The following is a 54,968-nucleotide window of genomic DNA, read 5'->3' as shown; positions in this document are numbered from 1 at the left end:
CTTTTGCCTGGCTGGGAAATAATCGTCGCTTGGTGGTCCGCTGGGACCGTGATATTGTGGTTTATGAGGCGTTTTTTCATGTCGCTTGCCTGCTCATCACGCTGAAGAGGTTATGAAATGGCTTCTAAGCACAAACCCAAGGTCAAAGAAAGGACGCACCAAATGAGCAAACGTATCGTCGAGATATTCGTGGCTGGGTGCCTATTGTGCGACGAAACCGTGAAGGAGGTTCAGGGCATACTTTGCCCGAGCTGCGATCTTCGCATACTCGATCTGCGAACCGACAAGTCAGCCCAGACTAAGGCCGCAGAATGCGGGATTACCCGGGTGCCGGCGGTAACGATAGACGGCAACCTGGCGTCGTGCTGCGCCGGCAAATCAGTGGACATTGGCCTGTTGAAGAGCCTGGGAGTGGGCGAGCCGCTCTGACCCCCGGACGAAGTAGCTCCGTTCCCTATACCTGCGCAGTGGTTGCGTGGCCGGCCACTCCGGCCACCCCCAAAAACCTCGTTGCCACCGCCGCTGAATTGCTGTAAACTATCGGGCTGTAAAGTGCGCGAAAGTGGCGGAATTGGCAGACGCACTGGACTTAGGATCCAGTTCCGTTAAGGAGTGGGGGTTCGAGTCCCCCCTTTCGCATATTAACAAACCCGGTTCGGACCGCAACCGGCCGCTGTGTGCCGCTGTCCAATTCATGGCCAGGGCACGGCCGGTGAATTGTCGCCGAAGGTTGGCGGCCGGCTCCGGCCTGAACCCTATGGGAGTAACGAAGTGCAGGCAAAAGTGGTCATCGAGAGCGGCGCCGAACTGACCCGTAAACTGCGAGTGGAAATCCCGGCCCAGGCTTTTCATCAGGAGATGGACAAGAAACTTACCGAGCTCCGCCGCACGGTTACCCTCAAAGGGTTCCGCAAGGGAATGGCGCCGATGGAGATGATCCGCTCGCAATTTAGCGACCAGGTCAAAGGCGACGTGATCGACGAGCTGTTCCGCGAGAGCCTGTCGACAGCGATCGGCGAACACAAACTTCAGATTGCCGGGCGACCGACGATTACCGCGCTCGACCTCGCCGACGACGGCACGATGTCGTACCAGGCCGAGCTGGAGGTCTTCCCAGAAATAGGGCGCGTGGACTACGACGGGCTGGTGCTCCAGGCGGAAGAAATCACGGTCGAGGAGCACGAGATCAACGACTTTGTTGAGCATCTCCGCCGACATTATTCCGACCTAAGAGCGCTGAACCGACCAGCCGGGCCGAGCGACATCCTGATTGTCGATCTGGTGAAAGTCACCGATCCGAATCAAGTGCTAAGTGAAGACTCTTTCACCGATTCACATATTGACCTCGGGAATCCGTCGACCATCAAGGAATTCCGCGAGCAGTTGCCCGGTGTAAATGCCGGAGAGGAAAAGCAGATCGAAGTAGTTTACGATAAGGATTATTCGGATAAGACATTCGCCGGCGCGCGTATTACGTATTTGTGCAAAGTCAAGTCGGTCAACGAGCGGATACTGCCGCCGGTCGACGATGCTTTCGCCAAACGGGTCGGAATGGGCGAAACCGCGCTCGAGTTCAAACTCCAGGCCCGCCAGAAGATGCTCAAGGAAAAGCAGGCGCTACAGCGCCGGGCGCAGCGCCGCGAAATTGTCGACCTGTTATGCAGCCGCAACGAGGTGCCGATTCCGGCCGGGCCGATCAACGAGTATCTCGACAAGCTGGTAAAAGATTTTCGGGAGCAGGGCGAAGAGTTTGACGAAACCGAATTACGCAACCATTACTTCCCCGTAGGTGTCAAATCAATGCGCTGGGACCTGCTCTGGCGGAGGCTCGCCGAGCAGGAGAAGATTGAAGTTTTGCCCGAGGATACCGAGAATTGGATCAAGGGCTTTGCGGCCTACCATAGTGTGACGGTGGACCAGGCCAAAGAGAGCCTGCGCAAGGCCGGCAAATTGCGGGATCTGCGCGATTCGATATTAGAGGATAAGATTGTCAACTTCCTGCTCGCCAGAGCGAGCATCGTACCGATAAAGAAATAGACATGGATTGGTGATACAGCGGTGCGCTCGACGCACCCAAGGAAAAGGACTTATGCGCGATAAGCTGGTTAGCAACTACTTGGTACCGATGGTGGTGGAACAGACCGGTCGAGGCGAGCGGGCGTACGACATCTTCTCGCGCCTGCTGAAGGACCGCATCATTTTCATCGGCACCCCGATCGACGACAACGTGGCTAATCTCGTGGTGGCCCAGATGCTCTTTCTCGAGGCCGAGGATCCGGACAAGGATATCTTTGTGTACATCAACACGCCCGGCGGCTCGGTCTCGGCGATGCTGGCAATGTACGACACGATGCAGTTTATCAAGCCCGATGTGGCTACCACCTGCATGGGGCTGGCGGCCTCGGCAGGGGCGTTCCTGCTGATGGCCGGCGCTCCGGGCAAGCGGGCGGCGCTTCCCAACAGCCGAATTATGATACATCAGCCGCTCGGCGGCGCCCAGGGACAGGTCTCCGATCTGGTAATCATGACCGAGGAGGCCAAAAAGACCCGGCACAAAATCAACGAACTGCTGGTTAAGCACACCGGACAGTCGCTGGACAGGATAGAGAAAGACACGGATCGCAACTACTTCATGTCGCCCGAAGAGGCAAAAGAATACGGGCTGATCGACAAGATCTACGTCTCCAAGAGGCAGGAGAAGAAGTAGCGAACCGGAGGCGAATTGGACGTATTCAATAGGAAAGCAGGAAAGTCGCCATGACGGCCGAATCACACGGACCCCGCACACCCCAGCGCTGCTCGTTTTGCGGCAAGCCGCACAGTCAGGTCAAGCGGCTCTTCTCGGGACACGAATCGTTCATCTGCAACGAGTGTGTCGCCCTGTGCGGCGATCTGCTGCAGGCGGCGCCGGACTACGAACCGACCGAGGAACTGCGCGATCTGCCCCGCCCGGCTGATATCAAGGAGTTTCTCGACCAGTACGTTATCGGCCAGGAAGAGGCCAAGCGGATCGTCTCGGTCGCGGTTTACCAGCATTACAAACGCATCAACTATGTAATGAAAGGGCGCAGCGCCGGCCAACTTGCCCGACAGAGTGATGACGTCGAGCTGGACAAGGCCAATATCCTGCTGCTCGGCCCGACCGGCACCGGCAAGACGCTTATCGCGCGCTCCCTCGCCAAGTTCCTTAAGGTGCCCTTCACGATCGCTGACGCCACCGTGCTCACCGAGGCCGGCTACGTAGGTGAGGATGTCGAGAATATTCTCGTGCGCCTGTTTCAAGCCTCCAATTTCAATCCGCGCAAGACTGAGCTGGGGATTATCTATATCGACGAGATCGACAAAATCGCCCGCAAGGACGGGAACCCGTCGATCACGCGCGATGTCTCCGGCGAGGGCGTGCAGCAGGGTCTCCTGAAAATCCTCGAGGGTACGGTTGCGAACATCCCGCCTCGAGGCGGCCGCAAACATCCCGAGCAGGCGTTTGTGCAGATCGATACCACCAACATTCTCTTCATCTGCGGCGGGGCATTCGACGGGCTGGAGAAGGTTGTCGCGCGCCGTCTCGGCAACAAAGTTGTCGGGTTCGAGGCGGAGAGCCGCACGCTCGATGCCGGTTCGGCTGAAATCCTGGACCACGTAATTCCTGCGGATCTGATCGAGTACGGACTGATTCCGGAGATGGTCGGGCGCCTGCCGGTGACCGCGTCGCTGCGGCCACTCGATCGCGAGGCGATGCTAAGCATTTTGACCAAGCCGAAGAACGCCCTGTCCAAGCAGTACGCCAAGATGCTCGAACTCGAGAATGTCAAGCTGACGTTCCAACCTTCCGCTCTGGACGCCGCCGTGCAGATCGCACTCAATCGCAAGACCGGCGCGCGGGCGCTGCGTTCGATATTCGAGAAGGCGATGCTCAGCACGCTCTTCGAGATACCGTCGCGTGACGACGTGGTTGAGATCGTGGTCACGGCCGCGACCATTCTCGAGGGGGAACCCCCGCGCATGGTGCTCAAGTCCAAGCGCAAAGCGGGGTAAGGCTACAAGACTTCCAGAGTCCTGGTTGGCGTACGTCCCCGTGCGCCAACACCGCGCGCGGACTGGCAGCCCACCCACTTGCGGGTGGAGAACAGGAATCAGTCGCACCGGGCAATCGGAGGGATACGGTTCGTCGGAAACCTCGTGACACCGATTCCGTTGGCTTGGCCGTTGGCCGATGAATCACAGAAATGAAATCCATATGAACCGCCGGCCCGGCCGCATTGTTGCAGACGCAAAGACCCAACCACCAAGGAGCAGATATGCACCCACGAATCAAACTAGTAAGCGAACTATATCTGATCACCGAAAAACTTGTACTCAAGGCCCTCAAGCAGATGAAACCCGAGGTAATCGACTCCCGGCCAATCGAAAAAGCCAACTCCTTCCGCTGGGTATTCGGCCACATCACTGCGCATCGCTATATGCTGGCCAAGGCGATCGGTCTGAACGAAAACGTGGAATGGGAGAAGCTGTACAGCTTCGGCGCGCCTCTGCAGGAATCGTCGGCTTACCCCTCGATTGATGAAATCACGAAGGCGTTTAGCCATATTTCGGAGAAAATCAGACAACGGTTTCCCGCGCTTACCGAGGACGATCTCGCCGGCGAGGCGGCGTTCGAGATACCGGGGTTGGAGAAAACGACCGCCGGGACAATCGCATTTCTGTCGCTGCATGAAAGCTACCATGTCGGCCAATTGGCGTACATTATGAGACTTCACGATTGCGATAAGCTGGTAGGCTAGTGAGGTGGTAGTGGCGTAGGGAGATCTCGCCAGCGGCAGGTCCCTCGCGTCAGCGCGCGACCGGCGATTCTGCCATTCAAGTCACCCTGAGTTTGTCGAAGGGTGACTTTTCTCTCGCGACGACTACCATCGACCGGCGGCCCACCTGCTTGCGGGTGGGATCTCGGAGGAGCGTCGCAAGGTGGCAAGGATGGTCAGCGCGACCGTGGGCGATGTCGAAACGGCCCGAAGCGGGCTCGTTTCGACCTACTATGCTTCCGGACTTTATGCTGCAATCAAACTGTTCCACATTTGTTCGCTTGTGCTTCACGCAGGAATCGCCTACCTTGCAACCACGAACCATGGTACCGAGGATTGCATACACCGCTGATCTGTATCGGATTAACACCGGCCTGTTTCGACGCGCCACTGAACTGCTCGATATCAAAGACATCGATCATCGCCCCCTCGATATCGGCAACTCCTTTCGCTTTCTCGCCGGTCATATCACCTTCTATCGTCACAAGATCGCGACCACCATGGGCATCAAAACCACGTTTCGCTGGACCGAACTTTTTGATCTGGGGGCCCGCCCCCAGGAGCCGGCGGCGTATCCATCGCTCGATCAAATCATAACCTCATTCAACAAGATAACTGATCCGATGTTGAAGCGGCTTGAAACGATTGCAGATGGTGAGCTCGACGGGGCCCCGTCGTTCACGGTGCAGGTTCCCGGCACGGTCAACACGGTCGGCGGGATAATCTCATTCGGCGCGCTCCACGAGGCGTATCACGTGGGTCAGATGGCCTATCTTGTAAGGTTGCTGGGCGGCGATCGTTTGATCCGTTAGAGCTTGCATCCGAGCGCGATCAACTCCCTGCGCAGCTGCTTTGCTGAACAGAAGTGAATCCCCGCAATCCCCATTATCCGGGCGGCATTGACATTTACCTCAATATCATCGATGAACAGAACCGACCGGTCCGCTCCCGCCTTCGCCAGTGCGGCGCGGTAGATTGCCGGGTGCGGCTTGAGCTCGCCTACCTCGAACGACAGTACATAGCTCTCGAACTCGGACACGATCGGGAAGTGCAGAAACGCATGACGCCAGTGCCAGTGATTGGTGTTCGACATGAGCATTAGGCGGTGGTACGGCTTAAGCTCCCTGACTATGTCCGACACTTCCTGATTCTCGGTGAACATGTCCGCCCATAGTTCACGGAATTCGCTCTCGGCGAGATTCAGGTCGAGCGCCTCGGATACGCCCCTCGTGAACGCCGCTCCGTCGATCCTCCCCTGCTCGAAACGGCGTTCCAGATTGCTATCATAGATCAGGTGGGCGACTTCCTCGGCGCTCTTGCCGATCATCTCTCCCAAGGTCGCACAGGGTTTCAGCGGGTCGAACGGCAGGATGACATTGCCCAGATCAAATACGATAGTGTCGATCCGGTTCATCGCCGGAAGAATCCCCCTATGTACTGGGCCGCAATCCAGAGCAGCGCGGCCACCAGAACCCACTTGATGACTCGCGGCGGCACGTAGCGCTGCATCCGTGCGCCAACATACACACCTATCGCGCCGCCCACCCCAAACGCCAGGCCCAGCAGCCAGTCCGGCATTATAATCGCCCCCTCTGGTGTGAAGAACGGGCTCACCACCATGTAGACAATGACACCGACCACAGATGATAGAAACGTGCCGAGCAGCATCGCACCGGCTATCGAATGTACCGGCAGTTGGTAGATTGCGACAAAATACGGCGAGAGCAACGCTCCTCCGCCGATACCGTAGATGCCGCCCACGATTCCCACGACAAACGAAATCAGCACCACCGGCCACGTGGTGATCGAATAGGTGGCGCCCTCGTAATCGTAGCTCAGCGTGCGCACACCGAGATGCTGCCGGGTGATCATGCGATGGCCAGTGGCGTTCGTGGTCGGGCCGTTGGCGGCCTGCCGCTTGATTAGGTCCTGAATAAGTTTGCCGCCCAAGTACAATAGCACGAATCCGGCGAACAGTTTGAATGAACGGGCGTCAGGCAGGTACTTCAGGCGAATGATGGCGCCGATTGTCTGCCCCGGCAGGGTGGCGATAGTCGTGGCCCAGGCCAGCGACCAGAGCATGCGCCGTTCCTGATGAAACCGCCACACACCCGACGGAATCGCGAACACGTTATAGAGCAGATTAGTAGGGCTGACTCCGGGGGAGCTGTAACCGAGAATCGACACCGTGAACGGCAAAAGGATGAATGCGCCGGTGACACCGCCGGTTGAGGTTATCGCGGAGATGCAGAATGCCACCAGGGTCGGCAGCCACCACCAGGTTTCGACACCCGATATGGGGAATTCAACCACTAAGCCAGCTCCAGGCGATAAAGCGGGCGCGACCGGGCTAGCCGCTGCACCTCTTTGAATCCGAGTCGCTGATAGATGATCTCCGGACCAGTAAAGGCAAACGCCGCCGGCAGTTTCTGTCCGTCCTGGGTAAGCGTCACCGGATACGCTTCGACCACCTTTCCTTTGCGCTTGCGAATCGCCTTCACGGCAGCGTCGACCAGCAGTTGCGACACACCCATGTTGCGGTACGATTTGTCGAGGAAGAGACAATTGACTGACCAGATTCCGGCCTGTGTGCCGGCAGTTTCATCGGACAACTGATAAGCCTTCGTACGGAGCAGGCGAGGAAACTCGGAGCGACGTCCGAATGAACACCAGCCGATCGGATGGTCACCGGAGAATGCGACAATCCCGTGCGCCTGGTCGGATTCGATCAGCTTCTTGAACGCGCGTTTGTTCGGTTCGCCCTTGAGCTCCTCCCATGCTTTGCCTCTTTTTTCGCGGCGCCAGTGCATGCACCAGCATCCGCCGCAGGCTCCGCGCTCGCCGAACAGTTCGCTGATTACCGGCCAGTCGTCCGGGCCGATCTCGCGCACATGGATTCTGTTTCGGTTTTCTGGCTTGTTCACGGCATAATGGTAGCAGGGCGTGGTCGTTTTGACAACCCCAGTTTCAAGGTTAAAGAGGTCTGAGTGTCAGCTTATTCTCGAAAGAAAACTCTTGACAGAATCCCCCCGCCCAGGTTGATTTTTAGTGTAATCAACTGGGAAGCGCCATGCGGGTATGAGTCTATGGGAAAGGCGCGGGCTGAACTTTCATCAACGTGCAGCAAGAGGCGGGTAAGAACCGAGCGGGGTCGGGTTTGTCCGGGACGTCTATTCCTGGCAGTGCTACTAGCCATAGTGTTGCACGCGGGAACCTCTGACATTGTTATGGGGGCCGACTGTTTCTGCACCGGCAAACTGGGGAATATCAACTGTGATCCGCTCGATCAGGTCTCTATCGGTGACGTGACCATGTTGATCGATCACCTTTTCATCTCCGGGATCGACGCGCCAGGTCTGGACGAGGCCGATATCGACGGCGACTCGTCAGGCGTGATCGACTTAGCCGACGTGATGCTGCTTATCGAATATCTCTATATTACCGGCGAGGAGCTGCCGGACTGTCCGCCGCCGAAGGACTACACAGCGTACTTCTGGGGCAAGGTAAACGAAGGGTGGTACTTCGCTTATCATCCTACAACCAACGAATTGGATTCCTTCTATATACCGGGGCGGGGACGTCTGAGCGTATCAGCCGACGGCAAGCTGGGATATCGCCCCAGCGGGGGCGGGTATGCGCGCATTGTAGCACTCGATTCTATTGAAAACGGAGACACTGTGCCGGTTCTGGCCAATCTGCCACTGGGAACGGTACAGGCCGCCTCCCCCGACGGGAAACTCCTTGCGGCGATTGGTGGCGTGCTTCGTATCTTCAGAACCTCGGATTATTCCGAACTCTATCGCGACAGCGCGCTTGTGGGCTTGGTATTTTCACAAAACAGCCAGCGATTGTACGGCTTCACACGCGGAACATATCATGCGTTCCGCCTGGACCTGAGTAATAATTCATACTCGGTGACCACCAGGCAGTTTGAAGGGTACTTGGTCGGTGCGATTGTCCCGTCGCCCGATGAAACCAGATGGTACTTGTTACTGGCCAACAGTGTGCAGCGCGTATTCGCAGTGTACGATGTTGAGGCAGATTCAATCATATTCACTGAGTACTTCTGGCCGGGCGGAGGCGGCCTGGCCGTCACACCTAATGGGGATTTCGCCTTCTACACGAATCCTGGGGATATGCTCTGGGGGCCGGGCGATTACGACTTGCGCATCTACGATGCTTCTAAAAACACAGTCAGCCGGATGAGCATGTATGGCATATTTCCTGATTTGGAGGATACAGGCGGGCTAGTCGACTTTAATTGTGTCACTCCCGATGGTCGCTGGCTGGTTTTGCTATGCTCAGGATATCCGCACGCTGCGATCACTGTCGATCTGGGTCGTATGAGTATTGTTCACTATCGGCGCGGGACTCAATGGCAGGAGGGACTGGCGTGCCAGGTCGCGCGGTAATGTTGGGGCGCTAAAGGCTCGGAAGAGGTGTGAAGAGGTGGCTTTGTCACTCGTCGACAAAGCTGTAAATAAACACTCTCGGTCTTCGGATTGGAGGAACAATCATGGGAACGATCAGGGTTTGCGCGGGTAACTGCCTGTTTGTGCTGCTGGCTTCGGCGGCTACCGCACAGTATTGGCACGGCGTGGGTGAGACCGTGCCCTTGGCCATCGATACGACGCGGGTCTCGGTCAAACCGGTGGGTGGTTTCAGTACTACGGAGTTGGAAGATGCCGTGAGCGTACTGGAAAGGGTTACCGGTGCGCCTGGGGAGGAAGCGCCGGCGGGGTTTGTCGTGCTCTCGCTCGCGGCAGCGCCAGGCTATCAGGAGTTTCTTGATACCCTCGGGGCTATTCCGGGCGTCGATCTTGTGGAGCCGTTCTACCTGGACGAAAGCGGTCAGCCGGTGCTGAATGGCGACCGCTTTCTCGTTGCCTTCGAAGAGTTCGTCAGTGCTCAGGCAGTCGACAGCATCAACGAGGCCTTCGGTGTGGTCGTTGACCATGAAATCGAGGGAATGTCGAATGTTTACGTGTTGAAAAACACGGCCTCGACCGGCCTTCAGATGCTTGACGTAGCCAACGCCTACTACGATCTCGAACAGACCATCTACTCGCATCCGGACTTCAGAGCTCGTATTTCCACTACTTCGTACATGTTGTACGATTATTATCACAACTATCAGCCTCAGACGAAAAAGGTGATAGGGCAGTTCAATAGCGCTTCGGTATGGGATTTTGTGGGCCTTGAGAGCCCCGTAATCGTAGCAATGCTGGATGACGGGTTAGACGTCCACGAAGACCTGCCTGGGTCCAGAATCCTTCCCGGATACGATGTAGCTGGCAGCTATGAGATTAACTATGATCACGATTAAGGTCCGAGGCCCGGACAAGCGAGTTACCACGGTATGTCCACCGCCGGCATCGTCGCCGCCTCTCATACAACCGACATTGCGGGCGGAGCGCAGACATCGAGCGGTGTTATCTCTATGGACGCTCATGTGCTAGTGATGCCGATTAAGATATTCAATGATGAAGCGTCCCCAAACCACAATATCGGTGTATTTGCCAGCGACCTGGCAGCCGGTGTGACCTATGCGTGGACTCACGGAGCTGACATTTTGTCGAATAGTTGGGGATACCCTGATCCCCGCGAGCCTCAATATCCCGTGCTCAACGACGCGTTGGAACGTGCTGCTCTGTTTGGCCGGGGTGGGCGTGGCTGTCCTGTCATATTCTCCTCCGGGAATACAACTATGTTTTATTCAAATCCCAACGGTGTGGGTTACCCGGCCAAGTTGCCCTATTGCTTTACTGTCGGAGCAATTGGTCTGGATGACTATCGCCGCTCCTACAGCCGTTACGGACCCGAACTCGATTTGGTGGCGCCCAGTGACGATAATTCGATTGCTGTCTGGTCGTTGGACCAAATGGACTACTGGGGTGGTAACACCATTTTCTTTTCTGATTGCCCGCCATCAGCGAACGACGTGGATTACGATTGCCATTTTAGTGGGACCTCGGCGGCTTGCCCGCTCGTCTCCGGCACTGCCGCCCTGCTCTTGTCAAAGGACCCCACTCTGAGCGCCCAGGCAGTCTATTACATCCTTCGCAACTCTGCCGACACAAGCCTTGGCTGGGGAGATATTACACCGGGAAACTGGGAATACGGCTACGGTCGTTTGGACGCCTTCCGAGCAGTTCTGTCAATCTCTCGCGGTGACGCCGACAATAATGGCTCCGTATCAGTCGGCGATGTCACCTTTCTGATCGATTATCTGTTTATGTCCGGCCTGTACCCACCCTGGCCGGATCTACTACTGGGTGACGCCGATTGTGACGCCGATGTATCGATCGGTGATGTCACTCTCCTGATCGATCATCTTTTCATAACCCAGGGACCACTCCCCCTGCCTTGTTTTGCCTATAACGATTGAATCGCCTCTAGCGCCGCTGGACCTGCAAGTCCGGCGGCGCTAAGCCTTTCGGCGGCGTAGCTCAACGCAACCCCAAAAACCGCTTGCTTTTGGCGCCATGGCGGGTCCATATTGGGACGAACCGGCCGGCGCCGTAGCTGTTGGAAAACCGAAACCGGTCGCGATTACCCGATCTGAAAACAAGCGAAGTGCTCAAATAAAGGTACTGGTAGATGAAGTTCAAGGATTTCGAGAGCGAAAAAGGCGTTATCGTGCTCGAGCTGTCCGGAAAAATCATGGGCGGCGAGGAAACCACCATGTTTCACGGCAAGCTGCACGAGTATATCCAAGCCGGCAAACGGCAGTTTGTCATCGATCTTAAGAGTGTTGAATGGATGAACTCCGTGGGTCTCGGCATGCTGATCTCCGCGCTTACCACGGTTAAGAACGCTAAGGGACGGCTGGTGCTGGCCAACATCACCAATATCGAGTCGATCCTGACCATGACCCGCCTAATCACCGTATTCGAGCATTTCGACAGCCAGGCGGCGGCGCTAAAGTCATTCTGATTTCCCATCGCAACCCCCAATCACCCACCGGAGGCCCTGTCATCGACAGGGCCTCTTCTGTGATACCTCCCGGCAAGGCGGAGGCCGTCATGTGGACCACGTGGGGCGGGTTTGCTTCATACCCGCCACTCGTGGCAGAATTGTCGTTCGCTCGCTATCGTATGCGGCCCGCCGCAGGCGGGATTCCCCCCTACGCGGTGGTCACGCGCACTTTAGGTCGGTCGCGGCGCACCTTGCGCAGCGTATAAACGAGTTCCAGATTGTGGAACGGTTTGGCAAAATAGCCGTCGGCCCCCATCGCTATCACTTTGTCCGGCGTGTACTGGCCGACATGGCCGGTAATCATGATCACCGGTATGTCCGGATAGGTTTGCTTGACATGAACCAGCAGGTCGAGCCCGGTCTTCCCCGGCATCATTATATCCGTTATGACTACGTCGACCGGACCCTTTTCCAGCACAGCCAGCGCCTGATCGACACTTTCGGCCTGCAGCGGCCGATACCGTTCCAGCACCAGGAAATCGGAAACGAGTTCACGTATGGCCGAGTCGTCATCGACCACCAGTACATTCGGTTTGCCGCTCTGCATCGCCCTGAGGACCTTGGCTTCGAACGTCTCACGGCTGGTCGGCAGCAGGATTATGTTGTCTACACCAAGAGCTCCATATTGAGCCACAAGATCTTCGGAGATATCGTGACCCCCGACAATGACGGGTATCGAATAGAGACGATGGTCCCGCTTGATTGCGTTCACGAATGACAGCCCGTAGTTTTCAGCCCCGGCGCCGTCGATCAGCACCAGATCGATCTCCGGGTCGGCCTGGATGGCTTTCAGACCGAGTCGGCAGGAGGGGACGTTTTGTACTGTCCATCTCGTTTTGTGCAGCCAGCGGCTTATCTCGTTCCAACGCTCGTTGTTGCGGGCTATCAGCAGGGCCTTCATGGGGACAGTCCATCCTTGTTGTCTCGCGCAGCTTGCAGCGAGCTATTGGAGTGAAACCTCTTCGATTGAGTATCGGGTGCCGGTCAGAATGACTTTAGACGTTTCCCGCTGCCGTTCCCTTATCCCGCTGGCAATTCCTTACGCCGAGGATAATAGCCCCCGCTCCCACCAGAGACACCAGCATGTATATGAGCGGCCCCACATACGGCAGGGCGACACCGATACTTATAATGACTAACCCCAGCAGAAGCGCCCCCTTGCTGAGTCTGGAGATACCCGGTCGCAGTCCCTTAAGGACCAGATACCCAACGGCCAGCGCGATCACAACCTTGCCGGTGTAGAACACTACCGCGCCGGAAACAGTGACGAAACTCGAAATGGGGATCAAAAGGATTGAGAGTATCAGCAGCATCACGCCGATAACCGCGAGACTTCCGTGCAGGAGGATATTTCCCAGCAGCGTGCCGATCAGAGCCAGGAAAAGAACCACCACTGCCAGCACGAGGCCGAGTCCCACCAGCAGACCTGCCGCGACGCTTGTGGTGGAGCGCGAAGTCAACTGATTCATCGATTCCTGCGCGTATGGCCTGAACAGGCCGATCATGATCACGCCAAAGAAGAATGCTGCCAGTAGCGCGGAGATGCGGTAAGCTGCTTCACTGAGTACAGACGACTCCTCATCCTCATCTACCTTGGTCTTGCAGTCCTGCCAGGTGGTCGTGCCGATCACTGTGACCCCAGGCTCGACAGTGAGCTGGTCCTCGCGCTCGGTGGTGTAAAGAAGATTACCCCTTATGACCGCCGGCGGTGAGAGGATGATTTTCTCTCCCTCGACCGACACATCGCCGCCGACCTGACCGCTGATTCTCACGGTTTCTGCGGCGCAGGTCACTTTACCCAGCACATTCCCCTCGATCATGACCTCCGCCCCGGCCGCGTTGATATCTTTCTCCACTAGCGAACCCTGGCTGACCAGGAGCTTGCGCCCGAGGAACAACACCGAGCCGCCCACCCGTCCCCCGACCGACAGACGGTCTCCGAAAAAACGCAGGGAGCCGTCAACTGACCCGTTGTGGTCACCATAGCGACCGACCAGGTTGGCCGAGCGCAGGATGTTCCCTTTGATGGTCGTCTGGGCGCTGATGGCGACCAGGTCGCCGATGATCGTACCGTCGACACGGGTGTCGTCTGAAAACGTGTAGAAATCGTCCGCGATTTCATGCAGCGGCGAGATGTGCACGTTGTCGCCGCACTGATAGGTCGTAGCGCCGGCCGGCCAGGCCAGGCCGAGTGCTATCGCGCCGAAAAATCCCGCGTTCGCGCAAAGTACGTGGATCTTCATATCGCCTGTTCGCTGATTAGGGACTACTCCGGTATACGCTTAGCGCCGACTCAAGTTGCTATTGCCAGGGTCAAAAGGCAACTCTAAAAGTGGGGGATTAGCGGCGGGCGTTCTGTCGACCCCGTGGCCCACCCGCTTGCGGGTGGGAAGGCGATGACTCTGGCGGAAAAAACGACGTCCGGTTTCTCGCTCCTATGGTCAATACTCGAAACTCGATCCACAGCTCTGCCATCGCGAATCCCGCCGCGCCAATCAACTCCAAATAAGTCCTTGTATGACCCGTAGGCGAACGCTATTTTGTCTGCGAACACATCAGTGGGTACACGCATGACGGTTTTACTGTCGCTCATGGCCTCCGGCAGACTGGAAGAAGGAATCCTATGACCTGATCCCTCGTTACACCGCCTGGGCTTGGCGCCGATAACTACTGAATAGGCTTTGTGGTTAGAATCAGCTGAAACGTTCTCATCAGGAGTAGACGATGTGGTATTGGTTAGTTCCTGTTTCGAGGCGCACTCAAAGTAGCACCTGCCCTCTTGTTCACTCACGATGCCCGGACAAGCGTCGCGCTTTTGTGACTCTGTATATTGCGGCGCTCGTCGCCGTTTTGTTCACTCCGGCTCTACTTGGGCAAATGACTGCCTACGATGTCGACCGAATTCGCCAGGCCATCGACGCCAAAGGGGCCTCCTGGACCGCCGGGGAAACGTCGCGAACACGCATGTCCGTTGACGAGCGCCGGGCTGCCCTCGGCAGCATAGTAGACCGTACCGCCCCGGACGTCAGGCCGGTTCCGCAACCGGGCGATCAGGCCGCCGCTCCGCCGGCGTTCACCTGGGGAAACTACCTGGGTTGGAACTGGATGACGTCAATCAAGGATCAGGGGGGATGCGGAAGCTGCTGGGCGTTTGCCACGTCGGCCATGTTCGAGGCCCGCCTGCGCATACGTTTGAACCAGCCGAATATGTTCGTGGACGTGTCGGAGCAGAACATGGTTTCCTGCTGGCGGGGGTCATGCGATGGCGCCAACGCCGATTGGGTCATGAGCATGTTCATGGACAATGGAAACCCCGACGAAGCCTGTTTTCCCTACGTGTCGGGTGGCGGTTCGGTGCCGCCGTGCGATAATCGCTGCGATGATTGGGCCTTGCGCGCCTACGACCTGTCGACCTACGGGAATTTCTCCTACCCCTCAATTGAGACGATCAAGAACCATATCGTGCAGTCCGGTCCGGTCGCGGCACACATGGACGTCTATGAAGATTTCAACTCGTATGTGGGCGGGGTCTATGAATACGTGAGCGGTGCGTATGAGGGTGGTCACCTGGTGACCGTTTATGGCTGGGACAACGCCACGAACTGCTGGTTGGTCAAAAACTCCTGGGGGACCGACTGGGGCGAGTTAGGTCCTAATGGCCAGCGCGGCTGGTTCCGCATTCGGATGGGTGTCAACGAGGTGGGATGTGAGTCATGGATTTACTATCTCGAACCGATCGGCATCGCCTATCCAGTCTGCACGCCGACATTACCGTCCATCAACGACACCGATGCGCCCACGTCGGCAAACGTAATTGCCGGCTTCAGTTGTGACATGGATCCAGCTACCATCGCGGCAGCAAACGCTTTCGTCTATGCAAGCGTATCAGGCCGCCACAACGTGGCGATCGCCTATGACAACCCGTCCCGGTCGGTAACCCTTGACCCGGCGTCCGATTTCATGGCCGGCGAGCAGGTTTCCGTGATTATGACTCCCGGCTGCGAGAGCGCCTCCGGACTCTGCCTCCTTCATGGTCACTCCTGGTCATACACGACCGCGGTCGCCTACGGCACCGGCGCATTTGGCGCGCCTGCTGACTATGCCACGGCACAGGGCCCCCTATGGATATCCTCAGCCGATCTCAACGGTGACGGCTCAGCCGATCTGATCTCGGCCAATGCGTCGGCCGCCAGCCTGACGGTTCGTCTCGCTAACGGCGATGGGACTTTAGGCGTGTCGACCAATTACGTTGTCCAGAACGGTCCGCGCTCGGTGGTCGCCGCCGACCTGAACGGCGACGGCCACCCTGATTTGGCGGCGGCCAACTCACAATCCAACACGCTTTCGGTTCTGCTGAATAACGGCGACGGCACGTTTGGTGCGGCCGCGCCGGTCGTGACAGTGAATGCCCCGCGCTCGGTTGTCGCCGCTGACTTCGATGCCGATGGCGACATTGATCTGGCCGCCGCCAGCAGCGACGCTTCCGCCGTGCGCCTGCACTTCAACCTGGGCTCCGGTTCGTTTGGCACGATGGCCCAACGGCCCGCGACCGGCCTTCCTTATATGCTTTCCACGGCAGATTTCGACGGTGACGGCGACTTTGATCTCGGCTACCCCGCGTATTCGACCGACGAACTCGTGATACTCTGGAATGACGGCCCCGGAACTTTTGACTCGGAATCCCGCTACGCCGTGGGTGACGGGCCCCGCTCGGTGGCTGTGGCCGATGTCAACGGCGACACCAATCTCGACCCCATAACAGCAAATTACTCGGGCAGCTCGGTGTCGGTGTTACTGAAAGCGGGTATCGGCTCTTACAATACGACGACGCTTACTACCGGCACACTCAAACCGGAAGCGGTCTGTACTGCGGATGTCAACGGCGACACTCATCCCGATATAGCGGTTTACGGCAGCACCGGGATCGGTGTCTTCATAAACGACGGCGACGGCGCATTCGGTGCCATTCTGATGCTCGGCACTGGCAATTACCAGGCAGGGCTGGCCTCGGATATGGATGGCGACGGGGATCTTGATCTGGGCGGAGTGAGCTATTCAGGCCAGAAGATGACGGTCATACTGAACGCGGCGTGCGCCGACTCCGACGGCGACGGCGTGGGCGACCCCGGCGGACCGGGCGGTATCTGCGGAATCGACAACTGTCCGACTTTCGCCAACCCCGATCAGGCCGATACCGACGGCGACGGAGTTGGGGATGTGTGCGACAACTGCCGGAACGAGCCGAACCCAGCTCAGACCGACACCGACGGCAACTGCCCGGCCGGGCCCTACGCCCAGGATCCGGAATGCGGCGATGTCTGCCAGACCTGCTGCCGTAACAGGGTCGGCGACGCCAATATGAGCGGCGAGGACGAGCCGACTATCGGCGACGTCACGGTAATGATTGACGCCAAGTTTATCTCCGGATCATGTGTCGGCGTTCTGGACTGCCTGACCGAAGCGGATATCAATCAGTCCGGAGGGCTCAACGCAACCTGTGAAGACATCTCGATTGGTGACATTACGATTCTGATCGACTATTTGTTCATAACCGGCGCGGCGCTCGGCCTGCCGGATTGCCTTTGAATTGTAGGTCGAAACGAGCCCCGCCCGCGGCGGGGCCGTTTCGACTTCACACCGCCACAAGGTCAGAGCCTCGTCTCACAATTTCCCCTTCGGCTCACGCTTCTTTACCCACACTCCGAAGTTAACCCACAGAAGTTGTATAGGTGAAAATCACCTTGGCTTCCCCCCATACGATGGTTATGAGTAAAAGTTGCGGGGGTTCCGGCTCACGCCTTAATCAGGAGAACCGGTATCCGTGTCCGGTGCCGGACGTCCGAGGCCACCGTTCCGAACACCAGGTCGCCGAACAGGCGATGCCCGTGAGTGGCCATGGCGATCAGGTCACAGTGGTTGGACTCAGCCGCCTCTATAATGCGAGCTGCGGGCTCTCCCCATGTAAGTATCGCGCCGGCTGCGAAGCCATCGTCCCGAAGTTCCTGTTCACGTTTATCGAGATAGGCGCGATCACGCCTCATCTCCTCCGATTCGCCAAGCTGCTTTTGATGTCTGGCCTGAAATCCGTCGGCGACATGAATTAGCGTCAGCCGGGAGTTCAGATGCCGCGCCAGTTCCCGCACATGAGCCAGAATCACGGCGTCGGTCGGTGTATTCTCCAGCGGGACGAGTATGTGCTTGTACATCTTCGCTTCCCTTCAGACGGCTAACTGAACAGCCATTCTAACATAGTCTGGTAGAGAAGATATACGTTCAGCCCGACTATAACCACTGTAATCACCCATGCCGTGACGCCCAGCCAGGTTCGGTTCGCGAACTGTCCCATTTTCCGCTTGTCGCCGGTGAACATAACCAACGGCACCACCGCGAAGCTGAGCTGCATTGATAAAATCACCTGGCTCAGAACAAGAAGCTGGCCGATTCCTTTCTCGCCATAAAGCGACGCGACTATGATGGCCGGAACTATCGCAATCAGTCTTGTGAGGAGCCGACGAACCCAGGGCCGCAGCCGGATATTTAGAAATCCCTCCATGACGATCTGACCAGCCATCGTGCCCGTGAGTGTCGAATTCTGTCCTGATGCCAGCAGGGCAACGGCGAAAAACGTGCTGGCCATAGCCGCGCCCAAAACCGGCGTCAACAACTGGTACGCGTCGTGGATGTCGGCCACGTCCTGGTGGCCGGTCCCGTGAAATGCCGCCGCGCTCAGGATCAGAATAGCGGCGTTGATAAAAAACGCGAACAACAACGACACCGTCGAATCGATCGTAGCGTACTTGATCGCCATCCGCTTGCCGGCGTCGTCGCGGGGATACGCACGGGTTTGTACAATACTGGAATGAAGATATAGATTGTGCGGCATGACAGTGGCCCCGAGTATGCCAATCGAAATATAGAGCATTTCGGGGTTGGCTACAATCCTGGGTTGCGGCAACAAGCCGCCGAATAAGGCACGTATCGACGGCTCCGAGACCACCAGTTCGTACGCGAAGCAACTGCCGATGATTAAGATCAAGCTGGCTACAATGGACTCGATGTAGCGGAATCCTCGATTTTGCAGGAAGAGGATGACGAGTACGTCGAGCGCAGTAAGAACGACTCCGACAATCAGCGGGATGCCAAACAGAAGGTTGAGAGCGACCGCTGACCCAATCACCTCGGCCAGATCACACGCGGCTATTGCTATCTCGCACAGGACCCAGAGGGCCAGCCCGGCCGGTCGGGAATAATGGTCGCGACAGGCCTGGGCAAGGTCACGCCCGGACACGACTCCAAGCTTAAGCGCAAGATGCTGCAGCAGAATGGCCATCAGATTGGAGATCAATATCACGGTGAGCAGGGTATATCCGAATCTGGCGCCGCCCGCGAGATCGGTGGCCCAGTTGCCCGGATCCATGTAGCCGACTGCAACCATGAGACCGGGGCCGCTGAATGCCAGTAGCTTCCTCCAGAAACTTGCCGTCGAGGACACGGAGATCGATGAAAATACTTCGGGCAGGGAAGGGGCGGTGGCTTGGCGTCGCCAACCGTCCGTAGTAAGTTCAGGACTTTTGGATTTTAGCTTGAAGCGTAACGCCATAGTGAGGCTCAATCAGACTTAAATTCGCCACCCAACGACGCGACTCTTGGCCAGATTCCGAAACTGCTGGCTGCGTCCGACATTGCCGCGGCCAGAACCGGTAAGCAGCGCCTGCGTCGACGGGGACAGCGCGCTGAAATACTCAAGGAATTCATGCAGGCGCTGGGCCGTCTGGGCAGAAACTCCGTGTTCGATCAGACAAGCATCGACCTCGGCTCTCTCTCGGGGCAAACCGAGTACTCCGGTAAGCAGCGCCACGATATCTTCGTGCCGGTGCAGGATATCACGCGCCATCCGCGACCCGGCGGTCGTCAGGATCACGCCCCGGCCCCGCTCGTGTGCCACCAGGCCGAGCGCTGCCAGCTTCCGAACAGTACGAGTTACCGTCGGAAGTCGCGTACCCAGTTCTGACGCGATATCAGTGACACGGACTTTCCCCGAAACTTGTTCGAGACGATATATTATTTCGATATAATCCTGCAGGGCAGCGGTCAGCAACAAAACAGAACTCCACGACGTCAGTCAATCAACCGACCCAACCACTAATAAGTTTGTTACCCCAAGGTAATTTCTACAACCGCCAATCGTTCTGCAATGTTCCCTGGTGCCTTCCCAACTAATAACTCCTGATCGTGGGCAACGGACCTCCCGGTCTGCCCCTTCCAGATCCTTCTTCGATACACGGGCAGACGAGGACGTCTACCGCGCACGGAATGTTCCCTGGAGCAAAGTGGCGATGTGGGAAGGCACATTAGTGATCGCGACGTGGGATTCCGACCCCGCGGATCGGTGGGCGGAAAGCTCGACACCGATCCGTCCACGGGGTCAACTCCACCCGCCATCGGGTGGGCCACCGGCTCCAACACTATATCGTGTCAGGCTTGCCGGCGCGGCTCAGGTACGACAGCAAAGTGTCAAGATCGCTGTCGCTGAGCTTTGCCCTCTGGCGATGAGTGGCCAGCCAGTCGTGCCACTGCTCGGCGGTCTTATGAGAAGCTTTGGGGAGGCGATGGCAACTCTGGCAGCGCGAACGAAGTATCTGCTCGCCCGGGGATCTCTGAGCAAGCTCCCCGCTCGGCTTGCAGGCCGAGAGAAATAGGACCAGGGCGACGACTGCAGTTCTGCATCCACACGCAATCAAAGCTCGACCCCCATGAGAAACCGCACCCGGGCGTCGTTGGAATTATCGGTGATTCCCCGAGTATACCCGATCGTATAGAAGGCGCCTTCAGTGGCGAACGAAATGGTTGGCCCAAAATAGGAACTCTCGCTGTTCTCGCCATCCGGCTCGAACTCGACTCGCGACGTGGATTCGATGCCGAAACAGAAGCGGTAGCTCGCCTCGTATGACAGACCGAAATCGATACCGACCTCATGCACGGGATCCCCCGGCGCCCAGAAAAATTCGTAGACAGGATTGAATGACATATTGACCCGGTCAAAGTCGCGCGCGAGGATCAGTTTGGCCTCGAGCTTGTTCTGGGCGGCCAGATCGAGCTTGCGCCGATATTCGAGATAGAGAATCGGGTCGAGCGGCAGCTCACCCTGCTGGGCCAGGCGATACCTCGTCCGAACCTGGAACGCATCCCACTCAAACGGACCACCTTCCTCCTGGGCAAAGATCTGGTAGATCGAAAGATCCCATTTCGGAGTGAGGCCGTGCTCGATTTCAATGCGATACTCCCACTGATCGGACTCGTCGAGTTTGGCGGTCTGATAGAATTCGAGCTCGCTTTCGTTCTCGGCAATGGTAGCGTACTGGTAAGTCCAGGCGTATTTTCGACGATCGGCGTGGCCAGACTCGACAAGAATCGCCAGGGCCATTATACCGAGCAGTATATTGCGGTACATAGACTTCCTTTCAGTTATTAGCTCTAAATGAAAATGACATTCATTTTCATTTATCGAAACAGGAGCGATAATATCTCGTTTCGGAGGTCGTGTCAAGGAATTTAAGTAGGAAAAACGGCGCGCGCCGAGATTTGAGTCTAGTCGTTGTGCTGATGGCCCGAAGTGGGCGAATCACCGCCTGTCCACTCGTGTAGTATCGCCATGTCTTGATCGGACAGCCGGGCCTCTGAATGCATCACCAGATAGATCCTGAGCGGCATTTCCCCCTCCTCGACTTCCTTCCAGATCTCTTCCAGGGCATGGCGGCGCTTGTCATCAGCCATCAGGCCCCATTCGGAAAAGTTGAGTTTCTCCCGAGCCTCGTGGACATCGCTTGCCACCAGCCACGAGACCGGCGCTATGAAGCTGTACCAGGGCCAGACCGATTCGTTGGAGTGACAGTCATAACAGCACCGCTTAAGCACCAGCCTGACACCCGGACGATCGTCGAAATCGGCTAACACGGCCGGATTGTCACGCGCGACCGGTACGAATTGCGCGGCCACCACGAGAATCAGAACCAGCCACAACAGCCATGAGCGTTTCCGATGCTTCATGAGTCACTTCCTTGTTTGTTTACTCTATTGACGATCGGCTCCGGAGCGGATTGGCTGACTGCCGAGATTTTAGTTCACCAGCCAGAGGTGGCAATTCTCCGGCAGGCGTTTGATCAGGTTGTTGACCACATGCCCGCGGAGCAAGTGATAAATGGCGCTGCGCCGTCCCACTCCCAGCGCAACGGTATCCACGGCCAGCACCCGGGCCGCACGGGATATCCCCTCGGCCGCCGAGTACGAAATGGTCCAGACCGGAATCAACTGAAAGTTCTGTTTCATCGCCTCGCGGTAGGCGAACCTAAGTGACTCGGTCGCCTCCCGGCTTGGTCCTTCCGCGGCGGCATCGACAAACAGCCCGGGGCGTTCCTCGACATGAATGGCATAAATGAAGTTGCCCCCAAGCCCGCGTTCGCGCGTGATCGCCTCGCGGATCAGGTAGGCGTTCTGGCCCAGTACCGCCACAAGGGTATGCGACGGATAAAGCTGGGCGATATTCTCGGCGGTGCCGAGCGATATCAGATCACGGAACTCCTCGACCTCCTGCTCGGCCTCGACTATCTTGCGCGTCGCCAGATTGGCGATCACCGGCAGCCGGTAGAACCAGGCGGTGAATAGTCCCTGCTTGAACGGCACAGCCACCAGCATACCGAGCGCCACCACCGCGCCGCCGAAGAGAGTCGCCTCGCGCTTGGTAATCAGCACGACCGCCCAGGCCAGCACCACCAACGCAGTCGTGAACAAACCCACGATAAACTTCCAGCCTCGACTATGATCACGCCAGCGAAGAACGTCGAGTCCGGAAGAACTGAGAGTGAACGCTCCGAGCAACCCGAAGGCGTACATCTCGCCAAGCAGCGTCAAGTCGCCGTCGGTGAATAGAAGCACTCCGATCGGCACGACCGTCGCAAGCAGGATAGCCACGTGCGGTGTCTTGAACCATTTATTGCGGCTAAGCAGCACCTTCGGCAGGAAACCATGGTTGGCCAGGGCGAGGAACACGTGATAAGCGCCGATAATCGCCGTGTTGGCGGCAAAAAGCAGGAGCACCGAGGCGGTAACCACCACCGCCGCTTTCATCGGTAGACCGCCGTAGACGTCGGCGAGCTCCGAGATAAACCGCTCGATTTCCGTCGACTTGATCGAATCCGGCAGGATCGAGATGGCCAGCAGAGTCAGCACCGGCGAGGACACTACAATTGTCAGGATCACCAGCCGCATCCCTTTTCGGGCGGTGCGGTCGATCGGCAGGCGCATGGCCGGGCTGAGCTGGGAGATGCTCTCGAGCCCGGAGAATGCCAGCCAGGCGCCACCAAACCCGACCAGTAGGGTCGACATGGGGACCGCCTCGGGTATTGTCAGATGATGAGTCACTGACTTCCAGTCGCCGGCATTCATCATAATCACGGTCACGATTATGACGCCTATCGCCACCACGAGAGCTGCCGCTGCCATGGTCAGTGACAGTCCGGCGCTTTCACGGATTCCGATGATATTGATGGCGGCCAGAAAGACCAGGGCGGCGACGGCTATCAGGACCGCGTAGTGGTCAAAACTCGGAAAGATCGACCCGAGATAATGCATCCCCGAGATAGCTGAAATCGCCGACGTAAGAAAGTAGTCCACGGTAATGAGCAGTCCGCCGAACAGCCCCCACCGGGGCGTAAACGCGTTGGTGGCCACGGTGACCACACCGCCCCCCTCCGGGTTGCGCCAGCAGATTTCGACATACTTCGCTGCCAGGAGCAAGAAACCGACCGTGACCGCAATCACCATGATCGGGGTCAGACTGCCCACCTGACCGTAGAGAATCCCCGGCACGTAGTACACCGACGTACCTATATCGCAAAAAACCACCGCCCATACCAAGAGGGGGGTAAGCGCTTTTGGGAGACTTTCGGGCTTGCGTTCGCTCACGCTATTGTCCCAGCGAAGTACGCTGTCTGGCCGGTCTCGCGGCGCCGAGCGGGTGCGTTGGACAGACCGTTGCGCCGTCCTCGATCCGGGGTAGAGTCATCGCGCCAGAATACCTGCTTTCTATATTCGCTGTCAATGATTCCTCGATTGCGGCCGAGAGCCACTGAAATTGCTTGCTCCAAGTGGGTGCGTACCTTCTTGATACAGAAACCGTCCCGTTTTGCCGATTTCAGTGAAGACGGAGTACTATGGCCGCCCACGAACAAATACAGAGCCGTAAACTCGAGGATATCCGGCTGATCTTGAAAGACCTCCTCAAGGTCATCAAGATCGTCTCCCTCTACCCGGAAAGCAACCCGCTGCCGCAGTCGCTCCGGCGCACTTTCGCCGAGCGCCTGGTCGACCTGGTAGCCGACTACGGCGATTTCGATTTCAAAATCAGCGCCAACAAACTGTATTTCAACGACGAAACTGTCTTCACGGACAAGTCCCACGAGGAGAGCCTGGCCGGTCTCTTTTTCGAATCGGGCATCACCCGGCTCACTTTCAAGAGTGGGCTGGATGTAAACGAGGTGTACCGCCTGCTCGACACGATCAAGGCCTACCAGGGCGCTGATCGGCGAACCCGTGATCTGGTGGCAGGGCTATGGGAAACGGGCCTCAGACTAATCACTTATGAAAGTGTCGAGGATGTCGCGCTGCGCCAGTTCGACGGCAACTCCTTCGTACAGGAGCTGGACGGACAGGCGGTAGTCGGCTTTGGGCAGGAAAAGAGCAGCGATGGAAGGGACTACGCTGAAATATTCTCCCAATCCGACGGTGACTTTCCAAACACCGACGGCGGCATCGAGGTGAGTTTTCTTGAGGACAGTGAGGCGGGGTCGTCATCGAGCGCCGGTCTGTTTTCCACAGGCAACGAGGAAGCAGACCAGGCTCTGCAAATCGGCGCTGCGGTCGAGGCGATGGGGGTTGGCGATGTCTCGTCAGCCCCCCGGCCAAGTCTCGATACAAAACTGATTCTCAGCGACGAACACAAACTATCCGAGGAAGAAGCGGAGCATGTTGCCGAGCTGGTGCGATCTGACGCGGAGTTCGCAGAGCACGAGTCAACCTGCGAAATGGTGAAGGAGTTGCTCCATCAGGAACCGGAGATGTCTGATTTCTACGAGACGGTGGCGATCGCGGACCGGGTGCTAACGGAGTTTGTCAAGATCGGCCGTCTCACCTACGCCTCCGAACTGCTGCGCTATTTCGCCCATTTGCAGGACCAGCTTCGCGAGGATCGCCCGCTCTGGGCAGAACGGCTCAGGGAAACGCGAGTTGCAGCCGGCTCGCGCGAGCGAATCGGCGTGCTCTGTCGGGCACTGAACGACAACCAGCAGATCGGCAGTCTCGAACTCCGTCGTTACCTCGACAACTTCGAGTGGGAAGCCCTCATGGCCATTGCGGAACTGCTTGGCGGACTGAACCACGTCCATCACCGCGACGCCGTAAAGGACTATCTCGTTTTTCGGGGCAAGGACCGCCTGCATATCGTGGCCAAAGGCTTGACCGACCGTCACCCCGAAGTTGTGGCGGCATCGGTGAACATCCTGGCGACAATTGGCGGCGAGGACGCTCTGCATCATCTTGGTAAAGTGGTTCACCATCGGGATGCCGAAGTCAGACGCATCCTTGTTGACACTTTAGCTGATTGTCCCCAGGACTGTTGCGTGGCTATGCTGCGGAATCTCGCCGAGGATGACGACGAATCGATTCGCCAAACGGCGGTGCGGGCGCTGGTCCGGCGCCGCGGGCAGCCTGCATTCGACGCGCTGACCGACATCATCAACGGCGCCCGATTTGCGGCTCTCGGTCACGCCGACAAAAAAACGGTCCTGACGGCGTACTCGCGGCTGGGAGGCGATGCCGCCGTCGATTACCTGCTCGAACTGGCACAAAAGCCGAACCTGTTCCGCAATCCTTCACGGGCGTTCTATCGCGAGGCGGCTTTCGAGGCGCTCGCGCACAATCGCGGCGAAATGGCGGAGCGCGCGCTGGTCCGGATGGCCGGAAGTTGGCGGCCAGATATCAAAACCCGCGCCCGGGCGGCGCTGCACCAGCGCCGCGAGCTGATTTACGGAGGCACCGATGAGTGAACCCAGGGACACGATGTCTCCCCGTACGCTGGCCGGACAGAATGAGGAGCGGCTCCTCAACGCCTTCTTCGTCCTCTGCAAAACCGCGCGAATTGTCGACGAGTCCAACGACGCCTTCAAAAAGCAGCTGCAGAACCTGATGGAGGTTTTCCAGACGGTCGCCGGCGTGCGCGCCGAAGTTTCCCTCAAGTATGTCTCCGGGCACTACTTCGTAAATGAGCAGATGGTCCGCTTCGAAAGCGCCGGCCGATCGGGCGCGGGGGACATTGTCGATGAATGGCGGCAGTTGGGGATCGGCGGCGTATGTATCGACGCGGATATAGCGTCCGATGAGCTCGCGCACTTTTGTAAGTTTATGGCCGGACTCAAACCGACCGGTCGCGATCTGACATCGATAACGTCCCAATTGGCCGACTCCGGCCTGTCGCAGGTTCGCCTGCTGTCGGTGGACGAAGTCGACGAGGACAAGACTGAGATTACCGACGATCAGCGGCAGCGGTTCCGCCAGATGGCGCGCGGCACTTTTTTCTCCGCCATGACGGTGGTGCGGGAAATAGTGGCCGGTGCCCGCGACGGTCAGGAGATCAACGCCGCCCGAACCAAGCGGGTGGTGCACAGCCTGATCGATCATATCAGTCGGGATGAGCATTCGATGATTGAGCTGACCGCGATACGCGATTTCGATGACTATACCTACGCCCATTCCACCAATGTCGCCGTCTACGCGCTCACCATGGGCGTGCGCATGGAGTTCGACCGGGCGCGGCTGTCGCAACTCGGGTTTTCGGCGCTGTTCCACGATGTCGGCAAGGTAAAGCTGCCGCAGGATTTGATTCGCAAGCCGGACGCCTTCGATGAGAATGACTGGATTCAAATGCAGCGGCATCCCCTCCTTGGCGCCAAAACGATTCTGCGCAATCTCAAACTGGACCTCTATGCGGCACGGGCGGCCCGCGTTGCGTTCGAGCACCATATCAACAGCGATTTTACCGGCTACCCGGCGCTTCACTATAGCCGCCGCGAGCCGACACTCTTTTCGCGAATCGTCTCGATAGTGGATACCTTCGACGCGCTGTCGTCGGGCCGGGTTTACCTCAAGCGCCCCATGGGCGCCGACCAGGTACTCAAGAAGATGCGGTTTCAGATGAGCAACAAGTTCGACCCGTTCCTGCTCAAGCTCTTTAACGATATCATCGGCGTCTATCCCGCTGGCAGCCTGATCCTGCTCACCAGCGACGAAATCGCCCTGGTGCTGACCAACAACGACAAGGATCCCCTGCGGCCGTATGTTAAAATAGTCGGGGATCGGGCCGGACTGCTGGCCGAACCGATCTGGATCGATCTCTCGCTGCCGGAAAATACCGATCGCAAGGTTGTGCGGCAGATCGACCCCGCCCGCTACGGTCTGAATATCCGGGATTTCGTGCTCGACGGTTAGAAGCGACAGGAAAAGAGAGCCAGCGCCCCCCCGTTATCATCGGGGACAATCTCAACCGAGAATTTTTCGTTGCGCCTGTCGGTGGGCGAGCCTGACAGGTGGGCATCGACATAAGCGTCGAACATGGAGACAAACACTGTCAGCCCGGCCAGCCAGGCGTATTTCCCCCGGCTCTTGCGCAGGCTGTCATACTCATAATACAAACTGCGCCGCTCGCCGAGACTCGTTGCGTTTTCATACGCCTCTCGGGCATTGTCGGCCTGACGGTCGAAATCGAGCGCTTTCCCTACCAGCCAGATTTCCAGCCCGGCCACCACACCGGCTTTGATATAACGTCGATTGCCGAGCTGCCCCAGCCCCGGCACCAGCAGCGACTTGAACAGCGCCACTGTCGGCTGCTGGGTCAAGTGCTTTTCCAGATCAACCGGATTGGTGACATCTTCAGCAGACGATGTGGTCGGCTCAGGGATGAAGACTAAGGTGTCAACTGGTGCGACTGCAGGTGTGGCGACGGGCGACAAGATTGAATCGACCCGGACGGAGTCAGCGTCGGCTTGAGCGCACGCCGGCGTGGAGACTGCGACACAGTACGCAAGAGCCGCGAAAGCCTTAGCTAAGGACTTGTAGCTTCTTTCCGTCAATCCTGATTTCCAAAAGATCGGTTGGCAGCTCAATAAGCTCACCGTCAAGGTACATCATCCGCCCGGCTACCGGCTCGACTGAGATTTCGCGCCCGCGAAAGAGCCGGAATTCGTCGCTATATAGATACTGCTTCTTTCTTATTAGACGCGTGAACGATGAGAAATGTCCCGCCTGCAGACCGGCATCGAAAACCAGCTCGATCTGCCCGTCGTCGGGCACCGACGAAAGCGTCAGCGGGAGACCCATGCTGTGACTCAGGATGTTGACATTGAGGATGATCGGTTGGATCTCGAAACGGAAGGCGTCGACTTTGACTACAGTCCTCGCCAAGGTCACCTGGGCAGCTACCTTCGCGCCCAACTGAGACCATCCCATCGTAAATCGTGGAAGGGGGCGTTTAGCCAGTTCCTCGATAAACTTGGGGGCGAAACCGAGTCCCACTGATCCGAAAAACGGCAAATTACCGGCCAGGCCGACATTGGTTGCGCGGGCTCCGGATGAAAGTATGTTCTTGATTGCTTGCGATGGTTCGGATGTGCCGTAAAACGACAAGGCGACATTGTTCGTTTTGCCCAGTGGAAGTTGCCCCACCGGTAAGTCAGCTTTCTGACCAACCCGCGCCACGAGATTGAAAGTCCCGTCACCGCCGCAGGCGACCAGCGCCGTAACCTTGCCGCCTCGCTCGTACGGCCGCGGATACGCCGCGCTCGCCTGACGTTGCCCGGCGGCGACTTCGGCCTGACGAAGCAGATCGACTGCTGTTTCAGGTTCGTAAATCGTGTAGGACTGCCCGGCCGCCCGAATCGAGGCCACCAGTTTCTCTACCGCCTTCGGCTCATAGTTAGAGGCGCGACGGTTCACCAACAGGGCGTAGTGACCGGAGGGTACCCGGCGTTGACGTTTGCGAATCATCGACCGAATAAAGCTCCTGGAGCGGCAAAAAGAAACCTTTTTGCAGGGTGGGTGCTGATCTCTCGGACACGATCGAAGTCACCATTCGCAACCCGCTGTAGAATAAACATTTATGGTTTGATTTCGCGACCGCCCCCCGCTATCTTCGACCTTGGAATACGAACCAGAACCTCGTACTGTTCCAAAGGACGCCCAAACTATGTGGCGGGACCTGATCAAAGTTGTACGACCCCAACAATGGCTCAAAAACAGCGTGGTGCTGGCGGCGATTGTTTTCGCCGGGGAACTCGGTGACAGCGCCAAACTGGAGCACGCCCTCCTGGCCACCGGGTTGTTCTGCCTGCTGTCGTCGGCGATGTACGTTTTCAACGATATCATCGACCGCGCTAAAGACCGCCGTCATCCACTCAAAAAAGACCGCCCGCTTGCCTCGGGCCGACTCGCCGTGGCCCCCGCCGCCGCGCTCGGTTTCGCGCTGATTGTGATCGGCCTGGGCGGATCGTCGTGGCTGGGCGGGGGATTCTTCGCCGCCTCGGCGGCGTTTCTCGCCCTCAATGTCGCCTACTCGATGCTTTTGAAGGATGTGGTGATACTCGACGCCATGACTGTCGCGATCAGTTTCGTGCTTCGCGCCTACGCCGGCGCTATAGCGATTGACGTGGCGGCCTCAAAGTGGCTGCTCATCAACACGCTGCTGCTCGCGCTGTTTTTGTCGTTCGGTAAACGACGCCACGAACTGGTGCTGCTCGATTCCGATGCCACCGCACATCGCCGCATCCTGGGCAAATACTCGCCGTATCTGCTGGATCAGTGTATCGGGGTGACTACCGCGTCGGTGGTGGTAATGTACATGTTGTATTCCTTCTCATCCGAAGTGATGGACAAACTAGGGACACACAACCTGTTTCTGACCATTCCGTTCGTAGTGTACGGCGTATTTCGGTATCTGTATCTGATCCACAAAGAGGAGAAGGGCGGCTCGCCGATGCGGGTTCTGATTACCGACCGCCCGATTCTGATCACAGTGACGCTGTGGATATTGACCGTAATGGCGGTGTTGTATTGGGTGTGAGGGTGACACATGCGTGCTGTAGGTTTCTCGGTACCCCACCCAACGGGTGGGGATTTCAGATGTGGAGTCAAGCTGGATCGATGCCCGCCCGTTGGGAGTTGTTGAACGAGCCACTCGCGCGATGTGCTGTCGGGCGACCCTGCCCGACAGATTTGGACTTGTGAGTGTCGGCCAGAGTCGGCCGACACCACATGGGGGCTTCTTCAAAACTCCCGCTGGGCGGTTTACAAAGAACGCCGACGCAATTGCGACCGCTTCACTGCTTCGCTGAGTAACCGATGTCACTGCTGAAGAGACTCGCCGATTTCTTCGCCCTCAAACGCAGCATGATCGCCATGCTCGGCATGGTCATACTCGTGGGCATGGGCGAGCGGATGGCCGAGCGGTTTTTGCCCATCTACCTCATGGCGCTCGGCGGCGGGGCGATCACGATCGGTCTTCTTGGCGGGCTTCAAAACCTCTTGGGCGCGCTGTACTCGTTTCCCGGCGGATACCTCTCCGATCGCATCGGCATCAAGAAAGCTCTGCTGGTTTTCAATCTGATGGCGATGATCGGCTTCGGTATCGTCATCCTGTTCCCGTCGATCTACGCCGTCCTGGTCGGCGCGCTGTTCTTCATCGCCTGGAGTGCGATCTCCCTGCCGGCGATAATGGCCCTGGTCGCTCGTGTTTTGCCTTTGAGCAAGCGCACCATGGGCGTTTCAGTGCACTCGCTGGTGCGGCGGGTGCCGATGGCGTTCGGGCCGATTGTAGGCGGCCTGTTTATCAGCGCCTGGGGGGAAGTACGGGGAGTACGACTGGCGTTTGGCGCGGCGATTCTGATGGCCGTGGTGGCCGCGGTCATGCAGCAGGTCATGATCGAATCCGAACATTCGTCCGAAAAATCAGCCGAAGACTCCACGCCGGAGAAGAACCCGCTCAAGGCGTTTCGCCTGTTGAACCCTGATCTGAGAAACCTGCTTGTCTCCGATATCCTGATCCGCTTCTGCGAACAGATTCCATATGCGTTTGCGGTGGTCTGGGCGATGAAGACGATTGCGTCGCCGGTGAGCGCAGTGGAGTTCGGTGTGCTTACCACTGTAGAAATGGCGACGTCAGCTCTGTGCTACATCCCGGTCGCCTATTGGGCGGACAAGACCGCCAAGAAACCGTTTGTGGTCATTACGTTCGTGTTCTTCACGGTCTTCCCGCTCATGTTGCTCGTCTCACACTCGTTTTGGCCGCTGGTGCTGGCGTTTTTCGTGCGCGGGCTGAAAGAATTCGGTGAACCTACGCGCAAGGCTCTGATACTGGACCTGGCGCCCAAAGGCCGTGAGGCGGCGGTATTCGGACTATACTACCTGATTCGAGACACAATCGTATCGCTGGCCGCGTTCGGCGGCGCGCTGCTCTGGCTGATAAGCCCGGCCACGAATTTTCTGGTAGCATTCGTTTTCGGACTCGCCGGAACAATTTGGTTTGCGGTTCGCGGTCGCGACCTCACTACGCGGCAGAGAGTGTGATCCAATCGGCCAGCTCCCAACCCCTGGTGCCCCAGTGCTTGTACTGGGAGTGGTAATCGGGTGCCCTACCTCTCACGTGGGTTTCATATGGTGCCCCAGTGCTTGCACTGGGAGGCGTGATGTATCGCCGCGAGCGCAGCTTTGCCTTGAAGCCACAAATGCTCGCGTTGGAGACTTAAGATCCGGCCTTCAATTTAGCCAACCGGGCACGGGCGTAATCGACAGACTCAAGTCGCACGTCCGCATTACCCCAATAATTGAGGAACTTCTCGTATTGCGTCGCAGCGTCACGGGGGCGACCGGCCAGTTCGTAGGCACGACCAAGGTGATACCGGGCCTTGGTTATTTGGACCACCCAATCTATACGATTGGTTGATGTGTTCGTTAAGAGGGTTTCGTAAAGACCAATCGCTTTTTCGAGCTGCCCCGCCTCAAGGTACGCCCTGGCGAGTAGGATCGGTGCCTGGAAGTAGCCACTTGACGAGCGATCCGGTGTGCTGTCGGCACTGATTTTCAGGTACTCTATGGCCGACTCGTAGTCACCACGAGCAAATTCAATGGCCCCCAGGCCATAATAAAACCCGTTGCTGGCCAGCGTGCGTCCCCCGGCTTTGGTTTTGAGCCACCGCACAACTTCTTCCGCTTCATCAAAGTCACCGCGCATGGCGAGAATCTGCACCAGGTAATCCTTCCATGCGATCATCTCACCAGGATCAGCTTCCAAATAGAGTTCGGCAACACGTCTCCCCTCTGCCAAGGCTCGATCGAAATCCCCCATCTCTTCGTAGAGATACATCCTTTGCAATCTCGCCGACGCTACGTCATATAGGAGATCACTCAGGCTGTCGGCGACAAGACAACTGTCGAGATATGCCAGCGCACGGTTGAACTTCCCCTGTGCGACTAGGATGCGTGCATTGGTGCCGGCCCCGTACCTTCGATTATCAGCGATGTCACTCGACAGATATTTGTCCTCGATGATCTCCATGGCACGCGCGAATTTCCCCAAATGAAGGTAAGTAACGGCCTCCAACGCATAAGGAGTCAGGTCGTCGGGAGCGAGTTTCGCCAACCTCTTGACATCGCCGAACACCTGATCAAGGTCTCCCCTGACGGAATTGACCCATCCGCGCAAGCGGTAGGACCAAGTTTGGTCAGGCCAGAATTCAACGTACCTATTCGCATACTTTATGGCCTCATCGAAGCGTCCGGCATCAAGGCAAACCCAAACGAGCCTTTCCAGAGCCATTTCAGACTTGGGCTTCAAATGCAAAGCGAGTTTGTAGTTCTCGATAGCCTCATCGTATCGAAACACCGTGTAATAGACGTCACCGCGAGAGATGAACCTGCTTGTATCGTCACGTCGTTGTTTATAGAGCTCCTCAACGTCATTGAATGCGGCTTCCAGGTCACCCATTCGGATGTGAAGGTACCACAGCCTGGCATATAGCCCTTCATCGGTCGGGAATTGTTTGAGAACGCGCACGTAGAGGGCCATGGCTTCCTCGTTGCGACCCAGCGTCTGGAGCAGGCTGCCCAAGCGGTCAGCCGCAAAGGGTACGGATTCGAGCTCGAGGACCTGTCGATACAGTCTCTCCGCTTCCTCCCAATTCCTGGCGTCCTTTCTCTTGTTGGCCAGATTGCTCAGGGTGACAAGATTCAACGGGTCAAGCTCGTAGGCAAGCTGCAGTCGTCGCAAGCTCTCATCCCGTTTTCCCACACGCCCAAGCATGTTACTGTACCATACGTGCGACCAGACGTAGCCGGGATCAAGGTCGATAGCTTCAAGAAACTCCTTTTCTGATTCCTTATACTCCTGGCATTCGTCAGCACAAGCCCCATGGACACATGCGCTTCGCCCAGTCGATCATCCAGCTCCAGCGCTTTCTCCGCAGCCTCTCGCGCCTTAGGCAGCGCGTCCTCTGTGGTAATGAAGCTGTGGGTGGGGAGCACTGACCACGCGTCGGCTAGGCCGGAATAGGCCAGCGCGTAGTTCGAGTCGTATTTGATTGCTGTCTCGAAGTGCTCTATGGCCTTCTTTATCGCATCCTCGTTTCGCTTGCGCCAGTGGTATCGTCCCTGCACGTATTCGCCGTATGCTTCCTCACTGTTCGTAGCTCTCTTCACGAGTGCGGTTTCCTCCCCGCCGAGCAACTCGATCTTCATGGCCTCCACAATTGAGCGGGAGATGTCGTCCTGTATCGTGAATACGCTCTTCAACTCGCTGTCGTACTGATCCGACCAGAGCTGGGCATCATCTTCAACGTTTATCAGTTGCATCCGCACGCGGACCGCGCCGCTGTCACGTTGAATACTGCCCTCGAGAATCTTCTCCACTTGCAAATCGTGACCGATTTTCTTCAAGTCCCGATCCGGTGATTTGAAGCGCATAACCGATGTCATCGAGATGACCTTCAGGTCCTTGATGGCCGACAACCGGCCGATAAGCGCGTCGGTCATGCCATCGCAGAATGGCTCCTGATCACGGTTAGCGCTGAAGTCGCGGAATGGCAAAACAGCAATAGAATTGGTCCACCTGGTAGAGACCTGTCCGCTTGAGAGTCTAGTTCGTTCCAAGGCGAAATAACCGACCGCTATGAGGATCAAAATCAGGGTTACCATGCCCACGACAGGTAACAGATAGCGGCTCTTTGCATCGGGTCTCTTGATAGTCTGATCCGTATCGTATGACCTCCGTCGCAGAAGCCTCAGGTCAGCCATCATCCCGGATGCCGACTGATAGCGCACCGAGGGATCTTTCTGGAGAGCTTTGTCCACTACCTGCTGGAGCCCATCGGGTACGTGCGCGCAGAACCTCGCCAGGGGCTGAGGCGTCTCGTGGGTCACAGCATGCAAAGTAGCAGCTTCGTCCTCGCCAGTGAACGGCCTCCGTCCGGTAATCGTCTCGTAGAGCACGACACCCAGCGAAAACAGATCGGATCGCTCATCTACCGTCCGGCCCGAAGCCTGTTCGGGAGACATATACCCAAGAGTGCCGAGGGTCGAACCGGTCTTTGTGAGCTTGTCCGTTCCGCGGACTGCCGCTAATCCAAAGTCGAGCAATTTGGCTCTGCCGTGTGAGTCGATCAGGATGTTGGATGGTTTGATGTCGCGGTGTACAACTCCGTACTTCTGCGCTTCCGTCAATCCGTCACACACCTGTATAACCAGATTGATTACTCGATCCGGAGTCAATCCGGGTCCTTTTATCACCTCAAGCAATGACTGACCTTCTACATGCTCCATCACTATGTAAGGACGGCCGTGCAGTTCGCTGACTTCGTGAACCGTGACTATATTGGGATGGCTGAGTTTTGCCGCGGCCTGGGCTTCTCGTATGAATCGCGCCCGGCACCCTTCGTCTTGACAAAGGTGGGGAGGCAGAAATTTCAGGGCGACATGACGATCGAGCCTCGTGTCGTCCGCCAAATAGACCTCGCCCATTCCGCCGGCACCGATCTTCTCTACGATCCGATAGTGCGACACCATTGTGCCTTTGGTCAGCACAACGAAAGATTGCGTCCTGTCATCCTCAGGTAGCTCGGCCATAGAAAACTTCCTGGAGTGATTTGGCGGCTCCATAGTGAACGGCCATTGCAAATACAATACAGATAGAGCTATTGCCAAGCAATATATTACTCGCCGGCCCCGTTAGCCAACAGCTTTGCGGTAGGTAGGCTAGTCCGAAAAATACTCCTCCCGTTCCTCCGGAGGTTCCCATTCCCGACACAGTCTAACGCAGTTGACAACCGGCTCCCGACTCTCGTATATTGATTTGTGATTGTGAACCTCCGATCCCTCTTCACCCGGAAGACAGCCACACTCACCCTCGCGTTCCTCCTCACCCCCTCACTGATTTGGGCGCAGAGCGTCGAGTCATCGCTGTTTCGGATCGACCGGATCAACGCCTTGATCCTGGTCGTGGTGTTCTCCTCAGCCATTTTGCTCTACACCCGCTGGGCCAAACAGGGCAAGCCGCTCTTCCTTCGCAAAATCCCCGGTCTGGACGCTGTCGAAGAAGCAGTCGGGCGCGCCACCGAAATGGGGCGCCCGGTGCTGTTCATTCCGGGAATCCAGGAACTCGACGAAATCCAGACTATCGCCGGCATTTCGATACTTGGCCGCGTGGCCAGAATCACCGCGCAGTATGAGACCCCGCTGATGGTCCCTGTCCGCTACCCGCTGGTGCTGGCTGCCGGGCAGGAAGTGGTCGAGCAGGCGTACACCGAGATGGGCAAGAAGGACTCCTACGACAAAGATACCGTCCGCTATGTTGCGGGAGAGCAGTTCGCCTTTACCGCGACCGTCAACGGGTACATGATGCGTGAGCGCCCCGCCACCAATATCTACATGGGCGGGTTTTTTGCCGAGTCGCTGCTGCTGGCCGAGACCGGCAACGCGGCCGGATCGATTCAGATTGCCGGCACCGCGCAGGCCGAGCAGTTGCCGTTTTTTGTCGCGGCGTGTGACTACACTCTGATGGGCGAAGAGCTGTATGCGGCATCGGCCTATCTCTCCCGCGAGCCGATCATGACCGGCGGCCTCAAGGGGCAGGACTTTATCAAGATGATAATCGTCATCCTGGTGATAATAGGCGTGGTGCTCGTCACTGCCGGGGTCGGCGACTGGTACGTGCATCTGTTTGAGGAAGTCTGATTTCACGATGAGGACAACTCTCCCGATAGTCACCGCGTTTGTCGCCGGCTTTGTCATGGTGGTGGCGTTCTTCTTCCGCGCCGATTCGCTGATCGGGAGCCTTCGTCAGGAATTCACCGTCTGGCTGACAATCGTGGGCGGGTTCACGCTGCTTCTCGGAGTGGTCTCGATTGTGCGCGTGAACTGGCTTGCCGTGGAGCGCCGCAAGGAAGGCTGGCGGTACAAGATTCTTACTCTGATTGCCGTCTTTGCGATGGCAATCCCGGCGGTTCTTCCCGGCAGGTGGTGGTCAGGTTTCGGTCGGGGCGATGGATCACTCTATGACTGGCTGTTTAACAATCTCCAGTCGCCCATGATGGCCACCATGTTCGCAACGCTGGCGTTTTATATCGCGTCGGCAGCGTATCGCGCCTTTCGGGCGCGTAACCCGGAAGCCACCCTGCTTCTGCTCACTGCTATTCTCATCATGCTCTGGCGTGTCCCTATGGGCGAGGCCTTCCTCGAGTTGTTGCCGGGGGATGTGCCGCAGTGGCTGAATACCTATGTTATGAACGGCGCCAACATGGCGGTCCAACGGGGCATTATCATTGGCGCCGCGCTTGGGGCGGCTTCGATGTCCCTGCGCCTGATTCTCGGTATCGAACGAACTTACATGGGGAAGAGCTGAGCGATGTCTTTCTGGCAGAAAATGGATCAGCTCGACCGTCGCTGGATCTACCTCACCGTGGCGGCTGCGGTCATACTCCCCTTTCTCCTGCCGACCCCACTTCCTATTGTCATAACCCCGGAAGCCCGGTCACTCTTTGATGCTGTCGAGGCCCTGCCGGACGGCTGCAACGTGATGGTCGTGTACGATTATTATCCGACCACCATCGCCGAGTGCGAGCCGATCGCTATCGCCGCATTGCACCATATGTTCAGGAAGAACTGCAAGGTCATCACGCTAAGCAACATCCCGTACGGGGGGCCGTCGATGGCCGAGCGCATCACCCGCATGATGGGCGACCAGTACGGTAAGACGTACGGTGTCGACTTTGTCAACTTGGGCTATAAGTACGGCTACGTGGCGGTGCTGTCCGGAATGGGGCAATCGATCGAATCGATCTTCCCCACCGACAACAGCGGCACGCCGCTCGCGCAACTGCCGCTGATGGACTCGGTCAAAAACTACTCGGACATCTCGTTCATCTTCGAGATCGCCGACAACGCCACCGCCGACTATTGGGTTTCGATTGTCAACGCCCAGTACGGGGTGCCGATCGGCTGCGGCGGAACCGCGGTCATGGCGCCCAAATTCTACGCCTATGTGGCGTCGGGCCAGTTTGTCGGGTTGCTCGGCGGGATGCGCGGCGCGGCCGAATATGAGAAGCTAATCGAGATCGAAGCCGACGCCACGGTGGGGATGCAGTCCCAGTCGTTGGTGCATCTGGTGATAATCGGACTGGTAGTGCTCGGCAACGTCGGTTACTGGGTGGGACGTTCGCAGTCGAAACGGCGGGCGGCATGAGCGGCTGGGAGCTGTTCCAGGTCTGGCTGGTGGCGCTGGTCACGCTGGCGCTCTTTTCGTTCATGTACCGCGACAACCCGGTCTATCGCGTTGCAGAACACATTTTCGCGGGCCTCACCGCCGGCTATCAGGTCGGCCTGATCTGGGACACTATTATCGTCCAGCAGTTGTGGAATCCGATGCTCGGCGGCGAGTGGTGGAAATTCGTCCCCGGCGTTTTAGGTGTTCTCATGTTCAGTCGCCTGTCCGGCAAGTGGTCCTGGGTGTCGCGAACTTCGCTGGCATTTGTCATGGGCACCACCGCTGGGATCTTCCTGATTTCAGAGCTTCATGGTCGCGTGCTGCCGCAGATGCAGGACACGATGCTTCCCCTTGACGGTGGCGATGGTTTCGGCGCAACCCTGCTTTCGGTAATAGTCGTTCTTGGAGTTTTATCTACTCTGATCTACTTCTATTTTTCGAAAGAGCACATCGGCACTCTCGGAGCGGCCGCCAAACTGGGCATTTGGTTCATCATGATTTCCTTCGGCGCGCATTTCGGATACACGGTGATGGGCCGGGTGTCGCTGCTGATCGGCCGGGTGCATTTCTTGATTGAAGACTGGATCGGATCGTTTCTATAGTGCACAGCGATTGATGGTTGTCGGTCATGGTATCAACAAGGGTGTTTGTTCCTGTTCTGGCGGTTCTGTGCATTAGCTGCAGCCGGGAGAAAACTCAGGCCGTCTACAACACTGACCAAAACCCCGATCAATTCCCCGCCCAAGCTGTTGTCATAATCGACCGCATCGAGAGTGGCGAGATGACCGGCAGCGCTGCCATCACCGAGGCGTTCGGCGACCTCTACACCCAGCACTCCGAACTGCTCGACAATGTCGAATGGAAGAAGGTAATCGACCGCCTAGGCAACTGGTTCGAAATCCTGGCCGATTCTCTCGCAGGCCTGGGTCCGCCATCGTTCTCACGGGCGGCCGAGTACTACCAGCTCAGTTCCTTTGGTCGACCCGAGGACACTCTCCGCAGGCGTCAGGCCGCACTCTACGGATGCTGGTCGGCCGCTACCAATGACCGAAATGTCGATCTGACCCACTTGTCCAGGGGCAATTACTCCCTCGGCGACGTACTTACGGCGGCGCGTTATTTCCTATTTCGCGATACGCTTAACCAGCAGTTCTTCACAACGGCGCTGATCCCGCGGGTCCAGAAGCAACTGGCCGCGGCCGGAGCGCTTGCCCCGGAGGCCACAAGCCAGTTGCCGCGAGCCGACCGGGGGCTGCTCGCTCTGGCCGGGCTGGGCGAGATTGCCGAACTCGGCAAACTCAAGAGTTTTCCGGCGCTGGGTATCGATCTAATTGCCGCTCGCGTGGCACAAAAAGATTCCGCAACCTGCCGGGCCGAGTTCTATTTTCTTCCGCACCAGAGTCTGACAGACTCCGTTCAAATCTACCTGCGGGTCGATTCGGAGGAGCTGGGATCGACTCTTCTGACCTTTTCACCCCAGCCTGCCACCACCACCTGGCTGCCGGGCCAACTGGTACCGGTAGCCTGGCAGTTTTCCCATCCTGCCCGTATAACGCAGGCTGCGGTAGGTCTTTGTGATTTCGCCGCGCCCCGGCCAAATTTCTTCAGACCTGAGGGTTTTCAAAGGGATCTGCTGCCGCTCGAGGCGGCGGACATTGTCTCGAAATAGGCAAAAGTCGGGTTTGCCGCTGGGAGTAACGACGCAAGTAAAGCAACCTGCGAAGGTCTCGAAATACAACACGGCCCCGTCTCGGCTTGCTCGCTCGTCCACATTGGCTCTTGTCAGTCAGGGCGTGATTGGGTAACTTGACCGTCTATGACGTCGGAGCAGGCATGAGAGTTGTCATTCCGGTTGCCGGATCGGGCACCCGTCTGAGGCCGCACACCTATTCCCAGCCCAAGCCGCTATTGGAGGTGGGCGGAAAGCCGATCATTGCCCATCTGCTTGATCCGATTGTCAAGCTCCACCCTGAGGAAGTGATTTTTGTAATCGGTTACATGGGAGAAAGAATCCGGGAGTACGTGGAGAGTAACTACTCTTTCAAGGCCACCTTTGTCGAGCAGGACAAACTGCTGGGCCTCGGCTACGCTCTCCACATGGCTATCCGTGGCATTTCTGGTGGCGACGTGCTCATCTTACTTGGCGATACGATCGTATGTTGCGACCTCACCCGCTTCGTAAACGCCGGCGACAGTGTACTTGGTGTGCTGCCGGTCGACGATCCCCAGCGCTTCGGTGTGGTGACGATAAAAGATGGTCGAGTGACAAAGCTGGTCGAAAAGCCGGAACATCCGGAAAGCAACCTGGCGCTTATCGGGCTTTACTACTTCAGGGATGTCGTGCCAATACGCGACGTATTGGGGAGCCATGTCGAATCGGGTCGGATGACCCGCGGTGAGATTCAATTCACGGACGCCCTACAGATGCTCCTTGATCGCGGTGCCGTCATGGTTCCTCATGAGGTTCGCGAGTGGTTTGACTGCGGCAAAAAAGAAACTATGTTGTCGACCAACCGCCACCTGGTGGCCGAATTCGCCCAGAACCGCACGATTGCCGGCTCAACTGTCAAGGCCCCGGTATTTATTCACTCCAAAGCACAGATCGTCAATTCCGAGATCGGCCCGTCGGTATCGATTTCCGAAGGCACGGTGGTTCGTAACTCACGAATTGAGGATTCGATCATCGGCCGCAACTGCATGATCGAAGACACCGAACTCAGAGAATCATTGATCGGCAATGAGGTCAAAATCAGGGGGGGACGGATGACCGTCAACTTGGGGGATTCCTCGGAGGTCGAAGCTGGCTGACATGGGACGCACAAATCCGAGCAGGTCTTTATCACATAGGAGAAAGGACATGTCGAGAGGGAATTTCCTGTTTACGTCGGAATCGGTAACCGAAGGACATCCGGACAAACTGGCCGACCAGATCTCGGATGCTTTTCTCGATAGCATTCTCGCCGAGGACAGACGTTGTCGGGTCGCTTGCGAGACATTCGTAACCGGGCGACTGGTCATTGTCGGCGGAGAGATAACCACCACCAGCTATGTCGATCCGGACAGCCTGGTGCGCGGCGTGATCAAGGACGTCGGGTACGACCGCCGTGAGTACGGGTTTACTTTCGACACCTGCGCTATTCTCAATGCTATCGGGAAGCAATCTCCCGATATCAAGCAGGGCGTGGATCGCGGCGGCGCCGGCGACCAGGGCCTGATGACCGGCTATGCCTGCCGCGAAACCAAAGAGCTGATGCCCATGCCTATCATGCTGGCCCACGGCCTTACCCGGCAGTTGGCCACGGTTCGAAAGAAGCAGATACTGCCGTTTCTCGGCCCCGACGGTAAAGCCCAGGTAACCGTCGAGTATAAGGATTGTGTACCAAGCCGGGTCGAGGCGGTGGTAGTTTCGGCCCAGCATTCCGAGGACATCCTCGACCGTTCCGGAAAGTCCATTACCAATCAGGCTCGGGAACAGATAATCGAGAAGGTGGTTCTTCCGGTAATTCCCAAGGGGATGCTGGACAACAAGACCAAGTACTACGTCAACCCGACCGGCAAATTCGTCACCGGCGGGCCGATCTCCGATGTCGGCCTGACCGGGCGAAAGATCATAGTCGACACCTATGGCGGTATGGCTTCGCACGGCGGCGGCGCGTTTTCGGGCAAGGATGCCACCAAGGTGGACCGCTCGGCCTCGTACATGGCGCGCTATATCGCCAAGAACGTGGTGGCCTCAGGACTAGCCGACAAGTGTACTCTCCAGGTTGCGTACGCGATCGGCGTGGCCAAACCGGTTTCGCTGATGGTGTTCTGCGACGGTACGCATCGGGTACCTGAATCCCGCATAGCCCAACTCATCCGCAAGCATTTTGACCTGACGCCGAAGGGCATTATCAAAACCCTGGAACTGCTCGAGCCAAAATTCCGCCTGACTGCCGCCTACGGGCATTTCGGCCGCCACGAAAAACAGTTTACCTGGGAAAACACCGATTTGGCCGGCACGCTGGCAAAGGAAGCATAAGTATGGCACTGGGATACGACATCAAAGACCTCAAACTTGCCGCCGACGGCAAAAAGAAAATCGACTGGGCCGAGCAATCGATGCCGGTGCTGCGCTTGATCCGCGAGCGCTTTGCCAAGGAAAAACCGCTCCAGGGGCTGAATATCGCCGCCTGCCTGCACGTGACCACCGAGACGGCCAACTTGATGCGCACGCTCAAGGCGGGCGGGGCTAACGTGGCGCTGTGCGCGTCCAACCCGCTCTCCACCCAGGATGACAACGCCGCCGCCCTGGTGAAGCATTTTGACATCCCGGTTTACGCCATCCACGGTGAAAACCACAAGACCTACTACAAGCATATCAACCAGGCGTTGGACATCAAACCGCACCTGACTATGGACGACGGCTGCGATCTGGTGACCACGTTGCACCAAAGCCGGCGCGAGCTGATAAAGACCGTTCTCGCCGGCACCGAGGAAACCACTACCGGAGTGATCCGGCTGAACGCGATGGCCACCGGCGGCGCCCTGCAGTTCCCCGTGATCGCGGTCAACGATTCCATGACCAAGCACTTCTTCGACAATCGCTACGGCACGGGGCAGTCGACTATCGACGGTATCCTCCGTTCGACCAACATGCTCATGGCCGGTTCGACAGTTGTCGTTGCAGGTTACGGTTGGTGCGGACGCGGCGTTGCCGCACGGGCCAAGGGCATGGGCGCGCGGGTGATAGTTACCGAAATCGACCCGGTCAAAGCGATCGAGGCCGCCATGGACGGCTTCATGGTCATGCCGATGCTCAAAGCCGCGCCGCTGGGCAATCTGTTCGTTACGTTGACCGGAAATCTCAATGTCATCCGGCTCGAACATATCAGGAAGATGAAAGACGGCGTTATTATCGCCAACTCCGGCCATTTCAACGCGGAGATCGACATTCCGGCTATCGAGAAGGCGGCAGCCAGTGTCAAATCGACACGGCCGAATGTGGTTGAGTACATGATCGGCAAGAAGCGGGTGTGTCTGCTGGCGGAGGGCCGTCTCGTGAATCTTTCCGCGGCCGAGGGGCATCCCGCGATGGTGATGGACATGTCGTTTGCCAACCAGGCGCTGGCCGCCGAGTACGTGGTCAATCATCATGACAAGTTGGAGCGCCGCGTGTACACGGTGCCTGAGGCCATTGACAGGGAGATCGCCCGGCTGAAGCTGAAGTCGATGGGCATACAGATCGACCACCTCTCTCCGTCGCAGAAGAAATACCTTGCCTCCTGGGAGCAGGGGACGTAGCACAGACCTTGGTCTTCGCCTGCTGAGAAACATCAGAATGAAAACCCAAAAGGATCATACCATGCCGCCAGCCAAGAACGGCGATACCGTCAAGGTCCACTACACTGGAAAGTTCAAGTCCGGCGAAGTATTCGATTCGTCGCGCGATCGCGAACCGCTCGAGTTCACTCTCGGCGCCAGGCAGCTAATACCGGGCTTCGAGAACGGCGTGCGTGGCATGACCCCGGGTGAATCGATAACGGTCGAGGTCACCCCCGGCGACGCCTACGGCGCCTACCATGATCGTCTCCTGACCATCGTCAAGAAGCAGCAGTTTCCCAGAGACATTGTCCCCCGGGTCGGCCAGCAGCTGCAGACCGAGGACGATCAGGGGCGGCCAGTCAACGTGCGCGTAACGCGTATCGACGGCGACAATGTTACGCTCGACGCCAACCACCCGTTGGCGGGCAAGACGCTGGTATTCGAGATTGAACTCATTGAAATAACCTGATCAGCCAGCGCGATTCCCAACTCATTTTATCGCCTCGGTTTCGGTCATTGGTGTACTCACATATGGCGTTTCCATATCGAGTCGACGCCGCGCTCTAAGTACGTAAAGGAGGCCCGCTAGCGCGGTGAAGTTGACTCCTATGGCCGGAGCTCCTCTGTCAACTAGGAAGTACATCTCCGCCCCTGCGCCAAGATGGAGGTTAAAGAACGGTATGGTATCGCCCCACGCCGGCATGAGTCGAATTCCCAAGAAAACGTAAAAGGTCAGCCACGAGGTCGCTATCACGGAGGATTGACTTTCTGCCTACTCTCCTTACAATTCCATCCCGACATCAAACGAGAAATCACTCGTCTCATAGTCCGACAACTGCCAGGTGAAATAGACCGCCAGGTTGAACGGCATCAGAAACGGCGTCAGGTTCCCAACACTGAACCCGATCTCGCTGTACGGCTTCTCGGCTGTGGGAAATGACGATTCACTGCCTGCGTATGCACGATTGCGGAACTCGGTCCAGAACACACCGCCGCGCACGCTCAGCCAGAAGGGGATGTCTTTTACAAGAGGAATACCGCTGGCCGTAAACAGCCGTCGCCTGAAATCATGCGTCACCTGAATCGCCAGGGCGCGGTCACCGGCGAAATTAGTCTCGCTTAGAGTCGGAAATCCGGCAGCGCTGTAAAGATAACCGGTGCCGAAATCCAGAATGAAGTACCGTTGCGGAGGCAGTTTACCATTGGAAGTCCCGCCAAAGAGGCTCAGCGATGTCATCCCCAGCCCCAGCGCGCGGCGTCTCACTGTCACGTCGATGTGGTATCGACGGAAGTCGAAGTCGTTGTCGATGAACTCTTGCGACGCATACTCCATGCCGGCAGAAAGCGCCAGAAACTGCGCTTCATTGAGCCGACTATCGCGTCCCTTATTGCGGAACAGGTGGCGGGAATCGTATCTGAGATCGACTGTTACCGAGCGCATCGTTCCCTCGATTACTCCCGGATTCGGCCTGACATCGCTCTCCTCGCGCAACAACCCGGCCTCGGATCGAACCGGCATGGCAAAGTGCGTAAAGTCCCGGTACGATACCGACATGACCGTGTGATCGATAAGCTTGGTTGACACAAACGTCCGGAATCCCTCGGAGCGGTAATAATCGAGCGGATCCCAGCGACTGATCAGCGCCCAAACGGTAGAGTTGTAATTCGGCGATGTATTTACAGTCGGCCGGGATACTACCTTGTCGTAGTAGTCAAACCCAATATCCAGCCGTCGCCTGTGGTGCAGACGCCAGGTCGCTCCCACTTGATGCTGCGACCGCTCAGCGTCGAACGCGTACCCCGTTCTCAAGCGAAGCCGCAGCCTTTCGTGCAATCGGTTGGTGTCTCCGCCGATACCGAGATATGACCCCTCCACCCGATTGAAGTGGAATATGTCCGGCTGACTCGCTATCAGAAACGCCGCGGCGCCGATTCCCCTTAGCGCAACTTTGCCGGGTGACTTCGGACGATGCTCGAGCGAATCGATCCGCCGGTAAGCGTCATGTTCCTCCCACGTAAGCGGGATTGTCTGCCGCTTGAACCAGATGAGGCTGTCGAACCGATCGGCCAGCTTGTCGACCTCGAGCGCGTATTCGTTAAACGTCCCCCTGGGGTGTCCGGTATCGAACTGATAGCTGTACAGCGATGCAACATGCTCAAAATCGAGCTTCTTCGGAATGCCCGGCAAGGGGACCTCGAATTTGACGCCGCTGCTGAACCTGATCTCGATCGGCACCCAGAATTCGTTTTGAAACCGGGCGAACCGCTGGCTGTACCGGGGATTGATAAACATCGGTATCTCCACTCCCCGACTAAAGCCGACATCGACAGCAACCACGTCGTAAGTGGAATCGGCGATATGGATGTACCCTTCGAACAGCGGACGGAGAGGATTCTTCGGCTCGATCTCGAGGCGAAACACCGCCACCGAATCGATATACAGCGTGTCCATCAGGTAGTAATTGTAATGATCAAGCGCATCCTCGGCGGTGGGAGAGACTATTGAGTATCTACCCAGGTCGATCCGGTTGCGGTTAAAGTTCAGAATCTCGCCCACCGTCACCAGATTGTTTTCGGCCTTGATATTGGCCGACTGCCGCCGCGCCGTGATGATTTCCTTGTATTTGTCGGGATGCTCCCAAAGCGTGGTCACCTGGGTCTCGGTAAGCAGCCAGATCCTCGAGCTATCCTCTTTGGATAGGTCGTTTACCACCAGCTTGGTGTATGCGTCGCAGCGGTAGTCTCGCAGGCGGGAGAGAATGTCCTTCTTGCGGCGGATCGCTTCGATGATAATCGCCTGGCCGGGGTCATAAGCCCGGCTGTACACAGTCATCCCGCCGACATCAACCATGCAGGCTTGGAGAAAGACGTTACGGTCACCCTCGCCTTCAAACTTGGTTAGATCTACGATCTGCGAAAAGTAAGCGATATGGCTGAACCTGAGTTGATTCTCGCCCGGCTCCAGAAGAATCCGGTAGCGACCGTTTTCGTTGGTCAACGTAGACCGTTCTGTCCCCGTCACCTGGACAGTCACAAACGGGATCGGCTGGTGGGTATCCCTGTCAAAGACCACGCCCTCAGTGGCCGTGGGCCTGGACGGCTTTTGCAGAGTGTCGTTAGCGGTTGCAAACGGTATAGCGAGATTCGCCAGCAGGAACGCGATTGCTGCAGCAAGCAGGTTTGGGCGGACGATCATAGTGCTTATTCCTTGTCTCGTGTGGTGTCCTTGGTTGTCGCGCCACGGTGGAGCCCAGTCGCGACTACTCGATTCGCCAACGCCCCCTCGCACTCAAGCGTCGCGCCGTATCGCGTAACATAAAGAACCATCGAAAGTTAGCTGCGCGGCTGAGCGCTGTTGACCACACCGTCGCACAGAATACGTGCCACTTGTGTGGCAGTTGCACAAGAATAGTGTTGCCACACATAGAGATTTCCCCAAGAGGAGGCCCGGTTTGGTGCACAACCTGTTATCATATTGTGCGAATCGTGTAGGTATCTTTATAACTAATTGATATTCACAGGATTCGGCATCGCCGGTTCCTTATTTGACCTTGGGTCACCTTACTCAATTACCTCCCCGTGCACTAACCAAATAATAGCCAAGCTATTACGGGAGACGAAAAATTCAATCACCACTGTGTAACCTGAACTTGTATGTCAGGATAAATGTAGCCACTTTTTCTACCGCTTTGCCCGTCAAAGGAATAAGGAAATGTTACCATAAACCGCTATTTTTTGTGGTGAGTAAGTTCGTAACCACAACATATTGTGGCCTCTTGGCTGAAACAAGCAAGGATCCGCTAGCGGTTTGACGGCGTGGCCCCGTCTGATGGAAAAAGGCGGGGGACCCACCATTCGGCTGTGCGGATACTGGCCAGGGCAAAACGGAAATTGCATTAGTACAGGAGGTACTTCTTGAAACTCCAGCGGTTTTTCACGCGCGACGGAGAGTCTCCCTATTCTCGTATAAACTTCGCCAATCGCTCATCGGAAATAAAGAACCCCGACGGCACCGTTGTCTTCAAGCACGACAACATCCAGGTGCCGGAGGATTGGTCGCCGGTGGCGGTGGATATTCTGGCCCAGAAGTACTTCCGCAAGGCCGGCGTACCGCTGGTCGACCAGAACGGCAACCCCGTGCTCGACGAAGACGGGCATCAAAAAACCGGCGGCGAAACCGACGCCCGCCAGGTGTTCCACCGTCTGGCCGACTGCTGGCGCAAGTGGGGTCAGCGCCATGGCTATTTTGATACCGACCACGATGCCCGGGCGTTTTACGATGAGCTGGTCTACATGCTGGCGGCCCAGGTGGCTGCACCGAATTCCCCGCAGTGGTTCAATACCGGGCTTTATGAAACCTACGGGATCGCGGGGAAATCTCAGGGCCATTTCTATATCGATCCCGAAACCCACGTGATGACGGAAACGAAAAACGCCTACGAGCGCCCCCAGCCGCACGCCTGCTTCATCCAGTCCGTCCAGGATGATCTGGTCAACGAGGGCGGCATCATGGATCTCTGGGTGCGCGAGGCGCGGCTATTCAAATACGGCTCAGGAACCGGCAGCAACTTCTCCAACCTTCGCGGTGTCAACGAACCACTCTCCGGAGGCGGGAAATCATCGGGGCTGATGTCTTTCCTGCGGATCGGTGATCGCGCCGCCGGCGCCATCAAATCGGGCGGTACGACCCGGCGCGCCGCCAAGATGGTCTGTCTCGATCTCGATCATCCCGATATTCTTGACTTCATCAACTGGAAAGTGGTCGAAGAGCAGAAAGTCGCCGCGCTGGTAGCCGGATCCAAAGTCATTCGCCAGCAGTTGCGAGATATCTTTGCGGCAACAGCAGCCAAGGGTGACAATGGCCATCAGAAGGTCGAAACCGATCCTGCCAAGAACCCGGCCCTAAGAAACGCTCTCGCCTCGGCGCGGCAGTATGCCGTCCCGGCCGCTTATATCAAAAAGGTCCTCGAATTAGCCCGTCAGGGCGTATCCGAAATCGATTTTGTCGATCTCGACACCAACTGGGATAGCGAAGCCTATTTGACAGTCGCGGGCCAAAACTCCAACAACTCGGTCCGCATACCGAACGCCTTCTTCGATAAGCTGCGAGCCCGCGAGGATTGGCCGCTCCGAGTGCGCACCAGCGGCAGGAGTGCAAGAGCCATTCCGGCCACCGATCTGTGGGAGAGCATCAGCTACGCCGCCTGGTCATGCGCTGACCCCGGTGTCCAGTTCGATACCACCATCAACGAATGGCACACGTGCCCCGAGGACGGCCGTATCAATGCCTCCAATCCGTGCTCGGAGTACATGTTCCTCGACGATACTGCCTGTAATCTGGCCTCGATCAATGTCGCCAAGTTCCTTGACGAATCCGGTCAGTTGGATATCGAGGGGTACCGCCACGCTATCAGGCTCTGGACTATCGTGCTGGAGATCTCGGTGCTGATGGCGTCGTTCCCGTCGAAAGAGATCGCCCGCAAGAGCTACGAATTTCGCACGCTTGGCCTGGGCTACGCTAACCTGGGCACGGTGCTCATGCGCCTGGGTATCCCGTACGATTCGGCGCGAGCCTACGCCTGGTGCGGGGCGCTCTCGAGTATCCTGACCGGTCAGGCGTACGTGACCTCGGCCGAAATGGCCAGAGAGCTCGGGCCGTTCCCCGGCTTCTATCGCAACCGGAACCACATGCTCCGGGTCATCCGCAACCATCGCCGCGCGGCCTACAACGCCGACCGCTCGGAGTACGAAGGCCTGACCATCAAGCCGCACGGGATCAATCCTAACTACCTTCCGGAAGATCTGACTCAGGCGGCCCGCGAGGTCTGGGACAAGGCGCTCGAAATGGGCGAGGTCCACGGCTATCGCAACGCCCAGGCGACCGTAATCGCCCCGACCGGGACGATCGGCCTGCTCATGGACTGCGATACCACCGGCATTGAGCCGGATTTCGCGCTCGTGAAGTTCAAGAAGCTGGCGGGCGGCGGATATTTCAAGATCATCAATCAGTCGATCCCGATCGCTCTGCGCCGCCTCGGTTATGCCGAGGACGAGATCGAGCGGATTGTCACCCATGCTACCGGCCGCAAGACGCTCAAAGACGCCCCGTTTGTGAATCACGAGTCGCTCAAAGCCAAAGGGTTCGGCGACGAGGAAGTTCAGAAAGTGGAAAGCGCGCTCGGCGCCTGCTTCGATATTAGCTTCGCTTTCAACAAACATGTGCTCGGCGAAGAGTTCGTTCATGAAACACTGGGGTTCACGCCGAAAGTGGCGGAATCATGGGATTTCAGTCTGCTCAGGGAACTCGGGTTCACCCCCGATCAGATCATTGCCGCCAACGAGTACTGCTGCGGCACCATGACGGTCGAGGGCGCCCCCGGCCTCAAGGACAGCCACCTGCCGATATTCGACTGCGCCAACAAGTGCGGACGGACCGGACAACGGTTCATCAGCTACAAAGCGCATATCCAGATGATGTCGGCGGCACAGCCGTTTATCTCGGGGGCGATCTCCAAGACGATCAACATGCCCGCTGAGGCAACTATCGAAGATGTCAAAAACGCGTATCTGACCGCCTGGGAGGGGATGAACAAGGCGGTGGCGCTCTATCGCGACGGCTCCAAGCTGAGCCAGCCGCTGAGTGCGCAGTTGTTCGACGAGGGCGCTGTGGCGAAGGACATGACCGTCCAGCACGTGTCGCAGAAGATGGCCGAGCGCCTGGTCTACCGCTATATCGCCAAGCGGCGGCGCCTGCCCTATCGCCGCGCGGGCTACACGCAAAAGGCGGTGGTGGCCGGCCACAAAATCTACCTTCGCACCGGGGAATACTCCGACGGCACTCTCGGTGAGATCTTTGTCGATATGCACCGCGAGGGGGCTGCGTTCCGCTCCCTGATGAACTGCTTCGCCATCTCGGTTTCGCTCGGCCTACAGCACGGCGTGCCACTTGAGGAATTTGTCGAGGCGTTTTTGTTCAGCCGGTTTGAACCGAGCGGGATCGTGACCGGCAATAAATCGATCAAGATGTCCACATCGATTATTGACTATATCTTCCGCGAGTTGGCGATAAGCTACCTGGGCCGCACCGACCTGGCGCATATCAGCGAGGACGATCTGCGCAGCGACACCCTTGGCGCCCCGCGGGAAGAATCAATCGAGTTCGAAGAAGAAGAGGAAGCCACAGCCCAGATCACCGGGCAGTTGACTCGTGGCAACCGTGTGAGTGATGACCTGTACAGCAGCCACCTTCGCTTTGACCCGCGCGGCGGCAATGGCGGTAACGGCGGAGGGGGCAACGGCAATCATGGAGGAACCCCCGATGGTGAGCCGATGCAGGCTTCGGCTGCAGAAGCATCTTCAAAACCGCAAGCGGTGCTTGAGCTTGTCGCCCCGGCAGAAAATGCCGGGTCTGCTGCGCCCAGCCACCGTTTCCGGGAGAGAATCGAAATCGCGCGCCTGAGAGGTTACGAGGGCGATATGTGCGCCGAATGCGGCCAGTTTACCATGGTCCGCAACGGCACCTGCCTGAAGTGCGACACCTGCGGCGCCACCTCTGGATGTTCTTAAACCAGAGCGATTTAGGCCGATTTACCCGGCTCCAATTCGGTTTCGGGTTGAGCAGTTGGGACCTGCCGATGGAGGGGCGGGTCCGGTCGAGGGGCGATTAGCCGCAGAAAATCTGCATTTTTTCCTTGACAAACCTGGCGGGAGGGGGTATTTTCTTTGTGCAATCGGAAAGTGTTACTCTTTCTGTGGATTACCTAATATCGTCCACCCAGGTAGGTTTACCGACCCACCTGGGTTTTTATTTGGGGTAGACTTTTTTCGGCTGCATCCCTGTTCCTCACTGCCACTCACATCATCTGGATGAAACTCGGTTCAGGACCGACCTGTTTGCTTGACCGTGTGCGTCAACAGAACTCCTATTGACTCACCAGCGCGGGCTCGTATTTCTTTCAAGTGTGAAGACACAGTCAGTTCCAACAGTGGTCACCTAATCAGTGAGTGAGGCCCAACATGTCTGTAGAGGTGCGTCTAAAAGATCTTGTGGATTCGATGCAGATGCAGTCGGAAGACGTGAGCTCGTATCTCAATATAGAAACGGGCAAAGTAGTCGAGGTTACAACGGAGGAACTCTCGGCTGTAGACGGTGGGGATGGAGACAGCGAGTTCGACAAGGACATGTTGCAGACGGCACGCGAAGTCATGGCCGGGAAACCGTATATCCCCCTGCCGGATCGCTTCGAGATCAATGAGTACGACATGATGCAGCGTTTCGCGGAGTCCCTGCCCGATGACTCCAAAGCGGAAATCCTGTTGACCTCGCTGCGCGGCTCAGGCGCATTCCGACGATTCAAAGATACGGCACACATTCTCGGTGTGATCGAGGGCTGGTACCAGTTCAAGAACGACGCCTATGAGAAGGTCGCGATTGAATGGTGCGAGGACCACGGGATCGAGTACCGCCGGGAATAGACGCCGGCGTGGCCGGGCGGCCAACTCCTGGGTTCTGGTGGCCCACCGCTTGCGGCGCAAGAGCATTCACAGGGGTCGTCTGACCCATCCAAACAAAACCACGACCCCTCCGCCAAAAAGACTCCGGCGGAGGGGCCAGATCGCAAAGTCCAAGAGGGCGGTTTTACGTCATGCCCGGGACGCTCACTTACTGCCGCTGCAGCAATGAGCCACGCGCGGTATTCTGTAACGAACCATTTCGTGCTCTCCTTTCCTTACCTGTCTCATACTTGCCTTTGCCTGGCCGGGCCGGCTCGCCCGGCATGTTTTCTCTTGTCTATATGCGTATATGTGCATATATCGATAGAAGTTTCAAAAAAAATCACTCCCCGCTCACTTTTTCTTGGCCCGCTCCCGCGGCGATATGTCCAGGCAGTCGCAGAAACCATCGCAGCACGCCCGCACCGTCCCCTTGTTCAGGCTGTAGAACACCTGCTGGCCGTCACGACGGTCGCTGAGGATCCCCGCCTCTCGAAGCACCGCCAGATGGCGGCTGACAGTCGACTGCGCCAGGTCGATCCTCTCAGCTATTTCGTTGACCGTCAGAGGCTTGCCGGTCAGCAACCGAAGAATCCTCAGGCGGGTCGGCTCGCCAAAAGCCTTGAAATACCTGCTGTAGATTCTCTCGTCCATAGTCTTATCCGCACCCGGCGTAACTGATGCATACGCCTATGTACATATAACGATATAAATGCTTACGGGTTGCAGTGTCAATAGTTTTGTGCCGCCCCACGGGGCATTTTGGCGAGATCTGTTCCAAAAGATCGGGAAACAGTTTCGTCAGTTCTTGTCTCTTTTGCCTTGACCGTTGAATAAGGCAAGAGGGGTGTGAACTGACGCCCTGCAGCGCAATCAAGATCGATGGCGTCAGGTCACACTTCGGGCCCGACCCGCGGAGCGTGTCGGGCTCTAAGCAAGACCTGACGCAACAGATCGAGGTTTTGAGACAGCCTCCCAAGGGCGAGTCGGCGCCTATTCCTCTTCTCTGTCGATGTTGTACTTCTTGATTTTGTCGAACAGGGTCGTGTAGTCGATTTTGAGCACGCGCGCCGCCTTGCGTTTGTTCCCGCGCACTTCCTTCAGCACCCGGATAATCGCCCCCCGCTCGGCCTGCATCTGGGCGTACGCGCCGATCTCCTTCAGGCCCGCCCCCTCGCGAAGCTGGATTTCATCGGTGCGGCGCAGCCGAATCGCCAAATGCTCCGGCGTGATCTTGCGCCCCTCGGCGAGAATCACCGCGCGCTCAATCGTGTTCTCCAGCTCCCTGACATTGCCCGGCCAGTGGTACTTTTCCAGCAGGCTCATCGCCTCCTTGGTGAGCGCCTTCTCCGGCTTGCGCATCTCCCGGCAGTACTTGGCCACGAACGCCTCAGACAGCAGCGGGACATCATCGGGCCGGTCTCTCAACGACGGGATATTCAGGGGAAAGACAGACAGGCGATAGTACAAATCCTCGCGGAACCTCTTCTGCCGAATCAACTCCGGCAGGTCCATGTTGGTCGCTGCGATCACGCGCACGTCGACATCGACCGTCTTGTTGCCCCCCAGCCGTTCGAAGTTCTTCTGCTGGAGCACGCGCAGCAATTTCGCCTGCAACGCCACGTCCATGTCGCCGATTTCATCGAGGAAGATCGTCCCGCCGTCGGCAATCTCGAACTTGCCCATCTTCCGCGCATGGGCGCCGGTAAACGCTCCTTTTTCCGAGCCGAACAATTCGTTCTCGAGGAGTTCCCCCGGAATCGCGGCGCAGTTGATCGTGATGTAGGGGCCGTCTTTGCGCGGCGAGAGGTTATGAATAGCGCGCGCAAACAGCTCCTTGCCGGTGCCGGACTCGCCCTGCAGCAGCACCGAGGCGTCGCTGCGCGAGACTTTCTGCACCAACTGGCCCAGCTCGATCATTTTGGCGTTCTTGCCGATGATGTTGTCGATACCGTACTGCGAAAGCAGCTCTTCTCTGAGCAGACTGTTTTCCGCAAGCAGACGCCGGTTTTCGAGCGCGCGCCCCACCAGCACGCAGAGGTGCTCGGTGTCAAATGGTTTAGTCAGGAAGTCGAACGCGCCGTTTTTCATCGCCGAGACCGCGTCCTCGATCGTGCCGTAAGCAGTCATGACAATCACCGACGTGTCCGAGTCGAGCTCCTTTACCCGCGAGAGCAGCGCGAGACCGTCGACCTCCGGCATCCGAAGATCGGTCAGGACGAGATCGTAGGATTTGATGCTGACGAGGTCGATCGCCTGACGGCCGTTGGGTACCGAATCGACCCGATAGCCCTCCTCGGTCAGGGTTTCGTGGAGCATATTGCGCATGGAGTCTTTGTCTTCGACCACCAGGATATTGGGCATGTTTTGGCTCCTAAAGGATCGGAATTCTCACCTTCCCTGATCTCGCCGGGCGAGACGTGGGGACATTCCCATATATCGGCTCTGCGGTCGGGTATCGGAGCGCTCCCTCTGCGCAATTATTAGACAAGTTGGGACTGGCGGTCAATTAGCAATCCGCAGGGCAGAGCCCCCTTCGCGGAGCTCAGGGCAGGCCTTGGCGCTTCGGCCATCGATGGCGGGTTCTCGCCTCGCCGAGCAAGCAAAGCGGCCCCGCCCTACGGCACCGAAAACGTCGCCATCTCTGTCCGGCCGCAATAATCTTCCTTGAGAAAGTACCGGCCCGGCGGCAGCGACGGCTCCCGGAAGCGGTCGTGGTGCAAAGTAAGCCGATAGAAGCCGGCCGGGAGATTCCTCACAAGCAACGGGCGAATCAGACGCAGGCTGGAGTCGTGCAGCCCCACCGCGACATTGCACGACGATTGATAGACTCGAATCGCTATGGCCGCGGGCTGATGCGTGCTCAGTTCAGCGGGGTCAATTCTCGACGAGTCTATTCTCTCCGAGCGAATCAGAGTCATCAGCGTATCCGCGTAGATGATCTGCGGATCGACCCAGAAGATTTCGTAAAGGCCCGGCTCCTGCATGGCCGTCCTATCCTCGGGTCGTTGTGCCCACCTGCCACACACGACAAGCGAGAGCACCAGAGTCAGAGCCAGTGATATCACTGTCCAGATTTGAGTCACACGCATTATCGCCGCTGCTTTCCTGTTTCGGACTGGTACAATCGGGCAGAATCTCGGTTCCGGCAAGCCAATTCAGGGGAGATGACCGGGACCAAACCACCCGAAACTACACGGGACAGGTGGCTCGATTTTGCTATATTATGATGGTATAGTGACATCTGGGATAAAGCTCGGTTGAGAGTAAGGAGGCAAATCCTATGTCCACCGTCGAGCGGAACGCCGCCAGGTTCGGCGCGCTGGTGGCTATAGTGTTGTATGTTGCGCCCGGTTCGAGCGCGCTGCCCCCGGTCGACCGCCCCGTCGTGGCGCATTCAACGGCATCTCTAGTGCTGTAGCAACTATTATTTGCTAAGAATATTCAACAAGTGCATATTGGTTCCTCAAGGAGGAACTGGTATGGCCCGTCCGGTAGAGATCAGGTTGCGTCGACTGCGGCCGCAGGAACGACACCTGTTGCGG

The 54,968-nt window shown here is 57.5% G+C and carries 45 protein-coding genes and 1 tRNA gene; 27 read left to right on the top strand and 19 right to left on the bottom strand.

The annotated features are described in order from the left end of the window. The first annotated feature begins 162 nt into the window (after nucleotides 1–162). From AB1772_06350 to AB1772_06320, 7 genes are all read left to right on the top strand, one after another. The gene (locus AB1772_06350; protein ID MEW5795965.1) at nucleotides 163–429 is read left to right on the top strand and encodes a hypothetical protein; all 267 of its coding nucleotides are present in this window, start codon (nucleotides 163–165) and stop codon (nucleotides 427–429) included. A 127-nt stretch (nucleotides 430–556) separates the two neighbouring features. Further along, a tRNA-Leu gene (locus AB1772_06345) sits at nucleotides 557–639 on the top strand. Nucleotides 640–771: 132 nt separating this feature from the next. Next, complete coding sequence (gene tig, locus AB1772_06340; protein MEW5795964.1) at nucleotides 772–2,037, top strand: trigger factor; 1,266 nt, start codon at nucleotides 772–774, stop codon at nucleotides 2,035–2,037. 52 nt (nucleotides 2,038–2,089) lie between these two features. Continuing rightward, nucleotides 2,090–2,707, top strand: a complete 618-nt coding sequence (gene clpP / locus AB1772_06335; protein MEW5795963.1) for an ATP-dependent Clp endopeptidase proteolytic subunit ClpP — start codon at nucleotides 2,090–2,092, stop codon at nucleotides 2,705–2,707. A gap of 50 nt (nucleotides 2,708–2,757) precedes the next feature. After that, nucleotides 2,758–4,035 (top strand): ATP-dependent Clp protease ATP-binding subunit ClpX, encoded by a 1,278-nt coding sequence (gene clpX, locus AB1772_06330; protein MEW5795962.1) that lies wholly within the window; start codon nucleotides 2,758–2,760, stop codon nucleotides 4,033–4,035. Between the two features lie 263 nt (nucleotides 4,036–4,298). Then, nucleotides 4,299–4,781, top strand: coding sequence for a DinB family protein (locus tag AB1772_06325; protein MEW5795961.1), 483 nt, complete (start codon nucleotides 4,299–4,301; stop codon nucleotides 4,779–4,781). Between the two features lie 326 nt (nucleotides 4,782–5,107). Beyond that, the gene (locus tag AB1772_06320) at nucleotides 5,108–5,611 is read left to right on the top strand and encodes a DinB family protein (protein ID MEW5795960.1); all 504 of its coding nucleotides are present in this window, start codon (nucleotides 5,108–5,110) and stop codon (nucleotides 5,609–5,611) included. Here AB1772_06320 and AB1772_06315 read toward each other — a convergent pair. The 3 genes from AB1772_06315 to AB1772_06305 are packed head-to-tail and all read right to left on the bottom strand — an operon-like array spanning nucleotide 5,608 to nucleotide 7,723. Further along, nucleotides 5,608–6,213 (bottom strand): HAD family phosphatase, encoded by a 606-nt coding sequence (locus tag AB1772_06315; GenBank protein MEW5795959.1) that lies wholly within the window; start codon nucleotides 6,211–6,213, stop codon nucleotides 5,608–5,610. The two genes, AB1772_06320 and AB1772_06315, sit on opposite strands and share 4 nt — an antisense overlap. Then, nucleotides 6,210–7,112, bottom strand: coding sequence for a sulfite exporter TauE/SafE family protein (locus AB1772_06310; protein ID MEW5795958.1), 903 nt, complete (start codon nucleotides 7,110–7,112; stop codon nucleotides 6,210–6,212). The genes AB1772_06315 and AB1772_06310 overlap by 4 nt, the downstream gene beginning before the upstream one ends. Further along, on the bottom strand, nucleotides 7,112–7,723 hold the full coding sequence (locus AB1772_06305) for a GNAT family N-acetyltransferase (protein MEW5795957.1): 612 nt from the start codon (nucleotides 7,721–7,723) through the stop codon (nucleotides 7,112–7,114). Before AB1772_06305 ends, AB1772_06310 begins: the two co-directional genes overlap by 1 nt. A 303-nt stretch (nucleotides 7,724–8,026) precedes the next feature. Between AB1772_06305 and AB1772_06300 the strand changes: the two genes are divergently transcribed. The 4 genes from AB1772_06300 (at nucleotide 8,027) to AB1772_06285 (ending at nucleotide 11,735) form a co-directional block, all read left to right on the top strand. Continuing rightward, nucleotides 8,027–9,211, top strand: coding sequence for a hypothetical protein (locus AB1772_06300; protein MEW5795956.1), 1,185 nt, complete (start codon nucleotides 8,027–8,029; stop codon nucleotides 9,209–9,211). 104 nt (nucleotides 9,212–9,315) lie between these two features. Beyond that, nucleotides 9,316–10,125 carry a hypothetical protein gene (locus AB1772_06295; GenBank protein ID MEW5795955.1) on the top strand — a complete coding sequence of 270 codons (810 nt, stop codon included), beginning with the start codon at nucleotides 9,316–9,318 and terminating at the stop codon, nucleotides 10,123–10,125. A gap of 33 nt (nucleotides 10,126–10,158) precedes the next feature. Beyond that, entirely contained in the window at nucleotides 10,159–11,187 is a 1,029-nt protein-coding gene (locus AB1772_06290) for a S8 family serine peptidase (GenBank protein ID MEW5795954.1), read from the top strand. Nucleotides 11,188–11,399: 212 nt separating this feature from the next. Next, nucleotides 11,400–11,735 (top strand): STAS domain-containing protein, encoded by a 336-nt coding sequence (locus AB1772_06285; GenBank protein ID MEW5795953.1) that lies wholly within the window; start codon nucleotides 11,400–11,402, stop codon nucleotides 11,733–11,735. 190 nt (nucleotides 11,736–11,925) lie between these two features. Here AB1772_06285 and AB1772_06280 read toward each other — a convergent pair whose 3' ends face one another. Both AB1772_06280 and AB1772_06275 read right to left on the bottom strand, forming a co-directional pair. Next, entirely contained in the window at nucleotides 11,926–12,678 is a 753-nt protein-coding gene (locus AB1772_06280) for a response regulator (protein ID MEW5795952.1), read from the bottom strand. 94 nt (nucleotides 12,679–12,772) lie between these two features. Further along, on the bottom strand, nucleotides 12,773–14,020 hold the full coding sequence (locus AB1772_06275; protein ID MEW5795951.1) for a polymer-forming cytoskeletal protein: 1,248 nt from the start codon (nucleotides 14,018–14,020) through the stop codon (nucleotides 12,773–12,775). Between the two features lie 574 nt (nucleotides 14,021–14,594). Between AB1772_06275 and AB1772_06270 the strand changes: the two genes are divergently transcribed. Next, the gene (locus tag AB1772_06270; protein MEW5795950.1) at nucleotides 14,595–17,363 is read left to right on the top strand and encodes a C1 family peptidase; all 2,769 of its coding nucleotides are present in this window, start codon (nucleotides 14,595–14,597) and stop codon (nucleotides 17,361–17,363) included. A gap of 206 nt (nucleotides 17,364–17,569) precedes the next feature. Here the strand turns inward: AB1772_06270 and AB1772_06265 are convergent, their stop codons facing one another. From AB1772_06265 to AB1772_06240, 6 genes are all read right to left on the bottom strand, one after another. Further along, the gene (locus AB1772_06265) at nucleotides 17,570–17,983 is read right to left on the bottom strand and encodes a universal stress protein (protein MEW5795949.1); all 414 of its coding nucleotides are present in this window, start codon (nucleotides 17,981–17,983) and stop codon (nucleotides 17,570–17,572) included. A gap of 20 nt (nucleotides 17,984–18,003) precedes the next feature. Beyond that, a complete protein-coding gene (locus tag AB1772_06260) occupies nucleotides 18,004–19,377 on the bottom strand; it encodes an Nramp family divalent metal transporter (protein ID MEW5795948.1) in 1,374 nt (457 codons plus the stop codon). Nucleotides 19,378–19,395: 18 nt separating this feature from the next. Continuing rightward, nucleotides 19,396–19,878, bottom strand: a complete 483-nt coding sequence (locus AB1772_06255) for a metal-dependent transcriptional regulator (GenBank protein ID MEW5795947.1) — start codon at nucleotides 19,876–19,878, stop codon at nucleotides 19,396–19,398. A 636-nt stretch (nucleotides 19,879–20,514) separates the two neighbouring features. Beyond that, nucleotides 20,515–21,228: a hypothetical protein gene (locus tag AB1772_06250; protein ID MEW5795946.1), complete on the bottom strand. Its 714-nt coding sequence runs from the start codon at nucleotides 21,226–21,228 to the stop codon at nucleotides 20,515–20,517. Nucleotides 21,229–21,365: 137 nt separating this feature from the next. Further along, nucleotides 21,366–21,824 carry a heme-binding domain-containing protein gene (locus AB1772_06245; GenBank protein ID MEW5795945.1) on the bottom strand — a complete coding sequence of 153 codons (459 nt, stop codon included), beginning with the start codon at nucleotides 21,822–21,824 and terminating at the stop codon, nucleotides 21,366–21,368. A gap of 69 nt (nucleotides 21,825–21,893) precedes the next feature. Then, on the bottom strand, nucleotides 21,894–23,738 hold the full coding sequence (locus tag AB1772_06240) for an APC family permease (protein ID MEW5795944.1): 1,845 nt from the start codon (nucleotides 23,736–23,738) through the stop codon (nucleotides 21,894–21,896). A gap of 248 nt (nucleotides 23,739–23,986) precedes the next feature. On the opposite strand from AB1772_06240, the gene AB1772_06235 reads away from it, so the two are divergent. Both AB1772_06235 and AB1772_06230 read left to right on the top strand, forming a co-directional pair. Then, on the top strand, nucleotides 23,987–25,876 hold the full coding sequence (locus tag AB1772_06235; protein MEW5795943.1) for a HEAT repeat domain-containing protein: 1,890 nt from the start codon (nucleotides 23,987–23,989) through the stop codon (nucleotides 25,874–25,876). Then, complete coding sequence (locus AB1772_06230; GenBank protein ID MEW5795942.1) at nucleotides 25,869–27,314, top strand: HD domain-containing phosphohydrolase; 1,446 nt, start codon at nucleotides 25,869–25,871, stop codon at nucleotides 27,312–27,314. Before AB1772_06235 ends, AB1772_06230 begins: the two co-directional genes overlap by 8 nt. On the opposite strand, the gene AB1772_06225 is transcribed toward AB1772_06230, so the two are convergent. Continuing rightward, nucleotides 27,311–27,955: a DUF5683 domain-containing protein gene (locus AB1772_06225; protein ID MEW5795941.1), complete on the bottom strand. Its 645-nt coding sequence runs from the start codon at nucleotides 27,953–27,955 to the stop codon at nucleotides 27,311–27,313. The two genes, AB1772_06230 and AB1772_06225, sit on opposite strands and share 4 nt — an antisense overlap. Next, the gene (locus AB1772_06220; GenBank protein ID MEW5795940.1) at nucleotides 27,924–28,868 is read right to left on the bottom strand and encodes a diacylglycerol kinase family protein; all 945 of its coding nucleotides are present in this window, start codon (nucleotides 28,866–28,868) and stop codon (nucleotides 27,924–27,926) included. The genes AB1772_06225 and AB1772_06220 overlap by 32 nt, the downstream gene beginning before the upstream one ends. A gap of 199 nt (nucleotides 28,869–29,067) precedes the next feature. Here AB1772_06220 and AB1772_06215 point away from each other — a divergent pair, with 199 nt between their 5' ends. Both AB1772_06215 and AB1772_06210 read left to right on the top strand, forming a co-directional pair. After that, the gene (locus AB1772_06215; protein ID MEW5795939.1) at nucleotides 29,068–29,940 is read left to right on the top strand and encodes a decaprenyl-phosphate phosphoribosyltransferase; all 873 of its coding nucleotides are present in this window, start codon (nucleotides 29,068–29,070) and stop codon (nucleotides 29,938–29,940) included. A 278-nt stretch (nucleotides 29,941–30,218) separates the two neighbouring features. Continuing rightward, nucleotides 30,219–31,442: an MFS transporter gene (locus AB1772_06210; GenBank protein MEW5795938.1), complete on the top strand. Its 1,224-nt coding sequence runs from the start codon at nucleotides 30,219–30,221 to the stop codon at nucleotides 31,440–31,442. A gap of 175 nt (nucleotides 31,443–31,617) precedes the next feature. Here the strand turns inward: AB1772_06210 and AB1772_06205 are convergent, their stop codons facing one another. Both AB1772_06205 and AB1772_06200 read right to left on the bottom strand, forming a co-directional pair. Beyond that, the gene (locus AB1772_06205; GenBank protein MEW5795937.1) at nucleotides 31,618–33,105 is read right to left on the bottom strand and encodes a tetratricopeptide repeat protein; all 1,488 of its coding nucleotides are present in this window, start codon (nucleotides 33,103–33,105) and stop codon (nucleotides 31,618–31,620) included. After that, nucleotides 33,102–34,991 carry a protein kinase gene (locus AB1772_06200; GenBank protein MEW5795936.1) on the bottom strand — a complete coding sequence of 630 codons (1,890 nt, stop codon included), beginning with the start codon at nucleotides 34,989–34,991 and terminating at the stop codon, nucleotides 33,102–33,104. The genes AB1772_06205 and AB1772_06200 overlap by 4 nt, the downstream gene beginning before the upstream one ends. A 234-nt stretch (nucleotides 34,992–35,225) precedes the next feature. Here AB1772_06200 and AB1772_06195 point away from each other — a divergent pair, with 234 nt between their 5' ends. The 9 genes from AB1772_06195 (at nucleotide 35,226) to AB1772_06155 (ending at nucleotide 43,399) form a co-directional block, all read left to right on the top strand. Then, complete coding sequence (locus tag AB1772_06195) at nucleotides 35,226–36,098, top strand: DUF6754 domain-containing protein (GenBank protein MEW5795935.1); 873 nt, start codon at nucleotides 35,226–35,228, stop codon at nucleotides 36,096–36,098. A gap of 7 nt (nucleotides 36,099–36,105) precedes the next feature. Next, a complete protein-coding gene (locus AB1772_06190; protein ID MEW5795934.1) occupies nucleotides 36,106–36,765 on the top strand; it encodes a hypothetical protein in 660 nt (219 codons plus the stop codon). A 3-nt stretch (nucleotides 36,766–36,768) separates the two neighbouring features. Beyond that, a complete protein-coding gene (locus tag AB1772_06185) occupies nucleotides 36,769–37,605 on the top strand; it encodes a hypothetical protein (protein ID MEW5795933.1) in 837 nt (278 codons plus the stop codon). Next, nucleotides 37,602–38,228 (top strand): hypothetical protein, encoded by a 627-nt coding sequence (locus AB1772_06180; GenBank protein ID MEW5795932.1) that lies wholly within the window; start codon nucleotides 37,602–37,604, stop codon nucleotides 38,226–38,228. The genes AB1772_06185 and AB1772_06180 overlap by 4 nt, the downstream gene beginning before the upstream one ends. 26 nt (nucleotides 38,229–38,254) lie before the next feature. Then, complete coding sequence (locus AB1772_06175) at nucleotides 38,255–39,295, top strand: hypothetical protein (GenBank protein ID MEW5795931.1); 1,041 nt, start codon at nucleotides 38,255–38,257, stop codon at nucleotides 39,293–39,295. A gap of 164 nt (nucleotides 39,296–39,459) precedes the next feature. After that, entirely contained in the window at nucleotides 39,460–40,434 is a 975-nt protein-coding gene (locus tag AB1772_06170) for a sugar phosphate nucleotidyltransferase (protein MEW5795930.1), read from the top strand. Nucleotides 40,435–40,483: 49 nt separating this feature from the next. Next, entirely contained in the window at nucleotides 40,484–41,647 is a 1,164-nt protein-coding gene (gene metK, locus AB1772_06165; GenBank protein MEW5795929.1) for a methionine adenosyltransferase, read from the top strand. An 8-nt stretch (nucleotides 41,648–41,655) separates the two neighbouring features. Then, nucleotides 41,656–42,909, top strand: a complete 1,254-nt coding sequence (ahcY, locus tag AB1772_06160; GenBank protein ID MEW5795928.1) for an adenosylhomocysteinase — start codon at nucleotides 41,656–41,658, stop codon at nucleotides 42,907–42,909. Between the two features lie 37 nt (nucleotides 42,910–42,946). Next, nucleotides 42,947–43,399 (top strand): peptidylprolyl isomerase, encoded by a 453-nt coding sequence (locus AB1772_06155; protein MEW5795927.1) that lies wholly within the window; start codon nucleotides 42,947–42,949, stop codon nucleotides 43,397–43,399. 312 nt (nucleotides 43,400–43,711) lie between these two features. Here AB1772_06155 and AB1772_06150 read toward each other — a convergent pair whose 3' ends face one another. Then, the gene (locus tag AB1772_06150) at nucleotides 43,712–46,126 is read right to left on the bottom strand and encodes a DUF5686 family protein (protein ID MEW5795926.1); all 2,415 of its coding nucleotides are present in this window, start codon (nucleotides 46,124–46,126) and stop codon (nucleotides 43,712–43,714) included. Nucleotides 46,127–46,845: 719 nt separating this feature from the next. Between AB1772_06150 and AB1772_06145 the strand changes: the two genes are divergently transcribed. Next, nucleotides 46,846–50,496 (top strand): vitamin B12-dependent ribonucleotide reductase, encoded by a 3,651-nt coding sequence (locus AB1772_06145; GenBank protein MEW5795925.1) that lies wholly within the window; start codon nucleotides 46,846–46,848, stop codon nucleotides 50,494–50,496. Between the two features lie 450 nt (nucleotides 50,497–50,946). Continuing rightward, the gene (locus tag AB1772_06140; GenBank protein MEW5795924.1) at nucleotides 50,947–51,405 is read left to right on the top strand and encodes a UPF0158 family protein; all 459 of its coding nucleotides are present in this window, start codon (nucleotides 50,947–50,949) and stop codon (nucleotides 51,403–51,405) included. Between the two features lie 372 nt (nucleotides 51,406–51,777). Here the strand turns inward: AB1772_06140 and AB1772_06135 are convergent, their stop codons facing one another. From AB1772_06135 to AB1772_06125, 3 genes are all read right to left on the bottom strand, one after another. Continuing rightward, nucleotides 51,778–52,077, bottom strand: a complete 300-nt coding sequence (locus AB1772_06135) for a metalloregulator ArsR/SmtB family transcription factor (protein MEW5795923.1) — start codon at nucleotides 52,075–52,077, stop codon at nucleotides 51,778–51,780. Nucleotides 52,078–52,416: 339 nt separating this feature from the next. Then, nucleotides 52,417–53,787, bottom strand: a complete 1,371-nt coding sequence (locus AB1772_06130) for a sigma-54 dependent transcriptional regulator (GenBank protein MEW5795922.1) — start codon at nucleotides 53,785–53,787, stop codon at nucleotides 52,417–52,419. Between the two features lie 254 nt (nucleotides 53,788–54,041). Further along, nucleotides 54,042–54,515 carry a hypothetical protein gene (locus AB1772_06125; GenBank protein MEW5795921.1) on the bottom strand — a complete coding sequence of 158 codons (474 nt, stop codon included), beginning with the start codon at nucleotides 54,513–54,515 and terminating at the stop codon, nucleotides 54,042–54,044. Nucleotides 54,516–54,968: the final 453 nt, after the last annotated feature.

The organism is Candidatus Zixiibacteriota bacterium (assembly GCA_040752815.1).
Taxonomy (GTDB): Bacteria; Zixibacteria; MSB-5A5; order GN15; family FEB-12; genus JAGGTI01.
Note: the sequence above shows the minus strand (reverse complement) of the source record. Positions and strands in the feature narration are given on the sequence as shown.

Bases quoted from the DNA above. Each gene is read 5' to 3' on its own strand.
- AB1772_06325 (MEW5795961.1), top strand. From the start codon at position 4,299: ATGCACCCACGAATCAAACTAGTAAGCGAACTATATCTGATCACCGAA.
- AB1772_06190 (MEW5795934.1), top strand. From the start codon at position 36,106: ATGAGGACAACTCTCCCGATAGTCACCGCGTTTGTCGCCGGCTTTGTC.
- AB1772_06135 (MEW5795923.1), bottom strand. From the start codon at position 52,077: ATGGACGAGAGAATCTACAGCAGGTATTTCAAGGCTTTTGGCGAGCCG.
- AB1772_06285 (MEW5795953.1), top strand. From the start codon at position 11,400: ATGAAGTTCAAGGATTTCGAGAGCGAAAAAGGCGTTATCGTGCTCGAG.
- AB1772_06290 (MEW5795954.1), top strand. From the start codon at position 10,159: ATGTCCACCGCCGGCATCGTCGCCGCCTCTCATACAACCGACATTGCG.
- AB1772_06185 (MEW5795933.1), top strand. From the start codon at position 36,769: ATGTCTTTCTGGCAGAAAATGGATCAGCTCGACCGTCGCTGGATCTAC.
- AB1772_06170 (MEW5795930.1), top strand. From the start codon at position 39,460: ATGAGAGTTGTCATTCCGGTTGCCGGATCGGGCACCCGTCTGAGGCCG.
- AB1772_06315 (MEW5795959.1), bottom strand. From the start codon at position 6,213: ATGAACCGGATCGACACTATCGTATTTGATCTGGGCAATGTCATCCTG.
- AB1772_06175 (MEW5795931.1), top strand. From the start codon at position 38,255: ATGGTATCAACAAGGGTGTTTGTTCCTGTTCTGGCGGTTCTGTGCATT.
- AB1772_06295 (MEW5795955.1), top strand. From the start codon at position 9,316: ATGGGAACGATCAGGGTTTGCGCGGGTAACTGCCTGTTTGTGCTGCTG.
- AB1772_06155 (MEW5795927.1), top strand. From the start codon at position 42,947: ATGAAAACCCAAAAGGATCATACCATGCCGCCAGCCAAGAACGGCGAT.
- AB1772_06230 (MEW5795942.1), top strand. From the start codon at position 25,869: ATGAGTGAACCCAGGGACACGATGTCTCCCCGTACGCTGGCCGGACAG.
- metK (MEW5795929.1), top strand. From the start codon at position 40,484: ATGTCGAGAGGGAATTTCCTGTTTACGTCGGAATCGGTAACCGAAGGA.
- AB1772_06130 (MEW5795922.1), bottom strand. From the start codon at position 53,787: ATGCCCAATATCCTGGTGGTCGAAGACAAAGACTCCATGCGCAATATG.
- AB1772_06140 (MEW5795924.1), top strand. From the start codon at position 50,947: ATGTCTGTAGAGGTGCGTCTAAAAGATCTTGTGGATTCGATGCAGATG.
- clpP (MEW5795963.1), top strand. From the start codon at position 2,090: ATGCGCGATAAGCTGGTTAGCAACTACTTGGTACCGATGGTGGTGGAA.
- AB1772_06265 (MEW5795949.1), bottom strand. From the start codon at position 17,983: ATGTACAAGCACATACTCGTCCCGCTGGAGAATACACCGACCGACGCC.
- clpX (MEW5795962.1), top strand. From the start codon at position 2,758: ATGACGGCCGAATCACACGGACCCCGCACACCCCAGCGCTGCTCGTTT.
- AB1772_06275 (MEW5795951.1), bottom strand. From the start codon at position 14,020: ATGAAGATCCACGTACTTTGCGCGAACGCGGGATTTTTCGGCGCGATA.
- AB1772_06280 (MEW5795952.1), bottom strand. From the start codon at position 12,678: ATGAAGGCCCTGCTGATAGCCCGCAACAACGAGCGTTGGAACGAGATA.
- AB1772_06235 (MEW5795943.1), top strand. From the start codon at position 23,987: ATGGCCGCCCACGAACAAATACAGAGCCGTAAACTCGAGGATATCCGG.
- AB1772_06250 (MEW5795946.1), bottom strand. From the start codon at position 21,228: ATGTACCGCAATATACTGCTCGGTATAATGGCCCTGGCGATTCTTGTC.
- AB1772_06260 (MEW5795948.1), bottom strand. From the start codon at position 19,377: ATGGCGTTACGCTTCAAGCTAAAATCCAAAAGTCCTGAACTTACTACG.
- AB1772_06245 (MEW5795945.1), bottom strand. From the start codon at position 21,824: ATGAAGCATCGGAAACGCTCATGGCTGTTGTGGCTGGTTCTGATTCTC.
- AB1772_06180 (MEW5795932.1), top strand. From the start codon at position 37,602: ATGAGCGGCTGGGAGCTGTTCCAGGTCTGGCTGGTGGCGCTGGTCACG.
- AB1772_06125 (MEW5795921.1), bottom strand. From the start codon at position 54,515: ATGCGTGTGACTCAAATCTGGACAGTGATATCACTGGCTCTGACTCTG.
- AB1772_06150 (MEW5795926.1), bottom strand. From the start codon at position 46,126: ATGATCGTCCGCCCAAACCTGCTTGCTGCAGCAATCGCGTTCCTGCTG.
- AB1772_06350 (MEW5795965.1), top strand. From the start codon at position 163: ATGAGCAAACGTATCGTCGAGATATTCGTGGCTGGGTGCCTATTGTGC.
- AB1772_06220 (MEW5795940.1), bottom strand. From the start codon at position 28,868: ATGATTCGCAAACGTCAACGCCGGGTACCCTCCGGTCACTACGCCCTG.
- AB1772_06215 (MEW5795939.1), top strand. From the start codon at position 29,068: ATGTGGCGGGACCTGATCAAAGTTGTACGACCCCAACAATGGCTCAAA.
- AB1772_06210 (MEW5795938.1), top strand. From the start codon at position 30,219: ATGTCACTGCTGAAGAGACTCGCCGATTTCTTCGCCCTCAAACGCAGC.
- AB1772_06300 (MEW5795956.1), top strand. From the start codon at position 8,027: ATGGGGGCCGACTGTTTCTGCACCGGCAAACTGGGGAATATCAACTGT.
- AB1772_06200 (MEW5795936.1), bottom strand. From the start codon at position 34,991: ATGGCCGAGCTACCTGAGGATGACAGGACGCAATCTTTCGTTGTGCTG.